The organism is Neisseria mucosa (genome assembly GCF_013267835.1).
Lineage (GTDB): Bacteria > Pseudomonadota > Gammaproteobacteria > Burkholderiales > Neisseriaceae > Neisseria.
On sequence record NZ_CP053939.1, the window covers coordinates 800711 to 858381 of the forward strand.

Genomic DNA, 57671 nt, shown 5'->3' on the forward strand with positions numbered 1-57671 from the left:
GATGAACCGTTACCCAAGGTACCGGAAATACCTTTATAGTTCGCGCCTTCGTTATAGCGAGAAGTTAAATCCGAATCCATGGAAACATTTCCAAAATCAATTTTGTTGGTGCCGTGTTCAAACACGATACCACCGCCACCTATTTTAGTACTGGTAAAATGCAATTTAGTGTGCCATTGGCCTGCTCCGCTAATTTTTACACCTTCAGGCGCGTAAATGTGCAGTTGTTCACTAAAATCAAATTGACCTTCAGGAATGTAAACAGATTTTTTAGATGCTTTGGCAGATTCAATTGCAGCCATGAATGCTTGGTAATCATCCGAGCCATCATTGGCGACTGCGCCAAAATCAGTAATGCTGACACTGTTTTCAGGCTGTTTAATAGCATCCGGTGCCTTTTCCAAATCAACCAAGTCAATGCCTACGGGCGTGCTGTCGATATTAGTGATGGTAACCTTATCCCCTACCTTGATATTGGCCTCTTTAAATAATTGGCTAACTTCGTCAAATTGGAAACGGGCAAGCCTATCTGCCGCGGGTGTATCATGAACTTTAATATCGCCATCCGGATGATATTTGTAGTTATCCAAATATTGCCAGTTGGATTTGGAAGATAAATCCAAAGTACCGATCACTGTATTATTGACTTTGACTTCTACTTTACCACTTTCACCGTCAGGAACGGTATAACGGACGGTTACGGCATTGGCATCTGCTTGCGCAATAAATGAAACGGACGCATTGGTCGGCAAATCAACATATGCCTGACCGCTTGCTTCACGGACAGTTGCGTGTTCTGCCTCTGAAGAAGGGGCATTTTTAACAACACCGTTTTTCAGTTCACCTTGTTCTGCCTCATAAGTCGTATAGCCAAGTTTGGCACCATATTGAGAGGCATTGGGTACTACTGTTTTAATGTTTACCATTTAATATATTCCTTCAAAAATATCGTAATATTGAGTTATTATTTTGCAAAAAAGCTTTTATTAGTCATAATTTTGGCATAAAAGTTCAATATGATATTGTTTAATTTTGAAAAGAAAATGCCGTCTGAAAATATAGAAATTTTCAGACGGCATCTCAATGCCTTATTAGATTGTGGGTAAAGATTTAAGCCATACTTTTTCTCCAGATAGCTTTCAATTGCCTGTTTATATTCAGATGTATCATTCAATCCAATGATTCATATGGATATTTTCTTCTAGCAAGTACATACTATCTAGAACCTTAATTTACTGTGACTTATCCTTTTGCCATGCTTTGTATGAACGAATGGCTAAAATCAGGCAGGCAATCCAAATTATGCCCAAGAAGCCCCAAACGCCGGTTGCACCAAACTCATTAAATAACCAAGCCACTGCTCGGCCTTTACGAGAAGCATGTTCAGTGTCGACAACATTTACAGCGTCTCCAAGCGTAATGTACCAGCCCAGTACAGGCAACACGATTAGCGCAAGCAGGTTTTGCAGTAGTTTTTTAAGGTTTGCATTCATGCTATTTCCTACACAATTCCTTTTTTCTCCAGATAGCTTTCGTAATCGCCCAAGTAGTGTTCATATCCGCCTTTGCCATCCAATTCAATGATTTGGGTAGCCAGCGAAGATACAAACTGGCGGTCGTGTGATACGAAAATCAGCGTGCCGTTGTATTTTTCCAGCGCCATGTTCAAGGATTCGATGCTTTCCATGTCCATGTGGTTGGTCGGTTCGTCCATGACCAAGACATTGGGTTTCAACAGCAACAGTTTACCGTAAAGCATACGGCCTTTTTCACCACCGGAAAGAACCTTCACTTTTTTCACGACATCGTTGCTGCCGAAGAGCAAGCGGCCCAAAGTGCCGCGGATGACTTGTTCGTCATCGCCTTCCTGGCCCCATTGACGCATCCATTCAGTCAAATCCATATCAACGTCGAAGTCGTTTTCATGGTCTTGCGGATAGTAGCCGACACTGGCTTTTTCCGCCCATTTGATGGTGCCTTCGTCCGGCAACAGGCCGTCTGAATATTCGGGGTTGTACGCGCCGGCCAAAAGTTTCAGCAGGGTAGATTTACCTGCGCCGTTCGGGCCGATGATGGCGAGGCGTTGACCGGCTTCAAGGATAAAGTTCAGGTTTTTAAACAACTGGGTTTCAAAACGTTTGGCCAGTTTTTCAACTTCCACTGCCTGACGGTGCAACTTGGCTTTTTCGTCGGCTTCAAAACGGATATACGGGTTTTGACGGGTAGAAGGTTTGACTTCAACCATTTCCGATTTGATTTTGTCGGCCTGTTTCAGACGGCTGGTTGCCTGACGGGCTTTGGATTTGTTGGCAGAGAAGCGTGCGACGAACTCTTGCAGCTCTTGCAGTTTCTCTTTGGCTTTGGCGTTGTCTTTCAGGGCACGCTCACGCGATTGGGCGGAAGCGAGCATATAGTCGTCGTAGTTGCCCGGATAGATGGTGATGGTGTTGTAGTCCAAATCCGCCATGTGGGTGCAGACTTCGTTCAAGAAGTGACGGTCGTGCGAGATGATGATCATGGTGGAATCGTATTGGTTCAACACGCCTTCCAACCAACGGATGGTATTAATGTCCAAGTTATTGGTCGGTTCGTCCAAGAGCAATACATCAGGTTTGGAGAACAGGGCTTGCGCCAGCAATACGCGCAATTTGAAGCCAGGGGCGACTTCCGCCATGGTCGCATTGTGCAAATCTTCGGAAATGCCCACGCCGCTCAATAGCTCGGCAGCACGCGCTTCGGCAGTGTAGCCGTCGTATTCAGCGAACTTGGCTTCCAGTTCGGCGGCTTTCATGTAGTCGTCTTCGGTGGCTTCGGGATTGGCGTAAATCGCATCACGCTCGGTCATCGCCGCCCACATTTCTGTATGACCCATCATCACCACATCCAGCACGCGCATGTCTTCGTAGGCAAACTGGTCTTGACGCAATTTACCCAAACGTACGCCGTTTTCAATCGCCACTTCGCCGGCAGTCTGTTCCAAATCGCCGCCGAGGATTTTCATGAAAGTGGATTTACCCGAACCGTTGGCGCCGATCAAGCCATAACGGTTGCCTTCGCCGAATTTGACGGATACGTTTTCAAACAGCGGCTTTGCGCCGAACTGCATGGTGATGCCGTTGGTAGAAATCATTATTCGTAAAACCTTTATAAATAGAATGTTATAATCGGACGCGATTGTAGCATATTTTTGCAAAGACCTCAGGATTGAGGCCATGGCAAATGTGCCCAATACCTGATGCAAGATGAAAACAGGCAACGCTTCGCGCCAAAACGCGTTGTAGTCAGCATCTTAGGCCGTCTGAAACGGAGAAACGATATGGAAACGCACAAAATCTATTACGCCGTGATTATTTTGGTATGTGCCGCCTCCATGCTGCTCAGCCCGTTTTTCTATATCCGCCGCACGCGCTCAGGCTCCGAATTGCGGCGCGCGCCCAGACAGTGGAAACCCATCCTCTTCGCCAACATCATCATGATTGCGGCTTTGTTTGTTTGGTGGAAATGGTTTTAAGGAAAAATAAAAAATGAACAAAATCTGGATCAGCACATTACTGCTCGCTTTGACAACTGCGGTTTCCGCCGCGCCTATTTTTGAATGTACCGATTCTGCCGGCCGCAAAGTCTATACCCAAGCCGGCGGCAAAAACTGCAAAGCCAGCAATATTGGCAAACCGTCCGTATATACTTCTGCGCCTGTTTCAACACCGGTAACGCCGACTTCCCCAAGCAAAACCGAGCAAGCGGAAGAAGCTGTCGCACAGGTCAATCCGGCTGACGTCGGCGCAGCCAAGCGTGCTTTGGATACCGCTAAGAAAAATTTGGAAGAAGGCAAAAAAGTGCGTTATGGCAATGAACGCAACTATGCCCGCTATCTCGAACGGATCAACGGTTTGGAAAAAGCCGTCCGCTCGGCTCAGGAAAACTACGATGCAGCGCAACGCCAGCCTGCCTCTCAAGATCCTGTTGCCTATTGATACTTACCACACCAGCAAGGCCGTCTGAAATATGATGTTCAGACGGCCTTTTCATGTCTTCAATATAACAAAATCGTCTTTATACCAAACAAAGCATTCTTTCCAGTTTCCAGACGGCCTTGTTAAAGTAAGCGCGTATTAAATTTTGACGGTTGCCATTATGTTGTTACTCAAAACGCCTTCTGTATTGCCGGGTTTCAAGCTCAGCCTGGGTTTGACGGTTTTATGCCTGTCGCTTTTGGTGGTTTTGCCGTTTGCCATGATGGCGGCCAAAGCGGCGGAAATAGGCTGGAGCGGATTTTGGAACACAATTACCGAACCCAATGTCTTAGCGGCCGTCTGGCTGAGCTTGCGGATGTCGTTTTATGCGATGTTGACCAATATCGTATTCGGTACATTGGTTGCCTGGGTATTGGTACGCTATGAATTTCCGGGCAAAGGATTAGTAAACGCTTTGGTCGATTTGCCGTTTGCGCTGCCGACAGCGGTAACAGGCATTGCGTTGGCAACCCTATATGCGCCCAATGGCTGGATAGGCCGTTTTTTCGAGCCTTTGGGCATCAAAATCGCCTTTACGCCTACCGGCATCTGGATTGCGCTGATTGTCGTCAGCCTGCCCTTTATCGTCCGCGCCGTGCAGCCGGTATTGGAAGAATTGTCGGGCGAGTATGAAGAAGCGGCGGCAACTTTGGGCGCAAGTCGTTGGACTACGTTCCGCCGCGTCCTTTTGCCTGAAATCACACCGGCACTGTTGACCGGTGCAGGCATGATGTTTGCCCGCTCTACCGGCGAATACGGCTCGGTTATCTTTATCGCAGGCAATATTCCAATGGTGTCTGAAATCCTACCCTTGATTATTACCGGCAAACTGGAGCAATACGATGCTCAGGGCGCGTCTGTCGTTGCTCTGTTTATGCTGATGATTTCGTTTGTCATCCTGCTGATTTTAAACATCATGCAATGGACTTTAAGCCGCCGCGCCGGAGCGAGGGTTTAACAAACAACAGGCCGTCTGAAACATTAAGCAAACATTTTTCAGACGGCCCAAACAGATACAAGAATAAATCGAGACTACCCTACCATGAAAACCCATTCCACCAATCCAAATTTGAGCGAACCGCGTTGGCTGCGCGTATTGCTGACCGCTACCGCCTTGGGCTTTCTGCTGCTGATGCTGGTCGTGCCTTTGGTTGCCGTATTCTATGAAGCCTTAAAAGGCGGTTGGGATTTGTACCTGCAATCTCTGACCGATCCCGAAGCTTGGTCTGCCATCAAATTGACGCTGATTACCGCGCTGATTGTCGTTCCCATCAATGCCGTATTGGGCGTGGCGATGGCGTGGCTGCTGACCCGTTTCGACTTCCGCGGCAAGCAGTTGCTGACCACCCTGCTCGATTTGCCGTTTTCCGTGTCGCCCGTGGTGGCCGGTTTGATGTTCGTCTTATTGTTCGGTGCACACACGGTGTTGGGCGGCTGGCTTGAAGCGCAAGGCATACAGATTATCTTCGCCATCCCCGGCATTATTTTGGCGACGCTGTTCGTTACTTTCCCCTTTGTCGCGCGCGAAATCATTCCTTTAATGCAGGCGCAGGGCGACAGCGAAGAACAGGCTGCCTTGATACTCGGCGCAAACGGCTGGCAGATGTTTTGGCGCGTTACCCTGCCCAACATCAAATGGGCGCTGCTCTACGGCATCATTCTTACCAACGCCCGCGCGATGGGCGAGTTTGGCGCGGTCAGCGTGGTATCGGGGCACATTCGCGGCGAAACCAACACCATCCCGCTTTTGGTCGAAATCTTCTACAACGAATACAACTTCACCGGCGCATTCGCCCTCTCCGGCGTATTGGCACTTTTAGCCTTGGCCACCTTGCTGGTGCAAAACATCATTACCAAATTACAAGATAAAAAACTCGCCGCCGCCGAAAGGAACGCAGCATGAGCATCACTATTCAAAACTTAAACAAACACTTCGGCAGTTTCCACGCGCTGAAAAACATCAACCTCAACGTCCCCACCGGCAAACTCGTTTCCCTGCTCGGCCCTTCCGGCTGCGGCAAAACCACGCTCCTGCGCATCATCGCCGGACTGGAAAACGCCGACGGCGGCGACATCCTCTTTGACGGCCAAGACGTCACCGCCAAGCATGTGCGCGAGCGCAAAGTCGGTTTCGTGTTCCAACACTACGCCCTCTTCCGCCACATGAACGTGTTTGACAACGTCGCCTTCGGTTTGACCGTATTGCCCAAGTCCGAACGCCCGTCCAAAGAACAAATCCGCACCAAAGTCGAAGAATTGCTCAAACTCGTGCAACTCTCGCATTTGGCAAAATCCTATCCGCACCAGCTCTCCGGCGGCCAACGCCAACGCATCGCCCTTGCCCGTGCCCTCGCCGTCGAACCGAAACTCCTGCTTTTGGACGAACCCTTCGGCGCGCTGGATGCCAAAGTGCGCAAAGAATTACGCACCTGGCTACGCGACATCCATCACAACCTAGGCGTAACCAGCATTCTGGTGACGCACGACCAAGAAGAAGCCCTCGAAGTTTCCGACGAAATCGTCGTCATGAACCACGGCCAAATCGAACAAACCGGCAGCGCCGAAGCCATTTACCGCAAACCCGAAAACGCCTTCGTTACCGAGTTCCTCGGCGAAACCGACGCATTTGAAGGACGCATCGAAAAAGGCATCTGGCACTACCACGGCTTCGAATGGAAATTGGATGCGCAATACAAATGGCAGGAACAAACCGCCATCGGCTATATCCGCCCGCACGAATGGCAGCTTGCCGCCGAAAACGAAACGCCGATGATTCGTGCCAAAATCGAAAAAATCCACGCCGTCGGCGCATTGACGCATATTCTGGTGAAGCACGACAAACAAGACGTGCATATCACGCTGGCTGGCAGCGATGCTGCGCGTTACCAAATCGCCGAAGGCAAAGAATTAAATCTGATTCCGAAACAGGTTTATGTCTTTTCTCAAAACGAGCTGATTGAATATTCGATTTGAGACCAAATCATAAGGCCGTCTGAAAATCTGCTTTCAGACGGCCTTTCAGCTTATTTAAACCTGCCAATCAATCGGCTCTAAACCATTTGCCTGCAAATAAGCGTTTGCCTGCGAAAAATGTTTGCAGCCGAAAAAGCCGCGATACGCCGACAAGGGCGAAGGATGTGGCGCGGTCAGCACCAAATGACGGTTGCGGTCGATAAACGCGCCTTTCTTCTGCGCATGGCTGCCCCACAACATAAAGACTAAATGCTCGCGCTCCTTATCCAATTGTCGGATGACTTCATCGGTAAACGCCTCCCAACCGAATGTCGCATGGGAATGCGCCACACCGGCACGGACAGTCAACACCGTGTTCAACAGCAATACGCCCTGTTCCGCCCAATGCTGCAAATAGCCGTGTTGCGGAATCTGAAATCCCTCAATATCCGTCGCCAGCTCTTTATAAATATTGACCAACGACGGCGGCACCGCAATTTCGGGTTGCACGGAAAACGCCAAACCATGCGCCTGACCCGCGCCGTGATACGGGTCTTGCCCCAAAATCACAACCTTTACACTTCCGAACTCTGTCGTCCGAAAGGCATTGAATACATCGCGCTCAGGCGGATAAACGGTTATCCCCGCCTGCCTTTCGTGGCGAACCTTCTCCAAAATCGTTTGAAAATACGCCTTTTCTTTTTCCGTACCAATCGCCTCGTGCCAAGTTTGCATTATTTGCCGCTCCGTTTTTGAATGGACTTATTATAAAGGATATGCCGCATAACGATATGGTTTGTTGCCGCCACCGTTGTTCTGATTGTCGAATTGTTTATCGGAACGGTTTATCTTTTGGTTGTCAGCGTAGCGCTGGCCGCCGCCGGCATCATGTACGGATTAAGCGGACACTTCTCTACCGCCGTTTTGACCGCCGCCATCATCAGCGCACTCAGTATCTGGCTGGTACACGGCCGTCTGAAAAACCGCTTGACTCCCCAAGCTCTCAACGATGATTTGGATATTGGGCAAAACGTCCGTATCCTACGCCACCTGCATGACAATATTTACGAAGTCGCCTACCGCGGTACACACTGGCAAGCACAAGCCGAACGGCCTCAAGATACTTTTCAGACGGCCTCAAGCGCAGTCATTACTGCCAAAAACGGTAATCTTCTGATTATCCGCACACTCTCCCAACCATCATCATAAGGAAACATTATGGAATTTCTGCTCAGCCTCCCCGTCCTCATCCTCATCGTTGTTGTTGTTTTTGGTTTCAAATCCTTTATCGTTGTACCGCAACAGGAAGTTTATGTAGTCGAACGATTAGGCCGTTTTCACAAAGCGCTGACTGCAGGCCTGAACATCCTTATCCCATTTATCGACCGTGTCGCCTATCGTCATTCGCTGAAAGAAGTTCCTTTGGATGTTCCCAGCCAAGTCTGTATTACCCGCGACAACACCCAGCTGACCGTGGACGGCATTATCTACTTCCAAGTTACCGATCCTAAACTCGCTTCATATGGTTCCAGCAACTACATCATGGCGATTACCCAGCTTGCACAGACAACTTTGCGCTCTGTCATCGGCCGTATGGAATTGGATAAAACCTTTGAAGAACGCGACGAAATCAACAGCATTGTTGTTGCTGCTTTGGACGAAGCGGCAGGCGCATGGGGCGTGAAAGTCTTGCGTTACGAAATCAAAGACTTGGTTCCTCCGCAAGAAATCCTCCGCTCAATGCAGGCACAAATTACCGCCGAACGTGAAAAACGCGCGCGCATTGCCGAATCCGAAGGCCGTAAAATCGAGCAGATCAACCTTGCCAGCGGTCAGCGCGAAGCAGAAATCCAACAATCCGAAGGTGAAGCGCAAGCCGCCATCAACGCATCAAACGGTGAAAAAATCGCCCGCATCAACCGCGCACAAGGTGAAGCCGAAGCCAACGCCGACGCCATCCGCAAAATCGCCGAGGCTGTCCGCTCCGAGGGCGGTGCTGAAGCCGTTAACCTGAAAGTTGCCGAGCAATACGTTGCCGCCTTCAGCAATTTGGCTAAAGAAAGCAACACGCTGATTATGCCTGCCAACGTTGCCGACATCGGCAGCTTGGTCTCCGCCGGTTTGAAAATCATCGACGGCAACAAGCCTAAAGCGTCATAATAGCATTCTGAATCAGGCCGTCTGAAAAACCAATACGGCTTTTCAGACGGCCTTTTTATATCGTTCAATTTTTATATGAATACACAAACCATAAAAACCTATCTTGTCGGCGGCGCCGTCCGCGACCATCTTTTAGGCCTGCCCGTCAAAGACCGCGACTGGGTGATCGTCGGTGCAGATGCGCAAACCATGTTGGCTCAAGGCTATCAACCTGTCGGCAAGGATTTTCCCGTCTTTCTCCATCCGGACAGCCACGAAGAATACGCCCTCGCCCGTACCGAGCGCAAAACCGCCAAAGGCTATGCCGGATTCAGCTTTCATGCCGATAAAGACGTTACGCTGGAACAAGACCTGATGCGCCGCGACCTGACCATCAATGCCATGGCTCAGGATTCAGACGGCACGATCATCGATCCCTTTGGCGGACAACAAGACTTAGCGGACGGCATCCTGCGCCACGTTTCGCCCGCCTTTGCCGAAGATCCCGTGCGTATTTTGCGTATCGCCCGTTTTGCCGCGCGTTATGGGTTTCAAATTGCCGATGAAACCATGTCGCTGATGCGGCAAATGGTAGAAAACGGCGAAGCGGATGCCTTGGTTGCCGAACGCGTCTGGCAGGAATTGGCCAAAGGCTTGATGGAGAAAAACCCGCGCAAAATGATTGAAGTTTTACGCGAATGCGGCGCACTCAAAGTCTTGCTGCCCGAGCTTGACGCCCTTTTCGGCGTACCGCAACGCGCCGACTATCATCCCGAAATCGACAGCGGTATCCATACACTGATGGTTGTACAACGGGCCGCCGAAATGAATCTGTCCCTCGCCGAACGCTATGCCGCCTTATTGCACGACTTGGGCAAGGCAAAAACACCGGCCGATATCCTGCCGAAACACTACGAACACGACATCAATGGTGTCGAACCCGTCCGCGAAGTCAATCAACGCCTGCGCGCGCCCAAACACTGCGCCGAGCTTGCCGAACTCGTCTGCCGCTGGCACATCATGTTCCACCAAGTCGGGCAGTTCAAAAGCAAAACCATTTTGAAGGTTTTGAAAAAAACCGACGCATTCCGCCGCCCAGAACGTTTTCAGACAGCCTTAAACGTCTGCATGGCCGACAAACAAGGCCGTCTGAACCTTGAAGCCACCCCCTATCCGCAACGCGAACACTGGCTGGCTTTACTTGAAGCTGCCAACCAAGTAAATGCAGGCAAAATCGCCGCCGAGTGCCGCGCACAAGGCAAGGCCCATTTAATTACCGAACACATCGATCATGCCCGCTTGGCGCAAATTACACCGCTGCAAAAAGCGTATCAGGCGGACAAATTAGGAGGCTATTGATGACATCTTCGCGTTATAAAATCAAACAAACACCAAGCAAAATTACCTTGTCAGCAAAAATTATTCGAAACCGCCTCAAACTTCTATTAACTTGTAGAGATCTTGTAATCTTACTATTGATATTGGCAAACATTCCAAATTTAAACTTTGAATCAGCATTTAATATCATACTCCTTATATTTTTGGGTCTGCTTTTTTGCCAAGGTATTTATGACTTACTGTGGCAACTTTTTGGACAAGAACATATTCATGTTCAAAATGGGATACTTTCACATCAATTCACGCTATTTGGATTGGGAAAATGTAGAAAATTTTCACTCGTAGAAATATCGCAATGGCAGCCACATGAGAACTATGCAAATACAGAAAACACTAAAATCACACTACATAATTATTTGAGCCAGAGAAGAAATAAATCCATCATCTCCAGCCCCTTACGAAAACCAAATAGCAAACAAGGTGCATGGTCATTTGTTTATCATGGGGAAACCATACACATCGGTGAATTTTTTTATAGCAAAGATTGCCAAGCAATTAACTCGAAATTAAACAGCTTAATGCCCAAAAAAGCCAAAACAGAGACACTTTTCAAACCAGAAAACGACCTTTAAAACAATCACCACAATATCCGCTATAATCTGCATCTTGACCATCTTATTTCAACAATAAAAATCATGACCATCCAGACCGATTTACTTCACAAAAAAATCAGCAATGAAGATTATCAACGCCTCATTGTCAAACACAGCGAATCTTTCAGCGACGGCGAAATCCGCCTATTGAATGAGATTTTGGAAAAATTTGAATTCGATGTCGTACAGGCGCAGGCATTGGCGCAAGCCGTGATGCAGCAGGTGCGCTTTGACCCCAACGCCTACCATATCGACAGCGACGACGAAGACACCACAGGCATCTGCCCCCACTGCATCAATCCGCCCATGCCGCCCCTGCGTGATTATCTGGTTTGGCGCGAAACACGCGGCTAAAAATTTTCCTAATCGATTTTGATAAATTACTAACCATTCGCTATCGAATAAGGCCGTCTGAACAGGTGTCATCGTTACATCTGTTCAGACGGCCTTTTGTAAATAAATGTTCACAATTAGGATAAATCAGTATAATCTGCGCCGTTTGAATTTTCTTCGGAGCTTTTATGAATCAGCTTAAAACGGCGATAGCCGGTGCGCAGATTTTGTTTGTCGCATTCGGTGCTATGGTGCTTGTGCCGCTTCTGACGGGACTGAACCCGGCTTTGGCATTATTGGGCGCAGGCTTGGGCACGTTGTTGTTCCAATTGGTTACCAAACGTAAAGTGCCGATTTTTCTCGGCTCTTCTTTTGCCTTTATTGCACCGATTATCTACTCCATTGGAGAATGGGGCTTGCCTTCTACCATGTTCGGTCTGTTTGCGGCAGGTTTCATGTACTTCGTCTTTGCCGCTCTGATCAGATGGCGCGGTCTGGATGCGGTACACAAGCTGTTGCCGCCCGTGGTTATCGGCCCCGTGATTATGGTAATCGGCTTGTCTGTGGCCGCTGCAGCCAGCAGCATGGCCATGGGTCAATCAGGCGGCAAGCAGGTCATCGACTATATCGACTCGCTGATTCTGTCCGGCTTTACCTTTGCGGTAACCGTCATTGTTTCTGTCTTCGGCAGCAAAATGATGAAGCTGATTCCGATTCTAATCGGCGTGGCTTCCGGCTATGTGTTGGCTTTAATCATGGGCTTGGTCGACACCGGCACCATCATCAACGCTCCTTGGTTTGCCGTCCCTCATTTTGAAACGCCTCAAGTCAACTGGCAGGCTGCCTTGTTTATGTTGCCTGTTGCCATCGCCCCGGCCATTGAACACATCGGCGGCATTATGGCCATCGGTAATGTAACCGGCAAAAACTATACCAAAGACCCGGGCTTGGACAAAACCCTCGCCGGCGACGGCCTGGGCGTATGCGTGGCCGGTTTGATCGGCGGCCCTCCTGTAACCACTTACGGCGAAGTAACCGGCGCGGTGATGATTACCAAAAACAGCAACCCCGTCATCATGACTTGGGCGGCAATTTTTGCGATTTGCATGGCGTTTTTCGGTAAATTTAACGCGTTTTTGGCTTCGATCCCCATGCCGGTTATGGGCGGCATTATGTTGCTGCTGTTCGGCACTATCGCCTCTTTGGGCATCAAAACATTGATTGATGCGAAAGTCGATTTGATGCAGCCGAAAGACCTGGTTATCGTCAGCTCCGTATTGACCACCGGTATCGGCGGCATGATTATCAAAGTAGGTACTTTGAGCTTCGCCGGTGTAGGTTTGTGCGCCGTATTGGCCATTATCCTGAACTGTGTTTTGCCCAATACAAAATCAGAAGAAGCATAAATAGTTTGCTCATAAACTCAAAGGCCGTCTGAAAATGAGATTTCAGACGGCCTTTTGATCATTACGCTTTATATAATGAAAAATGCCGGAGACTCAATCATCTCCGGCATTTTTGAATAAGGTGGCGAGCCGAACCCCCGGCACTGGCTCATCAGAGTGGGCTGCTGGCTTCCGCCCCTGACCCGGTGCTCCGAATTACCATGCGGGGAGACCCGCCGTAGAAGAAACGCATTATAGCGGTTTTACAGAAAAACTCAAGCGATAAAATCTGTCAGGCCGTCTGAAAACCATCTGCATGACAAGATTGTAAACAAAATTACCTAGTTGAAAATCATTCGCATTGAAATGTTTATCGTCTTTTGCATTGAAAAATATCGAAAATTACACTACATTAACACATCACGCCATTAAGAAGAAATCGTATTTTTCAGACGGCCTTTAATATAAAAACATTATACCTATCAACGGAACTCAACCATGACCACGACTACCGCCCCGCAGCGTATTCGGGAAATTCCCTACAACTATACTTCCTACACCGACCGCGAAATCGTCATCCGCCTGTTGGGCGATGAAGCGTGGCAGATTCTGCAGGACTTGCGCGGACAGCGCAGGACGGGGCGTTCGGCGCGGATGTTGTTTGAAGTGTTGGGCGATATTTGGGTGGTCGTGCGCAATCCGTATCTGGTCGATGATTTGCTGGAGCACCCGAAACGCCGTGCCGCGCTGGTGCGGGAAATGCGCCACCGTTTGAACGAAATCCGCAAACGCCGTGACGACAATCCGCAAGTCGATCTATTGGTTGCGGCGGCAGAAAAGGCGGTCGAACGTTTTGACGGCAGTTTTGACGAAACGCGCCAAAAGCGGCGGCAGATTTTAGAGCGTTTGAGCAAAATCACCAAGCCGCACAATATTATGTTTGACGGGCTGGCGCGGGTAACGCACGTTACCGATGCGACCGACTGGCGCGTCGAATATCCGTTTGTCGTCGTCAATCCCGACACAGAGGCGGAAATCGCGCCTTTAGTGCGCGCCTTAATCGAGCTGGATTTGGTCATTATCCCACGCGGCGGCGGCACGGGTTATACCGGCGGCGCCGTGCCTTTGGATGCAAACAGCGCGGTTATCAATACGGAAAAGCTGGACAAGCATCGCGGCGTGGAATTTGTCGAACTGGCGGGTTTAAACGGCAAACATCCGATTATCCATTGCGGCGCGGGCGTGGTAACGCGGCGGGTGGAAGAAACCGCGCATCAGGCGGGTTTGGTGTTCGCCGTCGATCCGACTTCCGCCGATGCGTCCTGCGTGGGCGGCAATGTGGCGATGAACGCGGGCGGCAAAAAAGCCGTGCTGTGGGGGACGGCGTTGGACAACCTCGCCTATTGGCAGATGGTCAACCCGCAGGGCGAATGGCTGCGCATCGAGCGCGTGCGCCACAATTTCGGCAAAATCCACGACGAAGAAACCGCAGTCTTTGACGTTCACACGTTAGATTCAGACGGCCTCAATATCGTTAAAACCGAACGCTTGGAAATCCCCGGCCACAAATTCCGCAAAGTCGGTTTGGGCAAAGACGTTACCGACAAATTCTTGAGCGGCCTGCCCGGCGTGCAAAAAGAAGGCACGGATGGCATCATCACCAGCGTTGCCTTCGTGTTGCACAAAATGCCGAAATACACGCGCACCGTGTGTATGGAGTTTTTCGGTACGGTCGCCACCGCCACGCCTTCTATCGTTGAAATCCGCGATTTCCTGCTCGCCCACGACAGCGTGCGGCTGGCAGGTTTGGAACATTTGGACTGGCGTTATGTCCGCGCCGTCGGCTACGCCACCAAAGCGGCAGGTAAAGGGCGGCCGAAAATGGTCTTACTGGCGGACGTGGTTTCAGACGACGAAGCCGCTGTGCAGGCAGCCGCCGAACACATCTGCGAACTTGCCCGCGCCCGTGACGGCGAAGGCTTTATCGCCGTGTCGCCCGAAGCGCGCAAAACCTTCTGGCTCGACCGCAGCCGTACCGCCGCCATCGCCAAGCACACCAACGCCTTTAAAATCAACGAAGACGTGGTGATTCCGCTGGAGAGGCTGGGCGAGTATTCGGACGGTATCGAACGCATCAACATCGAACTTTCCATCCAAAACAAACTCAAACTCTGTGCTGAATTAGAGCAATATCTGTCCGGCAAACTCCCCATCGACAAAATGGGCACGGACCTGCCGACCACCGAACTTTTAGGCGAACGCGGCAAACACGCCCTTGCCCACGTTTCCGCCGTCAAAGAACGTTGGGACTGGTTGCTCGCCCATCTGGACACGCCGCTTGCCGACTATAAAGCCCGCTACGGCGCAGCCGTCCATGCCGCGCCCGAAGCCAAAGACGACGAGAGCTGTTTCACCGCATTCCGCGATTTCCGCCTGCGCGTGTCCGTCAAAGAAGACGTAATGAAACCACTCGCCGAAATCTTCAGCGGCAAAACCGACACCAAAATCATCGAAGGTTTGGGCAAAATCCACGCCAAAACCGTGCGTGGCAGAGTCTTCGTCGCCCTGCACATGCACGCCGGCGACGGCAACGTCCACACCAACATCCCCGTCAATTCAGACGACGCCCAAATGCTTCAGACCGCCTACCGTTCGGTCGAACGCATCATGAAACTCGCCCGCTCGCTCGGCGGTGTGATTTCCGGCGAACACGGCATCGGCATCACCAAGCTCGAATTTCTGACCGATGAAGACTTGCAGCCGTTTTGGAACTACAAAAACCAAGTCGATCCCAAACACACCTTCAACCGTCACAAATTGATGAAAGGCTCAGACTTACGCAACGCCTACACGCCGTCGTTCGAACTGTTGGGTGCGGAATCGCTGATTATGGAAAAATCAGACCTCGGCACCATCGCCGATTCCATCAAAGACTGCCTGCGTTGCGGCAAATGCAAACCCGTCTGCTCCACCCACGTTCCGCGCGCCAACCTGCTGTACAGTCCGCGCAACAAAATCCTCGGCGTGGGGCTGTTGACCGAAGCCTTCTTATACGAAGAACAAACCCGCCGCGGCGTTTCCATCAAACACTTTGAAGAACTCACGGACATCGGCGACCACTGCACCGTGTGCCACCGCTGCGTCAAACCCTGCCCCGTCAACATCGACTTCGGCGACGTAACCGTAGCCATCCGCAACTACCTTGCCGATTCCGGCCACAAACGTTTCGCACCCGCCGCATCGATGGGCATGGCATTTCTGAACGCCACCGGCCCGAAAACCATCAAAGCCCTGCGCGCCGCCATGATACAGACCGGCTTCCCCGCGCAGAACTTCGCCTACAAAATCGGCAAACTCCTGCCCGTCGGCACCAAAAAACAAAAAGCCGAACCCAAAGCCACGGTTGGTACCGCCCCAATCAAAGAACAAATCATCCACTTCATCAACCGTCCTTTGCCCAAAAGCGTGCCCGCCAAAACACCGCGCTCCATGCTCGGCATCGAAGACGACAAAAGCATCCCCATCATCCGCAATCCGGCTTCTCCGGAAGATGCCGAAGCCGTGTTCTACTTCCCCGGCTGCGGCTCTGAGCGCCTGTTCAGCCAAATCGGACTCGCCGTCCAAGCCATGCTCTGGCACGTCGGCGTACAAACCGTCCTGCCGCCCGGCTATATGTGTTGCGGCTATCCGCAGGACGCAGGCGGCAACAAGGCAAAAGCCGAGCAAATGAGCACCAACAACCGCGTCGCCTTCCACCGTATGGCGAACACCCTCAACTACCTCGACATCAAAACCGTCGTCGTCAGTTGCGGTACCTGCTACGACCAGCTCGAAAAATACCGCTTCGAAGAAATCTTCCCCGGCTGCCGCATCATCGACATCCACGAATACCTGCTCGAAAAAGGCGTGAAACTGAACGGCGTGAAAGGTCAGCAATACCTCTACCACGACCCTTGCCATACCCCAATCAAAACCATGAACGCCACCCAAATGGCCAGCAGCCTGATGGGACAGAAAGTCGTCTTAAGCGACCGCTGCTGCGGCGAATCCGGCATGTTCGCCGTCAAACGCCCCGACATCGCCACACAAGTCAAATTCCGCAAACAGGAAGAAATCGAGAAAAACCTCAAAGAGCTGCCACAAGGCGAACCCGTCAAAATGCTCACCACCTGCCCCGCCTGCCTGCAAGGCCTGAGCCGCTACACCGACGACAACGACATGCCCGCCGACTACATCGTCATCGAAATGGCGAAACATATTCTCGGCGAAAACTGGCTGGACGAGTTCGTAAAAAAAGCCAACAACGGCGGCGTGGAGAAAGTGTTGCTCTAAGGACTTAGACAAAAACTTTGGGCTATAATAAAGGCCGTCTGAAAATCTTTCAGACGGCCTCTTTATTCAAAAGAATCAAGATAAAACAATCAAATCAATCGCTTTTAAAAATAGCGATGCCACACCAGCGGCATTCAATAAAAAACAAAACCTGAGGCATTTATCCCTCAGGTTTTATTTTCAAGCCTTATGCTTTTTCTTGCTGACGTTTTCTTTCTGCCATCATCTCATGCAATGTTTGCTTGGCAGGTTTCATCGGAACATGGTTATTGGTCCAGCTTAACTGCTTGCTTGGCGTCAATGCACGGAATTTGGTAGCCGCCCAACCGAATGCTCGATAAGCTTTACTGCCACTGAAAATACCGTTAAACGTACGCCATGCCATTTGTTCGCCGAAAGTATGCGATGCGCCTTGACCACGGATAGGATGAGGAACGGCTTCTGTTGGCGAACGTTGTGCTTCAACGCGCAGACGTTGCATTTGTTCGGTAATCGGAATGCGTACCGGGCAAACTTCGACACACGCGCCGCACATGGTACACGCAGTCGGCAGATCGCGTGTCGCATCCAAGCCCAACAAATGCGGAGAGATAATCTCGCCAATCGGGCCAGGATAAGTCGTGCCGTAAGCCGCGCCACCGATACGGGTATAAACCGGACAGTGGTTCATACACGCGCCACAACGGATACATTGCAAGGTACGGCGCATTTGATCTTCTGCATACGCTTGGCTACGGCCGTTGTCGAGCAGAACCAAGTGCATTTCTTGAGGACCGTCCAGTTCTTCGCTACGGCGAGGTCCGGTAATCATATTGAAATAAGTGGTAATGTTCTGACCAATGGCGGAGCGTGGCAACAGGCTGTACAAAGGCGGCACATCCGACAGTTTCGCAACCACTTTTTCAATACCGGTAATGGCGATGTGCACAGGCGGTACAGTGGTACTCAAGCGGCCGTTGCCTTCGTTTTCAACCAGACACAAAGTGCCTGTTTCAGCAACGGCGAAGTTTACGCCGCTCAAACCGACGTCGGCAGTGCTGTAAATATCGCGCAGTGCTTTACGGGCGAAGCCGGTCAGTTGGTCCACGTCGTCAGTTAACGGCGTGCCGAGGTTTTGATGGAAAAGTTCGCTCACCTGCTCTTTGGTCTTGTGAATGGCAGGCATCACGATATGGGTTGGTTTCTCGCCGGCCATTTGTACGATAAACTCGCCCAAGTCGCTTTCAACCGCTTTGATGCCCCGGTCTTGCAGATAATGGTTCAGCTCGATTTCTTCGCTGACCATAGATTTGCCTTTCACCATCAGCTTGCCGTTTTTATCGGTAATGATGTTATGAATGATTTGGCAGGCTTCGGCCGGTGTTTCCGCCCAGTGGACTTTAACGCCCAACTTGGTCAGGTTTGCTTCTAATTGTTCCAATAATGCAGGCAATTTGGACAAAGAACGTTGACGGACATGCTCACACAGGTCACGCAGGCTTTGCAGCTCTTCTTCATCTGTCAAAACGGCTTTGCGCTTGGTCATCAGCATATCCATCGCCGTACGCAAGCTTTTACGCAAAGGCTTGTCTTGCAAAGAAATCGCGGCGTTTTGCTTGAACGTTTCCGGCTTCATATGGAATTTAATGGTTTGGGAACTCATGCTTTTTCCTCCAAAACGGCAGGGGAAATATGATCAGGCAGAACGGCCAAAACCACCAAATCACGCGGGCCGTGTGCACCATAGGCCAAAGTCAATTGAATATCGGCAGTCTTAGACGGGCCGGAAATCAAAATAACGTTGGTAGGCATACCTTTTTCTACCAGTTTTTCGCCTTCAACAGCATTGTGGAATTCGTTGTACATTTTGCTGGTGTCAAACAGGCAGAAATGCACAGGAGGAACCAAACTTAAACTGCGCGGCTCCAGAGGACTGGACTCCAGCATAATCGTGCCGGTACGGGCAATACCGCATTTAGAGCCGCTAAATCCGGCCTCAATATCGGCAAAGAATTCGTTTTTCCAGTCGTCAATTTTTCGCTCAAAACCGCGCGGTTCAATATCGGTATCGGCCAAAGCTGCACGAGCCAGCTGGCCGTGTTCTGTTTCCAATGGCAATAGAATATTTTTCAAGCCTTTGCCTTCGGCTGCTTGGCGGAATACTTGTGGCCAATTGGTTTTGGTAACCCAATAGATTTCTGTTTTGACGGCACGCATGGCAGCCGCCCAATGTTTCAAGCGTTCGACATCGTTTGCCCAAGATACGCCCATTTCACGGTAATAATCGAAAACCGGCGGCTCTTCCATCGGTAAGGCATCGGCTTTTTTCAATTTCGCCAAAATATTTTCGCGCGCGCTCATGCTTTACCTCCGGTACGCTCCAACAGGAAGGATGCAATATGTTTCGGACGTGGCATATTCGGTTCGTCTTTAGCGATTTTGCCGCCGATATTCATCATGCAGCCGCAGTCCGCGCTGATGATTTCAGTTGCACCGGTTTCTTTCAGGGCTGCGACTTTGTCGGTTACCATCGCGCCGGAAATATCTGCTTGTTTGACAGAGAATGTACCGCCAAAACCGCAACACTCGCTTTCATGGTCATGAACGATACGCTCGACATTTTCCATGCCGTCAATCAGCTGCCAGCCTGACAAATGGACATTCATCTCACGACGCGCCGCGCAAGAAGTATGAACGGCCACTTTAACCGGCTTGCCTTTATCTTCAGGTTTGTAGCCGATGGCCAGCAGGAAGTGGGTAAATTCAATGATACGGTTGGCGCAATCAATGGCTTTTTGTTCGTACTCGGTACCTTTGAACAAAGTCGGCCAGTGGTGTTTCATCATGCCGCCGCAAGAACCGGACGGTACGACAATCGGCCAATTTTCCGGGAATAAATCCAATTGGGCTTTGGCTACGTCAAAAGCTTCTTTCGGATGGCCGGACGAATAGGCAGGTTGGCCGCAGCAGCTTTGCTCCATTGGATAATGGACGCGGATGCCTTGTTGTTCGATTAAGGTAATGGCATCCATACCCGCTTCCGGCATGAAGATGTCGAGAACGCAAGTACCGAAGAAATAAACATCGGTCGGCTTGCTGTCGTATACAGTGATTTGTGGTGGTTTGATTGCGCTCATCTTTTTGGAACGGGACAACCCGTTTTCTTGTGTAAAAATTAAGATGGATACTTTAAGTAATTGCTTGTAACGGGTCAAGTCTAATTTTAAAAAATAATATTAAACAAGCATGACAAATCAGACAGAGGGCTTTCCCTTATTAACTTGATAATCTACATAATAACCACTATCAATAAGATAGATCATGGATTCATTCAATAATAAACAAGTATCTTTTTGAGTTTCTTCTTTGCAATAAGATACTCTGCCAACCATACAATCTTGATTTACATCAGAAGTCATGAAAATAATCGATATTTCCCAAATTTCGAGAAGACAGATGACCCTCTATGCCGTGCTTATGTTTCAGACGGCCATATGAGAATAAAGGATATCTAAGGCAATAAAAATAAAAGTTTTTCTTAAAAGTTCAGGCCGTCTGAAACATGACTGCGGCTAAAGGCCATATTCTTTTTATTCAACCTTACTTTCAATCAAAATCAAACACTTGAAAAATCCTGTTCAATAACCTTGAAAACCCTATGCACACTCAAGCACTTCCAGTATCATTGAGGCAGTTTCTTGACGCAAAATTACAGTCTTGGCCGCCCACGATCGGCATGGATTTGCAAAAGAAGTGAAACCAAGCTTCAAAACAATTTCACCTTAACTTCGGAGTAGGCATTATGTTGACCCAGACTCAACAGGTTGATTTGACCTTGCATCACCTTAAAGAACGCACCCTATCGATATACACTCCCGAACAGCGTGCAAGCATCGAGGCATCTGAAGACTGGAAACAGTTTGACAGACGGCTTGAAGAACACTTTCCCAAACTGATGCACGAGCTGGACAACGTTTACAACAACAACGAAGCCGTCCTTCCCATGCTGGAGCAACTGATTGCCCAAGCATGGCAAAGCTATTCCCAACGCAACGCATCTTTAAAAGATATTGATATCGCGCGCGAAAACGATCCTGACTGGATTTTATCCAACAAACAGGTCGGCGGCGTGTGCTACGTCGATTTGTTCGCAGGCAATCTGCAAGGTTTGAAAGCCAAAATCCCTTATTTCCAAGAATTGGGCCTGACCTATCTGCACCTGATGCCCTTGTTTAAATGCCCTGAAGGCAAAAGCGACGGCGGCTATGCGGTCAGCAGCTACCGCGACGTCAATCCGGCTTTGGGTACGATAGACGACTTGCGCGATGTCATTGCCGCACTGCACGAAGCAGGTATTTCCGCCGTTGTCGATTTCATCTTCAACCACACTTCCAATGAACACGAATGGGCAAAACGCTGCGCCGCCGGCGATCCGCTCTATGACAATTTCTACTACATTTTCCCTGACCGTTGGATGCCCGACCAATACGACCGCACCCTGCGTGAAATCTTCCCTGACCAACATCCGGGCGGTTTCTCGCAATTGGAAGACGGCCGCTGGGTATGGACAACGTTCAATTCCTTCCAATGGGACTTGAATTACAGTAATCCTTGGGTATTCCGCGCTATGGCAGGCGAAATGATGTTCCTTGCCAACTTGGGCGTTGATATTCTGCGCATGGATGCCGTTGCCTTTATTTGGAAGCAAATGGGCACAAGCTGCGAAAACCTGCCTCAGGCACACGCTCTGATTCGTGCGTTTAACTCCGTAATGCGTATTGCCGCCCCGGCCGTGTTCTTCAAATCCGAAGCCATCGTCCATCCTGACCAAGTTGTCCAATACATCAGCCAAGATGAATGCCAAATCGGCTACAACCCATTGCAAATGGCATTGTTGTGGAACACGCTTGCCACGCGCGAAGTTAACCTGCTCCATCAGGCATTGACCTACCGCCACAACCTGCCCGACCACACAGCATGGGTTAACTACGTCCGCAGCCATGACGACATCGGCTGGACCTTTGCCGACGAAGACGCATGGCAGTTCGGCATCCACGGCTACGACCACCGACAATTCCTCAACCGCTTCTTCGTCAACCATTTCGACGGCAGCTTCGCGCGCGGCGTCCCCTTCCAATATAACCCCAACACTGGCGACTGCCGTGTCAGCGGTACAGCCGCAGCATTGGTTGGTTTGGCTCAAAATGACCCGTATGCCGTTGACCGCATCAAACTTTTGTACAGCATTGCTTTGAGTACCGGCGGTCTGCCGCTGATTTACTTGGGCGATGAAGTCGGTACACTCAATGATGACGACTGGTCGCAAGACAGCAATAAGAGCGACGACAGCCGCTGGGCACACCGTCCTCGTTATAATGAAGAGTTGTACAACCAACGCCATGACAGCTCGACCACTGCCGGTCAAATCTTCCAAGGTTTGCGCCATATGATTGCCATCCGCCAAAGCAATCCGCGCTTTGACGGCGGCAAGTTGGTTACCTTCAATACCAACAACAAACACATCATCGGCTATATGCGCAACAACGCGCTGTTGGCATTCGGCAACTTCAGCGAACATCCGCAAACCATCAGTGCGCATACGCTGCAAGCCATGCCGTTTAAAGCGCACGATTTGATCAGCGGTCAAACCGTTTCCCTGAATCAGGATTTGGTACTGCAACCCTATCAAGTCATGTGGCTTGAAATTGCATAAGCCGAAATTTTGATACACCACTCAAGGCCGTCTGAACACATCAGCGTTCAGACGGCCTTTTAAGAAATAAGATGTATTTTGTATTTTGGGCAGTTTCGCTTAGAATGCATGCTTTAATACCAGATGACACACTAAAAATCAGGAGTAAAAATCCATGTTGAAAAAATTCGTACTCGGCACCATCGCTGCAGTAGTTTTGGCAGCCTGCGGCGGCGAAGGCAGCAACTCAGCTTCTTCTGCACCGGCACAATCCGGCGCGGCCTCCGGCTCGCTGATTGAGCGCATCAACAACAAAGGTACCATCACTGTCGGTACGGAAGGTACTTACGCACCCTTCACCTACCACGACAAAGACGGCAAATTGACCGGCTACGATGTCGAAGTAACCCGCGCAGTCGCCGACAAACTGGGCGTAAAAGTCGAATTTAAAGAAACACAATGGGACTCCATGATGGCAGGTTTAAAAGCCGGCCGTTTTGACGTGGTTGCCAACCAAGTCGGCCTGACCAGCCCTGAGCGTCAAGCGACTTTTGACAAATCCGAGCCTTATAGCTGGAGTGGTGCTGTTTTAGTCGCGCGCAAAGACAGCAATATCAAATCCATCGACGACATCAAAGGCGTCAAAACCGCACAATCCCTGACCAGTAACTATGGTGAAAAAGCCAAAGCGGCAGGTGCAGAACTCGTACCGGTAGACGGCTTGGCGCAATCCCTGACCCTGATTGAACAAAAACGTGCCGACGCAACCCTGAATGACGAATTGGCGGTATTGGACTATCTGAAGAAAAATCCGAATACCGGCGTAAAAATCGTTTGGTCTGCACCGGCTGACGAAAAAGTCGGCTCCGGCTTGATTGTCAATAAAGGCAACGATGAAGCATTGGCTAAATTCAGCACAGCCATGACTGAGCTGAAAGCCGACGGCACGCTGAAAAAACTGGGCGAACAATTCTTCGGAAAAGACATCAGTGTTAAATAATTTCCTTGCCTCTCTGCCGTTTATGACGGAAACACGCGCTGATATGCTCATCAGCGCGTTTTGGCCCATGGTCAAAGCCGGCTTCGCAGTGTCTTTGCCTTTGGCGATCGCTTCTTTCGTTATCGGCATGATTATTGCCGTAGCCGTTGCTTTGGTGCGGATCATGCCCTCCGGCGGTATTTTCCAAAAATGCTTGCTGAAGCTGGTGGAATTTTATATTTCCATCATTCGCGGTACGCCGCTTTTGGTGCAGTTGGTCATCGTATTCTACGGTTTACCTTCCGTCAGCATCTATATCGACCCGATTCCTGCCGCCATCATCGGCTTCTCGCTCAATGTCGGCGCATACGCTTCCGAAACCATACGCGCGGCAATCTTGTCCGTACCTAAAGGCCAATGGGAAGCCGGTTTCTCCATCGGTATGACCTATATGCAGACGTTCCGCCGTATTATCGCGCCACAGGCATTCCGCGTTGCCGTACCGCCTCTAAGCAACGAGTTTATCGGCTTGTTCAAAAACACCTCGCTTGCCGCCGTAGTAACGGTAACAGAGCTTTTCCGTGTTGCCCAAGAGACAGCAAACCGTACTTATGACTTTTTGCCCGTTTATATCGAAGCCGCATTGGTTTATTGGTGCTTCTGCAAAGTGCTGTTTTTGATTCAGGCGCGCTTGGAAAAACGCTTTGACCGCTATGTCGCCAAATAAGGAGTTGTCATGATTAAAATCCGCAATATCCATAAGACCTTTGGCGAAAATACCATTTTGCGCGGCATCGATTTGGATGTCGGCAAAGGACAAGTGGTCGTTATCCTAGGCCCGTCCGGCTCGGGCAAAACCACGTTTTTACGCTGTTTAAACGCTTTGGAAATGCCTGAACAAGGTCGAATCGAGTTTGACAATGCGCAGCCGTTAAGCATCGATTTTTCCAAAAAACCAAGCAAACACGATATTTTGGCACTGCGCCGCAAGTCCGGCATGGTGTTCCAACAATACAACCTCTTTCCGCACAAAACTGCATTGGAAAACGTCATGGAAGGACCGGTTGCCGTACAAGGCAAACCTGTCGCCCAAGCGCGTGAAGAGGCTGTCAAATTGCTTAAAAAAGTCGGTTTGGGCGACAAGATCGACCTCTACCCCTACCAGCTTTCCGGCGGTCAACAGCAGCGTGTCGGCATTGCCCGAGCATTGGCGATTCAGCCTGAACTGATGCTGTTTGACGAACCGACTTCCGCGCTTGACCCCGAATTGGTGCAAGATGTTTTGGATACCATGAAGGAATTGGCACAAGAAGGCTGGACCATGGTTGTCGTTACGCATGAAATCAAATTTGCCTTGGAAGTGGCAACCACCGTCGTCGTGATGGATGGCGGCGTTATTGTCGAACAAGGCAGCCCGCAAGATTTGTTCAATCATCCCAAACATGAGCGGACACAAAAATTCCTGCGCCAAATCCGTGCGGACAATGCTGATCTTCAAATTTAATTGAAACGACAGACAATTTGAAAGCATTTCCGACCGTCATTTCATAAAGGCCGTCTGAATAAGTGAAATAGAAATCGTTACTTTCGTTTTCATACTTGTTCAGACGGCCTTTTATATATCTTTTCAGGTAAAATAACGCCTTTCGTTTTACTCATCCCCTTGCCTGCCATCATGATAGAAATTAAAAAACTCACCTTACAACGCGGCTTGAAAGTCCTGCTCGACAAAGCCGATGCCGTAATCAACCCCGGCCAACGCGTTGGTTTAATCGGTAAAAACGGTACAGGAAAATCCAGCCTGTTTGCGCTGATAAAAGGTGAAATCACGCAAGATGGCGGCGAAATCCTGATTCCCAAAACATGGCGGCTAGCTTCCGTCTCTCAAGAAACGCCCGATTTAGATATTTCCGCTTTAGACTACGTTTTGCAAGGCGATGCCGAATTGCAGGCTTTTCAGACGGCCTTGGCTCAAGCAGAAGCGCAAAACGACGGCATGAAGCAAGCCGAATATCATGCCAAATTGGAAGAAATCGATGCCTATACCGCTCCGGCACGCGCTGCCAAACTGCTTAACGGCTTGGGTTTTGCACAAGAAGAACATATCCGCCCCGTCAAATCCTTCTCCGGCGGCTGGCGTATGCGCCTCAACCTTGCCCAAGCGCTGATTTGCCGTGCCGATTTGCTGCTTTTGGACGAACCGACCAACCATTTGGATTTAGAAACCGTACTATGGCTGGAAAACCATCTCGCCTCCCTGCCCTGTACGCAAATCATCATTTCCCATGACCGCGACTTCTTGAATGCCACCACCACGCAAACCATCGAACTGTCGCAACAAAAACTGACCCAATACGGCGGCAATTACGATTTCTACCAAGCGGAACGCGCCCAACGTCTGGCGCAACAACAAGCCGCCTACGTCAAACAGCAGGCGCAAATCAAACATCTGCAATCCTTTATCGACCGTTTCAAAGCCAAAGCCACAAAGGCCGTACAAGCCCAAAGCCGCATGAAGGCATTAGCCAAACTCGAGCGCATCGCCCCTGCGCATTTAGATAGCGAGTTTTCCTTTGAGTTTGCCAATCCGACTCATCTGCCCAATCCATTACTGAAACTCGACCATGCCGACTTGGGCTATGGCGACAAAACTGTTTTGCACGATATTACCTTGTCTCTGGAAAGCGGCGCACGTTACGGCCTGTTGGGCGTTAACGGCAGCGGTAAATCCACATTTATCAAAGCATTGGCAGGAAAAATCGATTTACTTTCCGGCAGTATCGTCCGCTCCGAAAAGCTCAATATCGGCTATTTTGCCCAACACCAACTGGATACTTTACGCGCCGATCAAAGTCCGGTTTGGCATATCCAACAGCTTTCGCCCGAAGTCCGCGAACAGGAAATCCGCAACTTTTTAGGCGGTTTCAACTTCGTCGGCGATATGGCGGTTCAAAAGACCGAGCCGTTCTCCGGCGGGGAAAAAGCACGGCTCGCCCTTGCCATGATTATCTGGCAAAAACCTAATCTGCTACTGCTTGACGAACCGACCAACCACCTAGACTTGGATATGCGCCACGCCCTGACACTTGCCCTGCAAAGTTTCCAAGGCGCATTGATTGTCGTATCGCACGACCGCAGCCTGCTTGAAGCGACTACCGACAGCTTCCTATTGATTGACAAAGGCCGTCTGAACAACTTCGACGGCGATTTGAACGACTACCGTCAATGGCGGTTGGCACAAGAAAACGCCGCAGCGGCCCCTGCCGCATCTGCACAAAGCCAAAGCCGCAAGGACACCAAGCGTATCGAGGCACAAATCCGTCAGGAAAAAGCCAAACGCAGCAAACCGATTCAGCAGAAAATCGACAAAGCCGAAAAAGAAATCGCGCGTTTGACTGATATTCAGACGGCCTGTGAAGCATTTTTGGCACAAGAATCTGCTTATTCAGAAGAAAATAAACCCAAATTGCAAGAGACACTCGCACAATTAACAGAAACTAAAGTAAAATTAACGCAACTGGAAGAAAACTGGCTGCAATGGCAGGAAGAGCTTGAGCAAATCCAAGCTGATGTCGAAGCCGAGTTTTCCCAATAAAAATAGAGCCATCAGGCCGTCTGAAATAAAACACAATACGGAAAAACATGACTTCAATTATCAAACAAGCCGGATACTTCCTCGTATCCTCTTTCGTTTTGGGCATTTCTCTTCACGCAGCCGCCGCAGTTTATTCCTGCGGCAACGGCAGCTATACCTCCGAGCCCAACTCCTCCTGCGCACAGGCACAATTGCCTAAAATCAGCGGCCATCAAGGCAGCGGTTATCATCTTAACATCCGCAGCCTCAATGCCTCTGATGAACGCGTCAATGCAAAACCCAAGAAAAAGAAGCGTACGGAAAAATCCGACAAACAGGAGAAAAAAGCCGACAAACCGAGCAAAAACAAAAACAGTGCAAAAGCCAAAAAACAGCAGCCCATGCCGTCTGAACAAGAATAAAATGCTCAAATGCAACGAATCAGCCCTACCTGAATCATGAAAAAATATCTGCTTACCCTATCCCTGCTGCCGCTTGCCGTTTTCAACAGCCAAGCCCACGCCGCAAAAATCTACACCTGTGAAGTCAACGGCTCGATTGTTTATACTTCGCGTCCAAGCGGCAACTGCCAAGCCGTCAACGATTTGCCGATTGTCGGCAAATACAGCAGCAGCCGATACGATGCCCCGGTCAGCGATGCGCCTACACTCAACGCGCCGACATCACAAACGGCTCCGGCAAAAAGCAAAAATACGGCGGCAAAATCCAACCATAAGGCAACGCCCAAACCTGCCCCCATCCGCACCGCTTCTGAAACGGCCCCTCCTCCGGTTCCCAAGTCCGCCGGCGTCAACAGCCGCCGCTCTATTCTGGAAACCGAGTTATCCAATGAACGCGCGGCTTTGGCCGATGCCAAAAAGCAACTGAGCCAAGCGCGGACAGCCAAAGGCGGCAGCGTCAATCAACAGGCCATCAGTACGCTGCAAGGTGCGGTTTTGGATAGGGAGAAAAACATTCAAGCCCTCCAGCGCGAACTGGGCAGAATGTAAGTTCAAATCAATCAAAACATCAGGCCGTCTGAACAGGTGGAAACGAAATCCAAAATTTTCGTCACGCCATACAGACGGCCTGAATCCCATAATGATTACGCCCGTTTCAATTTCTCGCGTCTGGTAAATACGGTATAATTTGCCCTTTACGCACATTACCTCCGGTCTTTTCAGACGGCCTTTATCTCATGACTGCAAAATCTTCTAAAACCCAAACAAAAAAACGTGCTTCCACCAAACCGGCTGCCAAACCGACCACACGCAAACCCGCCAAAACACAAACTCAAGCCGACAATAAAGTCTCCCAACGCCTGAAAGCCGCCAAAGAGCTGCAAAAAAACGAAGAAAAAAAAGCGCGCCCCGAACATGTCGTCAACTTGATTAATGATGCCTTATGGCTGTTTGGTTTGGTTATCACCATTTATCTGGCCATTTCCCTGGCCAGTTTCAGCATGGACGACCCTGCATGGTCGCGCAGCGTTCCCAAAAGCCATGATGTTGCCAACCTCGGCGGCCTCTTTGGCTCCTATCTTTCCGATGTCGGGTATTATTTGTTCGGCCTGTCATTTTGGTGGTGGATTGTCGCCTCTTGCGTTTTCCTCTACAAAAACTTCCGCCCCATGAAAAAGCAGGAAAACCATAAGCCCTACAATCACGGCGTAGCCGCTTTGGCATTGTTCCTCCTGCTGGTGTGCAGCCCGATTATCGAGCACTTCCTGTTTGACAACGCATTGAGCGAATCCCTTCCCGTCGGTGCCGGCGGCTTGGTCGGCTTATTGGCGGGTTCAGGCTTGGCTTGGCTGTTGGGCAAATCAGGCAGCCTGTTGATTATGCTGGTGATGTTGCTGTTGTCCATTTCCCTGTTGGCTCAGGTTTCATGGTTGGAAGTCATGGCCAAATCCGGCAGCCATGTGGGCGGCCTGTTTGGCAGCCTGATGAAAAAACTGTCTCAATTCCAAAATAAAAAAGAAGATGTCAGCGCCGAAGCTTTGGAAACCCAAAATACGCGCCGCATGGTTAAAGAAGCCAAAACCATTACCGCTACTCCGGTTGCTCCGTTGGCAGGCAGCAGCAGCAACCGTAAAACCGTTGCCGTATCCGTTGCGCCGCCCCCTAAAATCCAAACTTCCCTGTTTGACGATACCGAACCTAAAAACAACGGTGAATACCACAAACCCAATATGAACCTGTTGCGTATGCCGTCTGAAGAACCGGTTGTCGTCAATCCGGATGAATTGCAACAAACCGCAGAATTGATTGAAACCAAACTGGCTGAATTCGGCATCGGCGTACAGGTTGTTTCCGCCACTTCCGGTCCTGTGATTACCCGCTACGAAATCGAACCGGCACAAGGTGTCAAAGGCAGCCAAATTGTCGCGTTGTCCAAAGATTTGGCGCGCTCGATGTCTCTGCAAGCGGTACGCATTGTTGAGACCATTGCCGGTAAAAACACCATGGGGATTGAATTGCCCAATGAGAAACGCCAAGACGTCATGTTGAGCGAAATCCTCTCTTCTCCCGTGTTTACCGATGCCAAGTCCAAACTGACCGTTGCCTTGGGTAAAGATATTGCAGGTACGCCCGTGGTCGGCGACTTGGCAAAAATGCCGCATCTTTTGGTTGCAGGTATGACCGGATCGGGTAAATCTGTCGGCGTGAACGGCATGATTATGTCCATGCTCTTCAAAGCCACGCCCGACGAAGTCCGATTCATCATGATTGACCCGAAAATGCTGGAATTGAGCATTTATGACGGCATTCCGCACCTGCTCTGCCCGGTTGTAACCGATATGCGCGAGGCAGGACAAGCGTTAAACTGGTGTGTTGCCGAAATGGAAAAACGCTATCGCCTGCTCTCACACGCCGGCGTGCGCAATCTGGACGGCTTCAACCAAAAAGTCGAGCAGGCCAAAGCGGCAGGCAAGCCATTACTCAATCCGTTTAGCTTAAATCCCGATGATCCCGAGCCTCTGGAAAAACTGCCGTTGATTGTGGTCGTCATCGACGAGTTGGCAGACTTGATGATGACCGAACGCAAATCCGTCGAGCAACAAATCGCACGCCTTGCCCAAAAAGCGCGTGCGGCAGGCATTCACATGATTGTCGCCACCCAACGCCCAAGCGTTGATGTGGTTACCGGTCTGATTAAAGCCAACATCCCGACACGCATGGCCTTTACCGTACAAAGCAAAATCGACAGCCGCACCATTCTTGACCAAATGGGTGCAGACGAATTGCTCAAATACGGCGACTCATTGTTCCTGCAACCAGGCAGCGCAGAACCGACACGCCTGCAAGGTGCGTTTGTTTCCGATGATGAAGTGCATCAAGTCGTCAATTTCATTAAAGAACAAGCGCCGACCAATTATGTGGAAGGCTTGCTCAGCGGTGAAGCGGCCATCGAAACCACCAATATTGTCAATCCGAACGCCAACAGCGATGAACTGTTTGACCAAGCCGTTACCTTCGTATTGGAAAGCCGGAAGACTTCCATCTCCTCCCTGCAACGCCAATTGCGCATCGGCTACAACCGCGCCGCCAATTTAATAGATGCGCTTGAAAATGCCGGTGTGCTTTCTCCGGCAGACATCAACGGCAGCCGACGGATTCTGGCGCAAAAAGACCAGCTTTAAAAAACAATGTCAAGGCAAAAAGGCCGTCTGAAAAGAATTTCCCACTTTTCAGACGGCCTTTTTATGTTATTCGTGAAACATTGTGTTATACTAAGCAGCTAAATTTTGACCTTATGCATATTCCCGAAATCCTTCGGGGGATTAAGCAGAAGGATAACCGTTTAAACACAACAAATTTAAGGGCTTACGATGAGCGTAACTGTTGAAACTTTAGAAAATCTGGAACGCAAAGTAGTATTGTCTCTGCCTTGGTCCAAAATCAACGCAGAAACTGAGAAAAAACTGAAACAAACCCAACGCCGTGCAAAAATTGACGGCTTCCGTCCGGGTAAAGCACCGTTCAAAATGATTGCCCAAATGTATGGCGCAAGCGCACAAAACGACGTTATCAACGAATTGGTACAACGCGAATTCTACGATGTTGCCGTTGCTCAAGAATTGAAAGTTGCCGGTTACCCACGCTTTGAAGCCGTTGAAGAACAAGACGATCAAGAGTCTTTCAAAGTTGCCGCTATTTTTGAAGTCTTCCCTGAAGTAACCATCGGCGACCTGTCTGCCCAAGAAGTAGAAAAAGTAACTGCAACCGTTGGCGATGCCGAAGTTGACCAAACCGTAGAAATCCTGCGCAAACAACGCACCCGTTTCAACCATGTTGACCGCGAAGCACAAAACGGCGACCGCGTCATCATCGACTTCGAAGGCAAAATCGACGGCGAACCTTTCGCCGGCGGCGCGTCTAAAAACTACGCTTTCGTATTGGGCGCAGGTCAAATGCTGCCTGAATTCGAAGCCGGTGTTGTCGGCATGAAAGCCGGCGAAAGCAAAGACGTTACCGTAAACTTCCCTGAAGACTACCACGGTAAAGATGTTGCCGGTAAATCTGCCGTGTTCACCATCACTCTGAACAACGTTTCAGAAGCTACTTTGCCTGAAGTTAACACTGACTTTGCCAAAGCTCTGGGCATTGAAGACGGCGACGTTGCCAAAATGCGTGAAGAAGTGAAGAAAAACGTCGGCCGCGAAGTTGAACGCCGCATTGGTGAACAAACCAAAGAATCTGTCATGAACGCCCTGCTCAAAGCGACTGACTTGCAAGTTCCTGTTGCTTTGGTCAACGAAGAAGCGGCCCGCCTGGCAAACGAAATGAAACAAAACTTCGTTAACCAAGGTATGGCTGACGCTGCCAACTTGGATCTGCCTTTGGATATGTTCAAAGAACAAGCAGAACGCCGCGTTGCTTTGGGTCTGATTTTGGCTAAATTGGTTGAAGAAAACAAACTTGAGCCAACTGAAGACCAAATCAAAGCCGTTGTTGCCAACTTCGCTGAAAGCTACGAAGATCCTCAAGAAGTTATCGACTGGTACTACGCAGAGCCTTCCCGCCTGCAAGGCCCGACTTCTTTGGCAGTAGAAAGCAACGTTGTTGATTTCGTTCTGAGCAAAGCCAAAGTAACCGAAAAAGCGCTGTCTTTTGACGAAGTAATGGGCGCACAAGCTTAATTGCTCTAAGGCCGTCTGAAACAGACAATCAAAAGCACCGAAGCGCTTTAAATGGCTTTGGTGCTTTTCCATCATTAACAGGAGACAAAAATGTCCTTCGATTTCAATAACTACCTTGTCCCTACCGTTATCGAACAAAGCGGTCGCGGCGAGCGCGCATTCGACATCTACTCACGCCTTTTGAAAGAGCGCATCGTTTTCTTGATCGGCCCGGTAACAGATGAATCTGCCAATCTGGTTGTTGCGCAATTACTGTTCTTGGAAAGTGAAAACCCTGATAAAGACATCTTCTTCTATATCAACTCTCCGGGCGGTTCGGTTACTGCCGGTATGTCGATTTACGACACCATGAACTTCATCAAGCCTCATGTTTCTACCTTATGCTTGGGCCAAGCAGCAAGCATGGGCGCATTCTTGTTGTCCGCAGGCGAAAAAGGCAAACGCTTTGCCCTACCAAACAGCCGCATCATGATTCACCAACCGCTCATCAGCGGCGGCTTGGCCGGTCAGGCTTCCGATATTGAAATTCACGCTAAAGAGCTGCTGAAAATCAAAGAGAAACTGAACCGCTTACTCGCCAAACATTGTGATCGCGATTTGGCTGACTTGGAACGCGATACCGACCGCGACAACTATATGTCTGCCGATGAAGCTAAAGAATATGGTTTGATTGACCAAGTTTTGGAAAACCGAGCCTCTCTGCAAGCCTAATCTTTATCGGTTTTAAACTAAAAGGCCGTCTGAAAAGTATATATTCAGACGGCCTTTCTTCAATTTTACTTCGTGTTGTCTTTATTATTCACTTGAACCGGATACAGCAAAATCAAAGGATTAGCTTTCACTTGACTCCAGAAGCTCTTCAGCAGATTACGCATACTGCCCAAACGCGTGCCGCGAGAACGGAGCGCAACAGCCAAAGCTAAAGAAAAGCTGACCACCAGATTCACCATACCGATTGCCAATACACTTGCCAAGCCAAGCATAAAAGTGAATATATCTGCATGACCGCTAATCGTGGCATAACCCAAATTTGCCGAAGAAAATGCTACATGGCGAATATCCAGCGGCAAGCCGAAAAGATGGCCGAAATAGCCGGTCATCCCCAAAAGCATACCGAAAATAAAATTGCCCATAAGCGAGCCGTAATGCTTATGAATATAAGCGGCCAAACGGCGGCGCGGCTGCGGACGCATGATTTTTCGTAAAAACGGATTAAACGGCAGGCGCTGACGCAGGTTCAGATAATCGGAACGGTTGTCAAAAAAGCCAGCAATAATCCCTGAGCAAAACAACCATACACCGGCAATAGCGGCATACCACAAGGTCGGTTGGGTAAAAATCTCAATAGATTTGAACTGATAGGCCGTAACTGCCTCATTCAGCAAAGGCTGACCATGCGTATGGGCATAGCCCAAAGCAATTCCTGCCGCCAACAATACCGCAATCGATACATTGCCAAACACAGCGACACTTTGCGAACGGCACACGTCAATCAGCAGCTTAGCCAATTTATTGTCCACCGCTTTGCTGCCTTCATTCGAGTCCACCTGTTCGGCAAAGCTCGCCGCCGTCATGGCAGGCTGCTTGGTTGCAACAGTGCAATGCAGCATATGAATCAGCATAAAGCCCAAACCATAATTGAGCCCGGCTAAGAATGCAGTAGTAAATTCTCCGAACCCCAAAGACGCAATATGGATTTTATTCAATGCCATCAAAGCAATAATTACGCCGCCGCCTGCTGCGGAATAAAACATTTTGAAATATTCGCTACGGTTGCGCGTAATGTAATGCTCACCATGATGGCTTTTATTTTCCGTAATACTGCGTGCCAGCATTCGGATACTGCTTTTACGCAAGTGGCTGGTGCTGTATTGCTCCACCGCCGCATAAATCATCGCATTCATCAGATTGACAGTTAAGCGGGTGCGGCTGGTTTCGATTTGAATATTGGTCAACAATTTCAGGCGGTCTATGGTTTGTTGCAGGCGTTCGAGCAAGTGGGCAACTTTTACTGACGAACCAGACCCGGCTCCGGTACCACGACGGCGCAAATAGTCAATTTGCTTTTCACACTGGTCAAACATAACCTCCAAATGCGCCGTGTCATAAGTTTCTTCACTATGGCGATAGTGTTCCACCATCTTCGCAACTTCGCGCTGTAAAGCGACAAATGCAGAATCCGCTTCCAACAAACGGGGGGCAATCCGTATTAAATCCGGCTCAATCGCTTCGGAAGCAATCCAGATGGACAACATTTCTACCGCACGCAAACGTGCATCTGTCAATTGTCGGCTGGCCGTCTGAAGCAAAGCGGGATCCGCCTTAGCCAACAACAATTCATACATACCCAGCCATTGTCGCAAACTCAGTGTTTGCAACCATTTATCATCGTTTTCAGAATGAAAAAGATATAAAAATACTTCGCGCAAGTTGGAAAAATCTTTATAAGACGGGCTGAACCGCTCATAGATCCGTATGCCCATTTCCCGGGTAAAACTATGGCGCGAGAAAATACCCAGCTTAATCAGCGCAGGATAAATGTGAACTTTAGACAGCCAAGTATAAAAGCGCAGGCTGAATTGACGGCATAAAGCATCGTCTTGTTTTAACGTAGATAAAATCAAATCAAAACGTTCGGAGGCCTTCTTTTTGCCTCCCCGGCGCAAAAATTTGATTAAGGCATTGAGGATAAGAACAAAGTCGGTATCGTTTAAGCGTTCCGACAAAATAATGTGAAGATTTTGATTAGTCAGTTTTTGCATTGTAGTATTATTACATTAAATTAGGTATTTAGCAAGAACCTTGGTAAACAAGTCGGATTATAGCGCATTCTTTATCAAACTAAGGCATAAGATTTTAATCAATTTCCCTAAAATTCAAAGAATAATCAAATTACATAACAATTATATAATATGAATCAATAATCAAGAAAGGCCGTCTGAATTCTTTCAGACGGCCTGTTACAACAAAATACTACATTAATTTAATCCTATGCAAACAAGAGTTTACCACTCTCTTCTTTAACATGAATTGTGCTATCGGGCGCATATTTGCCTTCGAGCAGGGCTTTGGCTAGCGGGTTTTCGATTTCCGACTGGATGGCGCGTTTGAGCGGGCGGGCACCGTACACGGGGTCGAAACCAGCTTTGGCAATCAAATCCAAGGCGGCATCATCGACTTTCAGATGCAGATGTTGCGCTTCCAAACGTTTTTCCAAACCTTTAAGCTGGATTTTCGCAATGCTGCGGATATTAGCCTGATCCAAACCGTGGAACACGACGACTTCGTCAATACGGTTGATCATTTCAGGACGGAAATGTTCTTTCACATCCTCCATCACGACTTCTTTTACTGCTTCGTAGTCCTGAGTACCCATTTGTTGGATATGTTGGCTACCGATATTGGAAGTCATGACGATAACAGTATTTTTAAAGTCCACTGTACGACCTTGTCCGTCGGTCAAACGGCCATCATCCAAAACTTGCAACAAGATGTTGAACACGTCAGGATGGGCTTTTTCCACTTCATCCAAAAGAATCACGCTGTACGGTTTGCGGCGGACTTGTTCGGTCAGGTAACCGCCTTCTTCGTAGCCGACATAGCCCGGAGGCGCGCCGATTAAGCGGGCAACGGCGTGTTTTTCCATGTATTCGGACATGTCGATGCGGATGAGGTGGTCTTCGCTGTCGAACAGGAAGCCTGCCAAGGCTTTGCACAACTCGGTTTTACCCACACCAGTCGGGCCTAGGAACAAGAAGCTGCCGTAGGGTTTGTTCGGATCGGCAAGGCCGGAGCGACTGCGGCGGATGGCGTCGGAGACGGCGCGCACGGCTTCGTCTTGACCAACCACACGGCGGTGCAATACTTCTTCCATTTTCAGCAGTTTGTCGCGTTCGCCTTCCATCATTTTGGACACAGGAATGCCGGTCATACGCGATACGATTTCGGCCACTTCGTCCGCGCCGACTTCAGTGCGGAAGAGTTTGTTTTGTTTTTTGCCCTCAGGATTGCTTTCCGCAGCTTGCAACTGTGCGCCCAATTTCGGCAACTCGCCGTATTCGAGTTCGGACGCGCGGGCAAAGTCGCCTTGGCGTTTGGCCTGTTCGATTTTGACTTTGATGTCGTCCATCTGTTTCTTGATGTCGGCGGTGCTGGAAGATGCGGCTTTTTCGGCTTTCCAGATTTCGTCCAGATCGGCGTATTCTTTTTGCAGGCCGTCGATTTCTTCGTCTATCAACTCCAAACGTTTTTTGCTGGCCTCGTCGCTTTCTTTAGCAACGTGCATTTTTTCCATTTTGAGCTGGATGATGCGACGGTCGAGTTTGTCCATTTGCTCGGGTTTGCTGTCCAGCTCCATTTTGATGCGACTGGCAGCTTCATCGATCAAATCAATCGCTTTATCGGGCAAGAAACGGTCGGTGATGTAGCGGTCGCTCAATTCCGCTGCGGCAACGATGGCAGGGTCGGTAATATCGATACCGTGGTGGATTTCATAGCGTTCCTGCAAACCGCGCAGGATGGCGATTGTGTCTTCCACGCTGGGCTCGCCGACCAATACTTTTTGGAAGCGGCGTTCGAGTGCCGCATCTTTTTCGATGTATTGGCGGTATTCGTCCAAGGTGGTCGCGCCGATGCAGTGCAGTTCGCCGCGTGCCAAAGCCGGTTTCAACATATTACCTGCGTCCATCGCGCCGTCGGTTTTACCCGCGCCGACCAAAGTATGGATTTCGTCGATGAAAATCAGGGTGTTACCGTCGTCTTTCGCCAAATCATTCAACACGCCTTTCAAGCGTTCTTCAAATTCGCCGCGGTATTTCGCGCCGGCAATCAATGCCGCCAAATCCAAAACCAGCAGGCGTTTGTTGCGCAAGGATTCAGGCACTTCGCCGTTGACAATGCGTTGCGCCAAGCCTTCGACGATGGCGGTTTTACCCACACCCGGTTCGCCAATCAGCACGGGGTTGTTTTTGGTGCGGCGTTGCAATACCTGAATCGCGCGGCGGATTTCGTCGTCGCGACCGATAACGGGGTCAAGCTTGCCGTCGCGGGCGCGCTGGGTCAGGTCGAGCGTGTATTTTTTCAGAGCATCGCGTTGGTCTTCAGCATTGGCATCGTTCACGTTTTGTCCTCCTCGTACCGTGTCAATCGCGGCATTGATGTTTTGTTCGGTCGCGCCGGCTTCTTTCAAGATTTTGCCGGTCGCATCGTTCTGCTGCACCAAGGCGAGCAGGAAAAGTTCGCTGGCGATATAGGCATCGCCTCGTTTGGTTGCGGCTTTGTCCATCAGGTTCAACACCGCCTGCAATTCACGGCTGGGCAGAATATCGCCGCCCTGGCCGGACACTTTCGGCAGGCTGTTTAAATGCTGCTGCAAACGCTGTTTCACCTGCGGCACATTCACGCCCGCATGAGCCAAGAGCGCGGCGGCTCCGCTGTTTTGGTCGTCAAGCAGGGCTTTCAGCACAAAGCCCGCTTCCAGATAGCTGCTGTCCGCAGCCAACGCCAGGCTTTGACCTTCTTGCAGAGCTTGCTGAAATTTAGCAGTCAATTTATCAAATCTCATTTAACGTTCCTCTACAAATATATTTCCGTTGAAGCCTATATAGGCGCAAATGTGGATAACTCAAGAGTTATTTTTTCATTAAATAGTAAATTTAATTTATATTGTTGTTTTATAATGATTAATTTTTATTATTTTATGTGTATAACTTTTCTTTTCCATTTAACCCATACGTAAAAGGCCGTCTGAAAAATCAAGAAGAATCAGGTATAATCGGCAACATATTAATTTTCAGACGGCCTTTGCGCCGAAGGATACTTTCATGAGCAAAAAACGAGTTTTAACAGGCGTTACCACAACAGGTATTCCACACTTGGGCAACTACGTCGGCGCCATCCGCCCGGCTATCCGTGCGGCGCAGGATGCCAATACCGAATCATTCCTCTTTTTGGCCGACTATCACGGCATCATCAAATGTCATGAGCCGGAAATGATTCATCAATCTACTCAAGCTGTTGCCGCCACATGGCTCGCCTGCGGACTCAATCCGGAACAGACCACTTTCTACCGTCAAAGCGATATTCCCGAAGTGATGGAGTTGAACTGGATTCTGACCTGTATCACCGCAAAAGGTCTGATGAACCGCGCTCACGCTTACAAAGCCGCAGTACAGGCAAATACCGAAAACGGTCAGGAAGATCCGGATCACGGCGTGGAAATGGGCCTATACAGCTACCCTATCCTTATGACTGCCGACATCCTTATGTTCAATGCCCATGAAGTACCAGTCGGTCGCGACCAAATCCAACATGTCGAAATGGCGCGCGATATTGCCGGACGCTTCAACCACCGCTTCCAAGAGCTCTTTACCCTGCCCGAAGTAAAAATCGATGAAAATGTCGAACTCTTAGTCGGCCTGGACGGACGTAAAATGTCCAAATCCTACGGCAATACCATTCCGCTTTGGGAAAACGACAAGAAAACCCAAAAATCGGTCAACAAAATCATCACCAACATGAAAGAGCCCGGTGAACCAAAACAGCCTGATGAAAGTCCTCTGTTTGAAATCTACAAAGCCTTCTCTACGCCGTCTGAAACTGCCGAGTTCACACAAATGCTGGCCGAAGGCCTTGCTTGGGGCGAAGCCAAGAAACTCTTGGGCGCAAAAATCAATGCTGAACTCGCAGAACCGCGTGAGCGTTACAATGAATTGACAGCAAAACCCTCTCAAATTGAAGATATTTTGCAGGCCGGCGCACAAAAAGCGCGTAAAGAAGCACGCGAATTGTTGGATAAAGTCCGCGATGCAGTAGGTATTCGTCCGTTGAAATAATAGCAAGGCCGTCTGAAAATTTCAGACGGCCATCATCTCGCTAAATTTTAAAATATCACTATTTTTCAGGGTTTCTCATATGAAAAAAACCTTCCCCCTTATCTTGCTCAGCCTTTTATTGGCTGCCTGCGGCGGCAAGTCTGAAGATACTGCCGCCAATGATGCTGCTTCAGGCAATGCCCCCAAACCTACCTTTAAAGTCAAATACATCGATGAACAAGCCATAGCCGGTTTGGATTTGGGTACAGCACAAGAAGGCGAAACCAAAGAAGGTAAAAAACAACGCACCTATCCGATTAACGGCATAGAGGGCGGCGTCATCAATCTGATTGGCAAGCACCCTAACGACTTAGAAGTCATCAGCGGCCAATGCATGGAAAAAAATGAAAAAGGTGTTTCAGCCGGCTGGTCAGCCAACGGCGTCTGCCACACTGCCTTTGCAAAAATGGTGGACAATATTGCCCAAGACGGCGGCAAACTGACCGACTATCTGATTTCACACGCTGCTTTACAGCCTTATACCGAAGGCAAAAGCGGTTATGCCGCCGTCCAAAACGGCCGCTATATTTTAGAAATTGACAGCGAAGGTATGTTCTATTTCCGCCGCCGTCATTACTAAAACCCTGCCTATACTATTTTCCCCCTGATACAAGGACTGAATCATGGCCCAAGTTACTTTCCAAGGCTCTCCTATTTCTACAAACGGCAATTTGCCTGCCATCAGTCAAGTTGCACCTGATTTCACATTGGTAGCAGCAGACCTATCTGAGAAATCATTGGCTGACTTTGCAGGCAAACGCAAAGTGCTGAATATTTTCCCCAGCATTGACACCGGCGTATGCGCCCAGTCCGTCCGCACTTTCAACAAACGTGCCTCTTCGTTAGAAAATACCGTCGTTTTGTGTATTTCTGCAGATTTACCGTTTGCACAAGCCCGTTTCTGCGGTGCAGAAGGTTTGGAAAATGTAGTGACACTTTCTACATTCCGCAGCAGCTTTTCTAACGATTACGGTGTTACACTGACAGAAAGCCCATTACGCGGCCTGACTGCCCGGGCAGTGGTGGTTTTAGATGAGCAAAACCAAGTTCTCCACGCTGAGTTGGTTTCTGAAATTGCGAATGAGCCTGACTATGAAGCAGCTTTGGCTGTTTTGTAATTAACCAAATAAAATCAGGCCGTCTGAAGATTTTCAGACGGCCTTTAGCTTATCTTCAAAATAAAAACGGTAGCTTAAAAGCTACCGTTTTCTGTTTCAAACCTTATACAGATTTATCTGTTTTGTCTGCTTCTACTGACTCAGTATTTTGAACCTCATTTTGCTCAACAGATTCAACAGCTTCAGCAACAGGCGCTTCAGGCTCTTCTACTTTGTCATCACGGACATTGTGGCTGTAATCTTTAGGTGGACTAGGTTGTTTACCGGCCATAATTTCCAAAACTTGGTCTCGATCGATGGTTTCCCAATCCATCAGTGCTTTGCACATGGTTTCCATCTTATCGCGATTTTCATCCAAGATTTTGTAAGCCACTTGGTATTGCTCATCCAAAATACGGCGGATTTCCGCATCGATATCTTGTTGGGTTTTCTCGGAAATATTTTGAGAACGGGTTACGCTGCGACCCAAGAATACTTCACCTTCGTTCTCAGCATAAACCATCACACCCATTTTGTCGCTCATACCATAACGCGTTACCATCTCGCGAGCCATTTGAGTTGCACGCTCAAAGTCGTTAGATGCGCCGGTAGAAATACGGCCGACAAAAATATCTTCAGCAATACGACCACCAAACAAGATTGAGAGCTGGCTCAGCATTTGGTCTTTATACATGCTGATGCGGTCACGCTCAGGCAGCTGCCAAGTCAAACCCAATGCACGGCCACGAGGCATAATCGTTACTTTGTGAACCGGATCGGTAAACGGCAGGCTTTCCGCTACGATTGCATGGCCAGCCTCATGATAGGCTGTCGCACGTTTTTCATCTTCGTGCATTACCATGCTACGACGTTCCGGACCCATGTAGATTTTGTCTTTCGCATCTTCAAAGTCGCTTTGATCGACTTTAACTTTATTACGACGGCCGGCAAACAAAGCTGCTTCATTGACCAAGTTTGCCAAATCCGCACCTGAAAAACCAGGTGTACCTCGTGCTAAAGAAGTCAAATCTACGGATGCATCCAAAGGTACTTTTTTAGCGTGTACTTTCAAGATTTGCTCACGGCCACGGATATCAGGCAATGGAACAACGACTTGACGATCAAAACGGCCCGGACGCTGCAACGCTGGGTCAAGTACATCAGGACGGTTGGTTGCTGCGATCACAATAACGGTTTGGTTGCTTTCAAAACCATCCATTTCAACCAACAATTGGTTCAATGTTTGCTCACGCTCATCATTGCCACCACCCAAACCGGCACCGCGCTGACGGCCGACCGCATCAATTTCATCGATAAAGATGATACATGGCGCGTTTTTCTTAGCCTGCTCGAACATATCGCGGACACGGCTCGCACCGACACCGACAAACATTTCTACAAAATCAGAACCTGAAATACTGAAGAATGGCACACCGGCCTCACCAGCAATCGCTTTAGCCAGCAATGTTTTACCCGTACCAGGGCTACCTGCCAACAAAATACCGCGCGGTACACGACCACCCAGACTTTGGTAGCGATTGGGCGATTTCAGGTAATCCACGATTTCTTGTACTTCTTCTTTTGCCTCATCACAACCGGCAACATCGGCAAAAGTCACTTTATTGGAATCTTTATCCAACAAACGCGCACGGCTTTTACCAAAAGAGAAGGCGCCGCCTTTACCGCCACCGCCGCTTTGCATGCGCATGAAGTAGAACCATGCACCAATCAACAACAAAACAGGCAGCAGGCTGTAAAACAGACTGGCCAGCATGCTTGGTTTTTCTTCCGGAGTCACTTTGACGCGTACTTTGTTGTCCAACAGTGTTTTAACCAAGTTGTCATCCAAAGGCGCATTGGTATAGAAGGCAGTTTTATCGGTGCGCTCACCTTTAATCAGATAGCCGCTGACAACAGATCCTTCAATATTGACATTGGATACTTCGCCACTATTAACTTGCTGAATAAATTGAGAATATTCGATTTGCTGTTTATCTTCCTGCTTATCGCTGAGTGCATTGAATGCTGCTAAAAGCATAGCACCACCCACTACCCAAACTAATATGTTTTTAATGGTATTCCCCACTGAACAGGCTCCATGGTTACAAAATAAATAAAATCAAGGGAAAGAATTTTAAAGCACCCACCCTACATTGTCAGCGTTTATTTTTGCCTAATAGGTAAATCTCACTGGAACGATTGCGGGAAGCATCCGGCTTTCGAGTTTGCACACTGGCAAAAATTTCGCTCATTGCCGCCGTATATTCCTGATAGCCCGCGCCTTGAAACACCTTCACCAAAAAACTGCCTCCGGGTTTCAAATGCTGCGAGGCAAAATCCAAAGCCAGTTCACACAGGTAAAAACTGCGTGCCTGGTCTGTTACGGCATTGCCTGACATATTGGGTGCCATATCACAGATTACAAGGTCTAACGGGCGATTATCCAACAAAGCTTCAAACTGCTCCAAAACAGCATCTTCCCGAAAATCGCCCTGAATAAACGACACACCATCAATCGCATCCATCGGTAAAATATCCAAAGCAAACACCGCTCCTGTTTTACCGACCAGCTTGGCTGCCACCTGTGACCAACTTCCCGGCGCACTGCCCAAATCCGCCAAAACCGTACCTGGTTTGATTAATTTATCTTTTTGATTGATTTCCAATAATTTATAAGCCGCCCGGGCACGATATCCGTCCTTTTGTGCCATATGGACATAATGATCATTGACGTGCTCATGCAGCCATGCTTTTGAAGATTTTGAGCGTACAGCCATCTTGATTTGAAATGCTTAAGTTAAAATCAGCATTGTACGTTATTTCCCCCGTAAATGTTCTAAATCGCGTACAATATAGCCATTATTCTTTTTAATTGGATACTTATTGATATGAGCGACAACAAATTAAGCACCAAAGAAATTTTGGCCTTGAAAGCCCAAGCACACCACCTCCACCCTGTCGTTATGGTTGGCCAACAAGGCTTGACCGAGTCAGTCATCAAAGAAACCGATGCCGCATTGACAGCACACGAATTGATTAAAGTCCGTGTTTTTGGTGATGATCGTGCTGAACGTATTGAAATTTGTGATGCACTATGTGAAACACTGGGTGCTCAATTGGTACAACATATTGGTAAATTACTTGTTTTGTGGCGTAAAAAACCTAACGATGAATAATTTAAACTGAATAAATAGCAGAAGTATTTTCTCAACCCACTTTATTCTATCTTCTGTTGTATTTATGCAGCATAAAACAATTTATTCCATTATTCTAAGCATAAAAATACAAATACGGTTGCCTGTTTTTGTAAATAACCCCAAAATTACAAAATCATAACGGCCGCACCCTGTCGGCCGATTATTTTATTCTTAATCCTTCACAAAATATAAAAGCAAACCGATGAATGCTCAACAATATGAAGAATCTTTTCTGCTGGCAGAAAAATTAATCACTCAAGATCCACCTGACTTTGCACGAGCCATCCCATTGCTCTGCGAGGCAGCAGAGGCGGGACATATCGAGGCTGCATTTCAGCTGGCAGGATGCCTGTTTGAAAACCACGAAAACGAACAAGATTTGGCAATTGCAGTTGAATATTTAAAACAAGCGGCAAGAGCCGGTCATCCCTATGCCCGCTACAATCTTCTCCAATTACAAGAAAATAACGGCGCAGAAGTAGAAACGCTTATTTCAGCCTATCAAGAGCTTGCCGAAGAAGGCTTGGTCCCGGCCCAGCTGCGCCTGATGCGTTTATATGCAGATAGCGGCAATGAACAGCAAGCAGTCAAATGGGCATTGAAAGCTGCCGAGCAACAAAACCCTCAGGCGCAATATTTCTTAGCCCAACACTACCAATACTCAAGCACCCCCGATTTAGAATATTCCCATACGCTCTACCAGCAATCTGCTGCACAGGGGTTTATTGCAGCACACTGGCAACTTGGTCTTCAATATAAATTGGGCCAAGGTGTCGCACAAAATCCTGAAAAAGCAATCGAACATTTACGCATTGCCGCCAATTACGACATTGTTCCGGCGCAAACTTCTCTTGCAGAACTCTTGTCGGCATCAAACCCTGCCGAGGCATTAGAATGGTTTGAAAAAGCGGCAGAACAAGGAGACAGCAATGCGCATGTAGCACTTGCCGAAATCTATCTATTGGGCAAAAACACCGAGCGAGACCCTCAAAAGGCCTATCTGCACGCTAAATTTGCTGCGGATCAAAATGATCCGGAAGGCTTGCGCCTTTTAGGTGATATCTATCGCTACGGATTAGGACGAGCAGTTGATGCAGACACCGCGCGTCAATATTATCAACGCTCGGCTGATTTAGGTAATCTTGTCGCCTACCAAAAACTTCTGTCTGACAGCGCATTGAATAACCAGCAAAACTATGAGCTGACGAAAGAAATCGCCCTCCAACGTCAGGAGGCTGAACGTCTATACAAGCTGGCATTTGCAGCGCACTATGGCTTAAAACGCCAACAGAATTACGCTGAAGCACTGGATCTATACCACCAATCCGCAGAACGTGGGCACAGCAAATCCCAAACCAATCTTGGCATGATGTATTACAGTGGACAAGGTGTACCTGTCGACTATGCCCAAGCTGCAAAATGGTTTGAAGCAGCAGCCAAACAAAGAGACACGATGGCTCAATATAATCTTGCCTGTCTGTATTATCACGGTATGGGCGTAGAAAAAGACATCAATAATGCTTGTTTCTGGCTGCAAGAAGCCATCCAACATGGACATGAACAGCAAGATGTTCTCAAAGAGCTTTTGGCTCAATGGAAGCAATTCGCTCAAAAAGGCTCTGCCGATTAAAGGCCGTCTGAAATTCTAACTTCCTACATAAATGACATGTCAGAGCTAAACTAAACAGCCTGTACATGTCATTTTTTTCATTTACCCTTCCTCAATAATCGTTATCTTCAAATCCCATTCCCTCTTAATCTCTTTAAAGTCTTCAGACGGCCTACTCTCTTTGTAAAGAATCAGATAATCTAAATTTTCCCTTTCAAACCCTAAACCCAATCCAAACTTTCAATTTACAACAAAATTTTAAAAATGTTTTTCGTATTCGAATCTATTTACTCAAACACCTGATACTTTTTACTGTATCCACTCAATATCTCGATTTAAAACAAACTCTATAACTCTTTTAAAAATCCTAATTCCAACCTCTACATCCTATCAATATCTACAGCATGATTTGCCAGTTTGCCCAATTACTGATAGCATTTGCAGGTTAGCCGGTTCGCAAAAAGTTCAATTCTTTCTGATTTTTCATCAATGGTTATAACGTATTGAAAATATTTCAGTAATTAAAACTTTTTCGAATTTGACTCTAGGAATTTTCGTTTTTAACTCACATTTGTTCGCAAACGAAAATATCGGAGTAATACTCCGTCATTGAAAAACACTCAACACAAGGATAGATATTATGTCCACCCAATTACACGATGTTGACCCAATTGAAACCAAAGAATGGTTAGACGCGTTAAGCTCTGTTTTAGAATATGAAGGCAGCGAGCGCGCCCAATACCTGCTGGAAAGTTTGGTCAAATACAGCCGTGACAAAGGCATCCGTATGCCTCACGGCACCACTACTCCATACTTGAACACTGTTTCCGTTGAAGACGAAAAAGGCATCCCCGGCGACCAAAACATCGAACACCGCATCCGTGCATTCGTTCGTTGGAACGCTGCCGCTATCGTTTTGCGCGCGGGTAAAAAAGATTTGGAATTGGGTGGACACATTGCATCTTTCCAATCAGCCGCCACTATGTACGAAGTCGGCTTCAACCACTTCTGGAAAGCTAAAGGCGAAGGCGAAGAAGGCGATTTGGTATTCTTCCAAGGCCACGTAGCCCCTGGCATCTATGCACGCGCTTTCGTTGAAGGCCGTCTGACTGAAGACCAGCTGAACAACTTCCGTCAAGAAGTTGACGGCAAAGGTCTGCCTTCTTACCCTCACCCTCACCTGTTGCCTGACTTCTGGCAATTCCCAACCGTATCTATGGGTCTTGGCCCATTGATGGCAATTTACCAAGCACGCTTCCTGAAATACTTGGAATCTCGCGGTCTGGCTAAAACCAAAGGCCGTAAAGTATGGGTATTCTGTGGCGACGGCGAAATGGACGAACCTGAAAGCCAAGGTGCTATTGCTCTGGCTTCACGCGAAGGCTTGGACAACTTGGTATTCGTTATCAACTGTAACCTGCAACGTTTGGACGGCCCAGTACGCGGTAACGGCAAAATCATTCAAGAGCTGGAAGGCAACTTTGCCGGCGCCGGCTGGAATGTTGTGAAAGTCATCTGGGGTCGTCGTTGGGACCGCCTCTTGGCAAAAGACAAAGATGGCATCTTGCGCAAACGTATGGAAGAGTGCCTGGACGGTGACTACCAAACTTACAAATCCAAAGACGGTGCATACGTTCGCGAACACTTCTTCAATACGCCTGAACTGAAAGCATTGGTCGCCGATATGACCGATGAACAAATTTGGGCATTGAACCGCGGTGGTCATGACCCTCAAAAAGTGTACAACGCTTACGACCGCGCAGTGAACCACGCCGACGGCAAACCTACTGTAATCTTGGCGAAAACCATTAAAGGTTACGGCATGGGCGCATCCGGCGAAGGCCAAAACGTTGCCCACCAAGCCAAAAAAATGGACAAAGCGTCTCTGAAACAATTCCGTGACCGCTTTGACATTCCTGTAACTGACGAGCAAATCGACAGCGGCGACCTGCCTTACCTGACTTTTGCTCCCGACAGCGAAGAATACAAATACCTGCATGCACGCCGTGAAGCTTTGGGTGGCTACCTGCCTCAACGCAAACCTACCCCAGAAGTTCTGGAAGTGCCTGAACTGTCTGCATTTGATGCTCAACTGAAATCCAGCGGTGACCGTGAATTCTCAACCACCATGGCTTTCGTTCGCATCCTGTCTACTTTGCTGAAAGACAAAAAAATTGGCAAACGCGTGGTGCCTATCGTTCCAGATGAAAGCCGTACGTTCGGTATGGAAGGCATGTTCCGTCAATACGGTATTTGGAACCCTAAAGGCCAACAATACACTCCTCAAGATAAAGACCAACTGATGTTCTATAAAGAGTCTGTTGACGGTCAAATCTTGCAAGAAGGTATTAACGAACCAGGTGCCATGGCTGACTGGATTGCTGCTGCGACCAGCTACGCAAACAACGACTTTGCCATGATTCCTTTCTACATCTACTACTCTATGTTCGGTTTCCAACGCGTTGGCGACTTGGCATGGGCAGCAGGCGATATGCATGCACGCGGTTTCCTGCTGGGTGGTACTGCCGGCCGTACAACACTGAATGGCGAAGGTTTGCAACACGAAGACGGCCACAGCCATGTTCAAGCGGATTTGATTCCAAACTGCGTTTCTTACGATCCGACATTCCAATACGAAGTAGCCGTTATCGTACACGATGGCTTGCGCCGCATGTATGTTAACCACGAAGACGTGTTCTACTACATCACCCTGATGAATGAAAACTACACCCATCCAGACATGCCTGAAGGCGTAGAACAAGACATCCTGAAAGGTATGTACCTGCTGAAAGCCGGCAGCAAAGGCGACAAGAAAGTTCAATTGATGGGTTCCGGTACCATCCTGCAAGAAGTCATTGCCGGTGCTGAATTGTTGAAAGCCGACTTCGGCGTAGAAGCAGACATTTGGTCTTGCCCATCTTTCAACCTGTTGCATCGCGACGCTATCGAGGCAGAACGTTTCAACCGCCTGAATCCTTTGGAAACTGCAAAAGTACCGTTTGTTACTTCTCAACTGCAAGGTCATGACGGCCCAGTGATTGCCGCTACCGACTATATCCGCAGCTATGCTGACCGCATCCGTGCCTACATCCCTAACGACTACCACGTCTTGGGTACTGACGGCTTCGGTCGCTCCGACAGCCGTGCCAACCTGCGCAGCTTCTTCGAAGTTGACCGCTACAACGTTGCCGTTGCTGCATTGAGCGCATTGGCTGAGCAAGGCAAAGTCAGCAAAGAAACCGTTCAACAAGCTATTGAAAAATATGGTATCAAAGCCGATGCAGCTCCTAGCTGGAAACGCTAATTGATGTTTCAGACGACCTGTTTGCTTCATTCAGACATCAGGCCGTCTGAAAACCGAATGCTTGAATGGTTTGAACAAACTGTACCGATGCCGTGTGCAACAGTTTTCAGACGGCATCAAACTGAAAATATTAAAGGAACTCAAATGAGTATCGTAGAAATCAAAGTCCCTGATATCGGCGGTCATGAAAACGTCGACATCATCGCCGTAGAAGTTAAAGTAGGCGACACTATTGCCGTTGACGACACCCTGATTACGTTGGAAACCGACAAAGCCACTATGGATGTACCTGCTGATGCAGCTGGTGTCGTGAAAGAAGTTAAAGTTAAAGTTGGCGATAAAATCTCTGAAGGCGGCGTTATTCTGACCGTTGAAACCGGTACTGCCGCTGCTGATGCTGCTCCGGCACCTGCAGCAGAAGCTCCTGCTGCTCCAGTTGCTGCGCCTGCAGCCGCTCCTGCCGGTGGTGCTACCGTACAAGTTGTTGTACCTGATATCGGCGGCCACTCTGACGTAGATGTTATTGCCGTTGAAATTAAAGTTGGTGACACTGTTGCCGTTGACGACACCCTGATTACGTTGGAAACCGACAAAGCCACTATGGACGTACCATGTACCGAAGCCGGTGTGGTTAAAGCCGTATTCCTGAAAGTTGGCGACAAAGTATCCGAAGGCTCCGCCATTATCGAAGTAGAAACTGCCGGGTCTGCCGCAGCAGCTCCTGCTCCTGCCGCTCAAGCTGCCGCACCTGCACCAGCTGCCGCTCCGGCTCCTGCTGCACCAGCCGCTGCGCCTGCACCGGCTGCTCCTGCTGCTGCCAAAATCGACGAAGCTGCATTTGCAAAAGCTCATGCAGGTCCTTCCGCACGCAAACTGGCACGCGAATTGGGCGTAGATTTGGGCCAAGTCAAAGGTACCGGTCTGAAAGGCCGTATCATGGGCGAAGACGTTAAAGCCTTCGTTAAATCCGTTATGCAAAGCGGTGCAGGCAAACCTACCGCTGCTTCTTTGGGCGGCGGTCTGGACTTGTTGCCATGGCCTAAAGTTGACTTCTCTAAATTCGGCAGCGTCGAAGTTAAAGAACTGTCACGCATTAAGAAAATCTCCGGTCAAAACCTGTCTCGCAACTGGGTTGTGATTCCTCACGTTACCGTACACGAAGAAGCGGACATGACCGAATTGGAAGAATTCCGCAAACAGCTGAACAAAGAATGGGAACGCGAAGGCGTGAAACTGTCCCCATTGGCGTTCATCATCAAAGCCTCTGTTGCTGCGCTGAAAGCCTTCCCTGAATTCAACGCCTCTCTGGATGGTGACAACTTGGTGCTGAAAAACTACTTCAACATCGGTTTCGCAGCAGACACGCCGAACGGCTTGGTTGTTCCAGTGATCAAAGACGTGGATCAAAAAGGCTTGAAACAAATCAGCCAAGAGCTGACCGAATTGTCTAAAAAAGCCCGCGAAGGCAAGCTCAAGCCACAAGAAATGCAAGGCGCATGCTTTACCATTTCCAGCTTGGGCGGTATCGGCGGTACAGGCTTCACACCAATCGTGAATGCTCCTGAAGTTGCTATCTTGGGCGTGTGCAAATCCCAAATCAAACCGGTTTGGAACGGCAAAGAATTTGCTCCTCGCCTGATGTGCCCGTTGAGCCTGTCCTTTGACCACCGTGTCATCGACGGTGCCGCCGGTATGCGCTTTACCGTATTCCTGGCTAACCTGTTGAAAGACTTCCGCCGCATTACTCTGTAATCCGAGCATTTTCAGACGGCCTGAATAAAAAGGCCGTCTGAAAAAAGAAGTCCGAACATCATTCAGAAAGATTAGACATGAGCTTAGTTGAATTAAAAGTACCCGACATTGGCGGTCACGAAAATGTAGATATTATTGCGGTTGAAGTAAATGTAGGCGATACCATTGCTGTGGACGATACCCTGATTACTTTGGAAACCGATAAAGCGACTATGGACGTACCTGCCGAAGTTGCAGGTGTCGTTAAAGAAGTTAAAGTTAAAGTCGGCGATAAAATCTCCGAAGGCGGCTTGATTGCAGTCGTTGAAGCCGAAGGCGCGGCTGCCGCTCCTAAAGCAGAAGCACCTGCTGCTCCTGCACAAGAAGCACCTAAAGCTGCTGCTCCGGCTCCTCAAGCTGCACAATTCGGTGGTTCTGCCGATGCCGAATACGACGTAGTCGTATTGGGTGGCGGCCCCGGCGGTTATTCCGCTGCATTTGCCGCTGCCGATGAAGGCTTGAAAGTTGCCATCGTCGAGCGTTACAAAACTTTGGGCGGCGTTTGCTTGAACGTCGGCTGTATCCCTTCCAAAGCCTTGTTGCACAACGCTGCCGTTATCGATGAAGTACGTCACTTGGCTGCGAACGGTATCAAATACCCAGAACCAGAACTCGATATCGACATGCTGCGCGCCTACAAAGACGGCGTGGTTTCTCGCCTGACTACCGGTTTGGCAGGTATGGCCAAAGGCCGTAAAGTAGACGTTATCCAAGGCGACGGCCAATTCTTAGATCCGCACCACTTGGAAGTGTCGCTGACTACCGGCGACGTGTACGAGCAAGCGACCCCTACCGGCGAGAAAAAAATCGTTGCCTTCAAAAACTGTATCATTGCAGCAGGCAGCCGCGTAACCAAACTGCCTTTCATTCCTGAAGATCCACGCATCATCGATTCCAGCGGTGCTTTGGCCCTGAAAGAAGTACCGGGCAAACTGCTGATCATCGGCGGCGGTATCATCGGCCTCGAAATGGGTACAGTTTACAGCACGCTGGGTTCTCGCCTCGACGTCGTTGAGATGATGGACGGCCTGATGCAAGGCGCAGACCGCGACTTGGTAAAAGTATGGCAAAAACAAAACGAATACCGTTTTGACAACATCATGATCAACACCAAAACCGTTGCTGTCGAGCCTAAAGAAGACGGCGTTTACGTTACCTTCGAAGGTGCAAATGCACCTAAAGAACCACAACGTTACGATGCCGTACTGGTGGCTGCCGGTCGTGCGCCTAACGGCAAACTCATCAGCGCTGAAAAAGCCGGTGTTGCCGTAACTGACCGCGGCTTCATCGAAGTGGACAAACAAATGCGCACCAACGTGCCGCACATCTACGCTATCGGTGACATCGTCGGTCAACCGATGTTGGCGCATAAAGCCGTTCACGAAGGCCACGTTGCCGCTGAAAACTGTGCCGGCCACAAAGCCTACTTTGACGCGCGCGTTATTCCGGGCGTTGCCTACACTTCTCCTGAAGTGGCATGGGTGGGCGAAACCGAGTTGTCTGCCAAAGCCTCCGGTCGCAAAATCACCAAAGCCAACTTCCCATGGGCTGCTTCCGGCCGTGCGATTGCCAACGGTTGCGACAATGGTTTCACTAAGCTGATTTTTGATGCTGAAACCGGCCGCATCATCGGTGGCGGTATCGTTGGTCCTAACGGCGGCGATATGATCGGCGAAGTCTGCTTGGCCATCGAAATGGGTTGCGATGCAACCGACATCGGCAAAACCATCCACCCACACCCAACCTTGGGCGAATCCATCGGTATGGCTGCGGAAGTAGCATTGGGTGTATGTACCGACCTGCCGGCTCAGAAAAAGAAATAAGTTCACTCAAATAAAGTTTGAACGAACTTAATGGAACAAAGGCCGTCTGAATGTTTCAGACGGCCTTTTCTCAAATAAGGAGATTTAATATGAAAAAAATCGAAGCCATTATCAAACCTTTTAAACTCGACGATGTACGCGAAGTCTTGACCGAAATCGGCATTACCGGCATGACCGTCAGCGAAGTCAAAGGCTTCGGCCGCCAAAAAGGTCATACGGAAATTTATCGCGGCGCAGAATACGCGGTTGATTTCCTGCCCAAAGTGAAAATCGAATTGGTATTGGCTGACGACAAAGTCGATCAGGCTGTTGATGCCATTTTGGAAACCGCACATTCCGGCAAAATCGGTGACGGTAAAATCTTCATTTATCCAGTTGAAGAAGCCATCCGCATCCGAACCGGCGAACGTTCGGATGCCGCGCTTTAATAGAAATCACAAGATACAGAATACAAATGTCGTCTGAAAAAAGTCATGACTTGTTTTAATCAGGAATTATTTTTCAGACGGCATTATTGAATAACACCCCCCATTTTCTAAAGTCTATCCAAGCAAATCTGTTACTGAAAACCTCACGCTATCAAGCATGGAAGAATTCAAGGCAATGCTTCACCTGAACTTCATGAACGACTTTACCGTATCAAATAGCTCTTTTCAAAGTAATACTTACCCAATCAAAACCTCAACGCCCTCCTTTTAAAATCAAATCCCTCGTATTTTTTTCCTATTCTTATTATTGTCTAACTTTTCAGACGACCCCTTTATCCAAACTCCGTTATAATGACGGCTTTAAAATTAATTTATCCAAAGACAGTCTTATCATGAAACACATCCACATTATCGGTATCGGCGGCACATTTATGGGCGGCGTAGCGGCTATTGCCAAAGAAGCAGGTTTTAAAGTCAGCGGTTGCGACGCAAAGATGTATCCGCCGATGAGTACCCAGCTTGAAGCCTTGGGCATAGACGTACACGAAGGCTTTGATGCCGCTCAATTGGATAAATTTAAAGCCGATATTTACGTTATCGGTAATGTTGCCAAACGCGGCATGGATGTGATTGAAGCCATTTTGAACAAAGGCCTGCCTTATACTTCCGGCCCACAATGGCTGGCTGAAAACGTATTACACCAGCACTGGGTGCTCGGCGTAGCCGGAACACACGGCAAAACGACCACAGCCTCCATGCTGGCATGGGTCTTGGAATATGCCGGCCTTGCGCCGGGCTTCCTCATCGGCGGCGTACCGGAAAACTTCAGCGTTTCCGCCCGCCTGCCGCAAACGCCGCGCCAAGACCCGAACAGCAAATCGCCGTTTTTCGTCATCGAAGCCGATGAATACGATACTGCCTTTTTCGACAAACGTTCCAAATTCGTACACTACCGTCCGCGTACCGCCATTTTGAACAATTTAGAATTCGACCACGCCGACATTTTTGCCGATTTGGGCGCCATTCAAACCCAATTCCATCATTTGGTACGCACCGTGCCGTCTGAAGGCCTCATCGTCTGCAACGGACAGCAACAAAGCCTGCAAGAAACTTTGGACAAAGGCTGCTGGACGCCGGTGGAAAAATTCGGTACCGAACAAGGCTGGCGAGTTGGCACTGTTCATGCCGACGGCTCGTTTGACGTATGCCATCATGGCGAAACGGTCGGACACGTCGCTTGGGAACTGATGGGCGAACACAACCGCATGAACGCCCTCGCCGTTATCGCTGCCGCGCGTCATGCCGGCGTCGATATTCAGACGGCCTGCGAAGCCTTGAGCGCGTTTAAAAACGTCAAACGCCGCATGGAAATTAAAGGCACGGTAAACGGCATCACCGTTTACGACGACTTTGCCCACCACCCGACCGCCATCGAAACCACCATCGAAGGCCTGCGCCAACGTGTCGGTAATGCCCGTATCCTCGCCGTCCTCGAGCCGCGCTCCAACACCATGAAACTCGGCACCATGAAAGCCGCCCTGCCCGCAAGCCTCAAAGGTGCCGACCAAGTGTTCTGCTACGCCGGTGGCGTGGACTGGAACGTCGCCGAAGCCCTCGCGCCTTTGGGCGGCAAGCTGCACGTCGGCAAAGACTTCAATGCCTTTGTTGCCGAAATCGTGAAAAATGCCGAGGCAGGCGACCATATTTTAGTCATGAGCAACGGCGGTTTCGGCGGAATACACGGAAAGCTGCTGGAAGCATTAAAATAAGGGTTTATTGAAAGTTTTGAATGATTGAGGCCGTCTGAAAACCGGAGCTTGGTTTTCAGACGGCCTTTTATCATGAACTAAGTAAAATCTGTACTTACAAAAAACGATTTGGCAATAATAAAACCATTTATCCGTACATACGCGCAAGACTATTATTCGATTAAGCATTGCCAACCTTCCCCAAAATCTGATAAATAATGCATACAACATCTAAACCGTGCGTATATCATGAAACTTAAAACTGCCAAGCCTATATTTCTCAGCGTTATATTTTCCATCTTTCTGATTACAACAGCTGTATTTTTTGTCCGTAATCACGTATTTATTCCCAGTATTGACACCGATTCCCTACAACCCATTACCATACCAGACAAACCATCGCCGCAAATCGTACAATCTGCGAAACCAAATTGGTAAGACCCTTCATTACGACCCGGCTTACACTAAGCTCACCTATCCGATGGGCGATGTGCCGATATCGAAAGGCGTTTGCACAGATGTCATTATCCGTGCCTTGCGTGACCAAAATATTGATTTGCAAGCGCTTGTTCATCAAGACATGAGTCAGAATTTCTCCGTTTATCCGAAACGTTGGGGATTAACGCAACCAGATACCAATATCGACCACCGCCGAGTTCCCAACCTAATGACTTATTTCACGCGTCAAGGCTGGGCAGTTCAAGATACAAACTATCAAGCTGGCGATATTGTAACTTGGGAACTGAAAGGAAACCGTCCCCATATCGGCATCGTCTCCGATCGAAAAATCGGCGACAGGCCCTTGATTATTCATAATATCGGTTCAGGAACCCGTGAGAACGACATCCTCTACCGCTACACCATTACCAGACATTACAGGCTTCCCGTTCGATAAACCTTAGCGCCAAATCCTAGGTACCTATTAATCTGAAAAGATAAAGAGCAAATATACCTCATCAGTTTACATAGCATTAAATACAAAAAAGGCCGTCTGAAACAGTTTCAGACGGCCTTTTACTTATCTAACCCTCTTTATTTAACCACAACCGCCACATTTACCGCAGCCGCTGCTGCAGTCGCGTTTTTTCGGTTTGAACACGAATTTTCGCAAGAGGAAGAATACGCAGGCGAGCATAATCAAGCCGACGATAATATATTGAGTCATGACGATAGGATCCTTGAAGAAATTTGATAAACCACGAATGCGGCAAAATAAGCCATCAGGAACAAATAGCCTGTAATCATAAGCATATTTTTCGTGGATTTGGTTTCGCGTTTAATTACGGCCAAAGTCGCGGCACACATCGGCGCATAAACATACCAAGCCAAGAAGGCAAAGGCAGTCGGCAAGCCCCAGTTGTTGTGTATGATGGGAATTAATGCGTTTTGTACGGCATCTTCAGACGACGCGCTGACGGCATAAACGGTACCCAATGCGGCAACGACCACTTCGCGCGCGGCAATACCCGGAATCATGGCGATACACATTTCCCAAGTAAAGCCCAAAGGTGCAAAAAACGGCTGAATAGCATGACCAAGCGTACCTGCCAAGCTGTAATCGATGGCGGCACCGGTTGCGCCTTCAGGCGGTTGCGGCCAGCTTACCAAGCCCCACAGAACCACGGCCAACGCAAAAATGATGGTACCCGCGCGTTTCAGGAAGGCTTTTACCCTATCCCACAAGCTGGTCATGATGTGTTTGAAGTTAGGCGTACGGAAAGTCGGCAATTCCATCAAAAGTGGGAATTGTTGCACATTGCCTTTCATCCGCGCCAAGCGTTTCATGATATACGCTGCCAATGCAGCCGACAGAATGCCTACGATATAAAGAATAAACAATGTCAGGCCTTGCAGGTTGAAAATCCCACCCACTGTACGGTCAGGAATAACAGCGGCGATAATCAGCGCATACACTGGCAAACGTGCGGAACAAGTCAGCAACGGCGCAACCGCGATGGTAACAAGGCGTTCGCGCGGGTCGTTAATGGTACGCGCCGACATCACGGCAGGAACGGCACAGGCAAAGCTGGACAAAAGGGGAATAAACGAACGGCCGGACAAACCGCTTTTTGCCATGATGTTATCCAGCAGGAAGGCTGCACGCGGCAGATAGCCTGAGTCTTCCAATAGCAGGATAAAGGCAAACAAAATCGTAATCTGCGGCAGGAACACCAACACGCTGCCCAAACCGGCAATGACGCCGTTGACGAGCAAGTCGCTGAGGATGCCCGGCTCCATGTTGGCGCCTATCCATTCGCCCAGCGCGGTAAAGCCACCTTCGATGGCGTCCATAATCGGCGCCGCCCATGTGTAAACCGCTTGGAACACCATAAACAGGATGACCAGCAGCATAATCATGCCCCAGACGGGGTGCAGCACGATGTCGTCGAGTTTTTTGTGCCATGCGGGCAGCGTCATCTGGGTGCGTACCACTTGTGCCAAAATCGATTCGACTTCTTGATAAAGTTTGTCGCTATCCAGCGCATCGAGCGTGCGTTCGGCAGAGGCGGGGTTTGCGGGGAAAGAGCGTTTGCGCGGCAGCTTCGCCACGGCTTCGCGTACAGCCTGTACACCCGACGCGCTCACTGCAACTGTTTCCAAAACAGGTGCATCCAACAACTCGCTCAGTTTGGCCGCGTCGATATTCAAGCCCCTTTTGCGGGCCACGTCGCTCAAATTCAGCGACACCACCATAGGCAGTCCCAGCGTTTTCAGTTCCAAAATCATGCGCAGGGTCATACGCAGGTTGGTCGCGTCGGCAACGGCAATAATGGCATCGGGCGGAATGCCCATCTTGCCTACCATTACATCTTTCGCCACCGCTTCGTCGGGGCTGGTCGTGCGTAGGCTGTATGTGCCCGGCAGGTCGATAATGCGGACGGCCTCGTCGTCGAGGAAGGCGCCCTCGCGCTTATCGACAGTTACGCCCGGATAATTGGCAACCTTGGCATGTGAGCCGGTCAAACCGTTGAACAAAACGGTTTTGCCGCAGTTTGGCGCGCCAATCAAGGCAAAATAGCTTAGTTCCATCATTTTTCCTTATTCTTTCAGACGGCCTTAAACGGCCTCAACGATACGACACATAATCTTCCCGGCCTCTTCCGAACGCAGGGAAAATTGAGATTGGTTACCCAAACGTACCGCAAACGGGCCTCTCCCAAAACCACCCACTGCAATCACTTGCAACGGCATTCCGCTGGAAAAACCCAAATCTGCAAGACGACGGGTTACCAAGGTATCCAAATCACCAAAAACAGGATTGGGAGCAATGGAATCAATATGTACGACTG

Annotated in this window: 46 protein-coding genes, 1 other RNA gene and 2 pseudogenes (2 of these 49 running past the window's edge); 34 read left to right on the plus strand and 15 right to left on the minus strand. The window is 49.1% G+C overall.

Annotated elements, in window-relative coordinates:
• The 3 genes from FOC66_RS03745 to FOC66_RS03755 form a co-directional block, all read right to left on the minus strand.
• Nucleotides 1–926: the beginning of a right-handed parallel beta-helix repeat-containing protein gene (locus FOC66_RS03745; protein WP_003746794.1), read on the minus strand. The gene continues 1510 nt to the left of window position 1, outside the view; 926 of the gene's 2436 nt are visible here — the first part of the coding sequence; it begins with the start codon at nt 924–926; its stop codon lies off the left edge, out of view.
• Between the two features lie 306 nt (nt 927–1232).
• The gene (locus FOC66_RS03750; protein WP_003746797.1) at nt 1233–1493 is read right to left on the minus strand and encodes a hypothetical protein; all 261 of its coding nucleotides are present in this window, start codon (nt 1491–1493) and stop codon (nt 1233–1235) included.
• Between the two features lie 8 nt (nt 1494–1501).
• Nucleotides 1502–3130, minus strand: a complete 1629-nt coding sequence (locus tag FOC66_RS03755; RefSeq protein WP_003746799.1) for an ABC-F family ATPase — start codon at nt 3128–3130, stop codon at nt 1502–1504.
• Nucleotides 3131–3316: 186 nt separating this feature from the next.
• Between FOC66_RS03755 and FOC66_RS03760 the strand changes: the two genes are divergently transcribed.
• From FOC66_RS03760 to FOC66_RS03780, 5 genes are all read left to right on the plus strand, one after another.
• Nucleotides 3317–3511: a hypothetical protein gene (locus FOC66_RS03760; RefSeq protein ID WP_036493670.1), complete on the plus strand. Its 195-nt coding sequence runs from the start codon at nt 3317–3319 to the stop codon at nt 3509–3511.
• Between the two features lie 13 nt (nt 3512–3524).
• Nucleotides 3525–3974 (plus strand): DUF4124 domain-containing protein, encoded by a 450-nt coding sequence (locus tag FOC66_RS03765; RefSeq protein ID WP_003746801.1) that lies wholly within the window; start codon nt 3525–3527, stop codon nt 3972–3974.
• 160 nt (nt 3975–4134) lie between these two features.
• Nucleotides 4135–4971 carry a sulfate ABC transporter permease subunit CysT gene (gene cysT, locus FOC66_RS03770; RefSeq protein ID WP_003746803.1) on the plus strand — a complete coding sequence of 279 codons (837 nt, stop codon included), beginning with the start codon at nt 4135–4137 and terminating at the stop codon, nt 4969–4971.
• An 84-nt stretch (nt 4972–5055) separates the two neighbouring features.
• The gene (gene cysW, locus FOC66_RS03775; protein WP_003746805.1) at nt 5056–5916 is read left to right on the plus strand and encodes a sulfate ABC transporter permease subunit CysW; all 861 of its coding nucleotides are present in this window, start codon (nt 5056–5058) and stop codon (nt 5914–5916) included.
• The gene (locus FOC66_RS03780; RefSeq protein WP_003746808.1) at nt 5913–6986 is read left to right on the plus strand and encodes a sulfate/molybdate ABC transporter ATP-binding protein; all 1074 of its coding nucleotides are present in this window, start codon (nt 5913–5915) and stop codon (nt 6984–6986) included. The genes cysW and FOC66_RS03780 overlap by 4 nt, the downstream gene beginning before the upstream one ends.
• A gap of 54 nt (nt 6987–7040) precedes the next feature.
• Here FOC66_RS03780 and ung read toward each other — a convergent pair whose 3' ends face one another.
• Nucleotides 7041–7700: a uracil-DNA glycosylase gene (ung, locus tag FOC66_RS03785; protein ID WP_003746810.1), complete on the minus strand. Its 660-nt coding sequence runs from the start codon at nt 7698–7700 to the stop codon at nt 7041–7043.
• A 48-nt stretch (nt 7701–7748) separates the two neighbouring features.
• Between ung and FOC66_RS03790 the strand changes: the two genes are divergently transcribed.
• The 6 genes from FOC66_RS03790 (at nt 7749) to FOC66_RS03815 (ending at nt 12834) form a co-directional block, all read left to right on the plus strand.
• Nucleotides 7749–8174: an NfeD family protein gene (locus FOC66_RS03790; protein WP_036493673.1), complete on the plus strand. Its 426-nt coding sequence runs from the start codon at nt 7749–7751 to the stop codon at nt 8172–8174.
• Between the two features lie 9 nt (nt 8175–8183).
• A complete protein-coding gene (locus tag FOC66_RS03795; RefSeq protein WP_003746815.1) occupies nt 8184–9125 on the plus strand; it encodes an SPFH domain-containing protein in 942 nt (313 codons plus the stop codon).
• A gap of 75 nt (nt 9126–9200) precedes the next feature.
• Nucleotides 9201–10463, plus strand: a complete 1263-nt coding sequence (locus tag FOC66_RS03800; RefSeq protein ID WP_003746817.1) for a multifunctional CCA addition/repair protein — start codon at nt 9201–9203, stop codon at nt 10461–10463.
• Nucleotides 10463–11074 (plus strand): hypothetical protein, encoded by a 612-nt coding sequence (locus FOC66_RS03805; protein WP_003746820.1) that lies wholly within the window; start codon nt 10463–10465, stop codon nt 11072–11074. Before FOC66_RS03800 ends, FOC66_RS03805 begins: the two co-directional genes overlap by 1 nt.
• A 63-nt stretch (nt 11075–11137) precedes the next feature.
• Nucleotides 11138–11449, plus strand: coding sequence for a hypothetical protein (locus tag FOC66_RS03810; protein ID WP_003746822.1), 312 nt, complete (start codon nt 11138–11140; stop codon nt 11447–11449).
• Nucleotides 11450–11616: 167 nt separating this feature from the next.
• Nucleotides 11617–12834, plus strand: coding sequence for a uracil-xanthine permease family protein (locus tag FOC66_RS03815; RefSeq protein WP_003746824.1), 1218 nt, complete (start codon nt 11617–11619; stop codon nt 12832–12834).
• Nucleotides 12835–12954: 120 nt separating this feature from the next.
• Here the strand turns inward: FOC66_RS03815 and ffs are convergent.
• Nucleotides 12955–13051: signal recognition particle sRNA small type (ffs, locus tag FOC66_RS03820), an RNA gene on the minus strand.
• A gap of 260 nt (nt 13052–13311) precedes the next feature.
• Here ffs and FOC66_RS03825 point away from each other — a divergent pair.
• Entirely contained in the window at nt 13312–17145 is a 3834-nt protein-coding gene (locus tag FOC66_RS03825) for a DUF3683 domain-containing protein (protein WP_003746826.1), read from the plus strand.
• A 187-nt stretch (nt 17146–17332) separates the two neighbouring features.
• Here the strand turns inward: FOC66_RS03825 and FOC66_RS03830 are convergent, their stop codons facing one another.
• Genes FOC66_RS03830 through FOC66_RS03840 form a run of 3 tightly spaced genes read right to left on the minus strand, consistent with a single transcriptional unit; the run spans nt 17333 to nt 20261 of the window.
• The gene (locus FOC66_RS03830) at nt 17333–18787 is read right to left on the minus strand and encodes a LutB/LldF family L-lactate oxidation iron-sulfur protein (RefSeq protein WP_003746828.1); all 1455 of its coding nucleotides are present in this window, start codon (nt 18785–18787) and stop codon (nt 17333–17335) included.
• Nucleotides 18784–19485, minus strand: coding sequence for a LutC/YkgG family protein (locus FOC66_RS03835; protein ID WP_003746829.1), 702 nt, complete (start codon nt 19483–19485; stop codon nt 18784–18786). The genes FOC66_RS03830 and FOC66_RS03835 overlap by 4 nt, the downstream gene beginning before the upstream one ends.
• Nucleotides 19482–20261, minus strand: a complete 780-nt coding sequence (locus FOC66_RS03840; protein WP_003746831.1) for a (Fe-S)-binding protein — start codon at nt 20259–20261, stop codon at nt 19482–19484. Before FOC66_RS03840 ends, FOC66_RS03835 begins: the two co-directional genes overlap by 4 nt.
• Nucleotides 20262–20926: 665 nt before the next feature.
• Between FOC66_RS03840 and FOC66_RS03845 the strand changes: the two genes are divergently transcribed.
• From FOC66_RS03845 to clpP, 11 genes and pseudogenes are all read left to right on the plus strand, one after another.
• Nucleotides 20927–22837, plus strand: a complete 1911-nt coding sequence (locus tag FOC66_RS03845) for an alpha-amylase family protein (protein ID WP_003746833.1) — start codon at nt 20927–20929, stop codon at nt 22835–22837.
• 154 nt (nt 22838–22991) lie between these two features.
• Nucleotides 22992–23816 (plus strand): amino acid ABC transporter substrate-binding protein, encoded by an 825-nt coding sequence (locus tag FOC66_RS03850; RefSeq protein ID WP_003746835.1) that lies wholly within the window; start codon nt 22992–22994, stop codon nt 23814–23816.
• The gene (locus FOC66_RS03855; protein WP_003746838.1) at nt 23806–24522 is read left to right on the plus strand and encodes an amino acid ABC transporter permease; all 717 of its coding nucleotides are present in this window, start codon (nt 23806–23808) and stop codon (nt 24520–24522) included. Before FOC66_RS03850 ends, FOC66_RS03855 begins: the two co-directional genes overlap by 11 nt.
• A 9-nt stretch (nt 24523–24531) precedes the next feature.
• A complete protein-coding gene (locus FOC66_RS03860) occupies nt 24532–25299 on the plus strand; it encodes an amino acid ABC transporter ATP-binding protein (protein WP_003746840.1) in 768 nt (255 codons plus the stop codon).
• A gap of 171 nt (nt 25300–25470) precedes the next feature.
• Nucleotides 25471–27390, plus strand: a complete 1920-nt coding sequence (locus FOC66_RS03865) for an ATP-binding cassette domain-containing protein (RefSeq protein WP_003746842.1) — start codon at nt 25471–25473, stop codon at nt 27388–27390.
• Nucleotides 27391–27437: 47 nt separating this feature from the next.
• Complete coding sequence (locus tag FOC66_RS03870) at nt 27438–27791, plus strand: hypothetical protein (RefSeq protein WP_003746844.1); 354 nt, start codon at nt 27438–27440, stop codon at nt 27789–27791.
• Nucleotides 27792–27827: 36 nt separating this feature from the next.
• A complete protein-coding gene (locus FOC66_RS03875) occupies nt 27828–28379 on the plus strand; it encodes a hypothetical protein (protein WP_003746845.1) in 552 nt (183 codons plus the stop codon).
• A gap of 188 nt (nt 28380–28567) precedes the next feature.
• Nucleotides 28568–29270 (plus strand): annotated as a pseudogene (locus FOC66_RS10875) (DNA translocase FtsK 4TM domain-containing protein); the annotation flags it as partial.
• Nucleotides 29271–29371: 101 nt separating this feature from the next.
• A pseudogene (locus FOC66_RS03880) lies at nt 29372–31012 on the plus strand (DNA translocase FtsK); the annotation flags it as partial.
• 189 nt (nt 31013–31201) lie between these two features.
• On the plus strand, nt 31202–32512 hold the full coding sequence (tig, locus tag FOC66_RS03885; protein ID WP_003746849.1) for a trigger factor: 1311 nt from the start codon (nt 31202–31204) through the stop codon (nt 32510–32512).
• A 90-nt stretch (nt 32513–32602) separates the two neighbouring features.
• Nucleotides 32603–33223, plus strand: coding sequence for an ATP-dependent Clp endopeptidase proteolytic subunit ClpP (gene clpP / locus FOC66_RS03890; RefSeq protein ID WP_003683589.1), 621 nt, complete (start codon nt 32603–32605; stop codon nt 33221–33223).
• 65 nt (nt 33224–33288) lie between these two features.
• Here the strand turns inward: clpP and FOC66_RS03895 are convergent, their stop codons facing one another.
• Both FOC66_RS03895 and clpB read right to left on the minus strand, forming a co-directional pair.
• Nucleotides 33289–35274 (minus strand): site-specific recombinase, encoded by a 1986-nt coding sequence (locus FOC66_RS03895; RefSeq protein WP_003746851.1) that lies wholly within the window; start codon nt 35272–35274, stop codon nt 33289–33291.
• A gap of 227 nt (nt 35275–35501) precedes the next feature.
• Complete coding sequence (gene clpB / locus FOC66_RS03900; protein ID WP_003746853.1) at nt 35502–38075, minus strand: ATP-dependent chaperone ClpB; 2574 nt, start codon at nt 38073–38075, stop codon at nt 35502–35504.
• Between the two features lie 259 nt (nt 38076–38334).
• Here clpB and trpS point away from each other — a divergent pair, with 259 nt between their 5' ends.
• The 3 genes from trpS (at nt 38335) to tpx (ending at nt 40502) form a co-directional block, all read left to right on the plus strand.
• Nucleotides 38335–39345 carry a tryptophan--tRNA ligase gene (gene trpS / locus FOC66_RS03905; protein WP_003746855.1) on the plus strand — a complete coding sequence of 337 codons (1011 nt, stop codon included), beginning with the start codon at nt 38335–38337 and terminating at the stop codon, nt 39343–39345.
• Nucleotides 39346–39424: 79 nt separating this feature from the next.
• The gene (locus tag FOC66_RS03910) at nt 39425–39964 is read left to right on the plus strand and encodes a hypothetical protein (RefSeq protein ID WP_003746856.1); all 540 of its coding nucleotides are present in this window, start codon (nt 39425–39427) and stop codon (nt 39962–39964) included.
• Nucleotides 39965–40007: 43 nt separating this feature from the next.
• Nucleotides 40008–40502: a thiol peroxidase gene (tpx, locus tag FOC66_RS03915; protein ID WP_003746858.1), complete on the plus strand. Its 495-nt coding sequence runs from the start codon at nt 40008–40010 to the stop codon at nt 40500–40502.
• A gap of 103 nt (nt 40503–40605) precedes the next feature.
• On the opposite strand, the gene ftsH is transcribed toward tpx, so the two are convergent.
• Together ftsH and FOC66_RS03925 are read right to left on the minus strand one after the other, a co-directional pair.
• Nucleotides 40606–42567, minus strand: coding sequence for an ATP-dependent zinc metalloprotease FtsH (gene ftsH, locus FOC66_RS03920; RefSeq protein ID WP_003746860.1), 1962 nt, complete (start codon nt 42565–42567; stop codon nt 40606–40608).
• Nucleotides 42568–42637: 70 nt separating this feature from the next.
• Nucleotides 42638–43258 carry an RlmE family RNA methyltransferase gene (locus FOC66_RS03925; protein WP_003746862.1) on the minus strand — a complete coding sequence of 207 codons (621 nt, stop codon included), beginning with the start codon at nt 43256–43258 and terminating at the stop codon, nt 42638–42640.
• A 111-nt stretch (nt 43259–43369) separates the two neighbouring features.
• On the opposite strand from FOC66_RS03925, the gene yhbY reads away from it, so the two are divergent.
• The 8 genes from yhbY (at nt 43370) to FOC66_RS03965 (ending at nt 55276) form a co-directional block, all read left to right on the plus strand.
• Nucleotides 43370–43657, plus strand: coding sequence for a ribosome assembly RNA-binding protein YhbY (gene yhbY / locus FOC66_RS03930; protein ID WP_003746863.1), 288 nt, complete (start codon nt 43370–43372; stop codon nt 43655–43657).
• Between the two features lie 223 nt (nt 43658–43880).
• The gene (locus FOC66_RS03935; protein ID WP_003746867.1) at nt 43881–45308 is read left to right on the plus strand and encodes a tetratricopeptide repeat protein; all 1428 of its coding nucleotides are present in this window, start codon (nt 43881–43883) and stop codon (nt 45306–45308) included.
• 619 nt (nt 45309–45927) lie between these two features.
• Nucleotides 45928–48591: a pyruvate dehydrogenase (acetyl-transferring), homodimeric type gene (gene aceE, locus FOC66_RS03940; protein WP_003746869.1), complete on the plus strand. Its 2664-nt coding sequence runs from the start codon at nt 45928–45930 to the stop codon at nt 48589–48591.
• A gap of 144 nt (nt 48592–48735) precedes the next feature.
• A complete protein-coding gene (gene aceF / locus FOC66_RS03945; RefSeq protein WP_003746871.1) occupies nt 48736–50343 on the plus strand; it encodes a dihydrolipoyllysine-residue acetyltransferase in 1608 nt (535 codons plus the stop codon).
• Between the two features lie 77 nt (nt 50344–50420).
• A complete protein-coding gene (gene lpdA, locus FOC66_RS03950; RefSeq protein WP_003746873.1) occupies nt 50421–52205 on the plus strand; it encodes a dihydrolipoyl dehydrogenase in 1785 nt (594 codons plus the stop codon).
• Nucleotides 52206–52294: 89 nt separating this feature from the next.
• Nucleotides 52295–52633: a P-II family nitrogen regulator gene (locus FOC66_RS03955; RefSeq protein ID WP_003746874.1), complete on the plus strand. Its 339-nt coding sequence runs from the start codon at nt 52295–52297 to the stop codon at nt 52631–52633.
• Between the two features lie 392 nt (nt 52634–53025).
• Complete coding sequence (gene mpl / locus FOC66_RS03960; protein ID WP_003746876.1) at nt 53026–54402, plus strand: UDP-N-acetylmuramate:L-alanyl-gamma-D-glutamyl-meso-diaminopimelate ligase; 1377 nt, start codon at nt 53026–53028, stop codon at nt 54400–54402.
• A 304-nt stretch (nt 54403–54706) separates the two neighbouring features.
• Complete coding sequence (locus tag FOC66_RS03965; protein WP_231288078.1) at nt 54707–55276, plus strand: DUF1287 domain-containing protein; 570 nt, start codon at nt 54707–54709, stop codon at nt 55274–55276.
• Between the two features lie 141 nt (nt 55277–55417).
• Here the strand turns inward: FOC66_RS03965 and FOC66_RS03970 are convergent, their stop codons facing one another.
• The 3 genes in view from FOC66_RS03970 to FOC66_RS03980 are tightly spaced (at most 27 nt apart) and all read right to left on the minus strand, a layout consistent with a single transcriptional unit that may run on beyond the window.
• Nucleotides 55418–55546: a FeoB-associated Cys-rich membrane protein gene (locus FOC66_RS03970; protein WP_003683546.1), complete on the minus strand. Its 129-nt coding sequence runs from the start codon at nt 55544–55546 to the stop codon at nt 55418–55420.
• A complete protein-coding gene (gene feoB, locus FOC66_RS03975; RefSeq protein WP_003746880.1) occupies nt 55543–57411 on the minus strand; it encodes a ferrous iron transporter B in 1869 nt (622 codons plus the stop codon). The genes FOC66_RS03970 and feoB overlap by 4 nt, the downstream gene beginning before the upstream one ends.
• 27 nt (nt 57412–57438) lie before the next feature.
• On the minus strand, nt 57439–57671 hold the 3' portion of the coding sequence (locus FOC66_RS03980; RefSeq protein ID WP_003746882.1) for a FeoA family protein. Its footprint extends 37 nt past the window's final position; only the last 233 of its 270 coding nucleotides appear in the window; its start codon lies beyond the right edge, outside the window; its stop codon occupies nt 57439–57441.

Bases quoted from the DNA above. Each gene is read 5' to 3' on its own strand.
- FOC66_RS03800 (WP_003746817.1), top strand. From the start codon at position 9,201: ATGAATACACAAACCATAAAAACCTATCTTGTCGGCGGCGCCGTCCGC.
- FOC66_RS03840 (WP_003746831.1), bottom strand. From the start codon at position 20,261: ATGAGCGCAATCAAACCACCACAAATCACTGTATACGACAGCAAGCCG.
- FOC66_RS03875 (WP_003746845.1), top strand. From the start codon at position 27,828: ATGAAAAAATATCTGCTTACCCTATCCCTGCTGCCGCTTGCCGTTTTC.
- lpdA (WP_003746873.1), top strand. From the start codon at position 50,421: ATGAGCTTAGTTGAATTAAAAGTACCCGACATTGGCGGTCACGAAAAT.
- mpl (WP_003746876.1), top strand. From the start codon at position 53,026: ATGAAACACATCCACATTATCGGTATCGGCGGCACATTTATGGGCGGC.
- clpB (WP_003746853.1), bottom strand. From the start codon at position 38,075: ATGAGATTTGATAAATTGACTGCTAAATTTCAGCAAGCTCTGCAAGAA.
- FOC66_RS03815 (WP_003746824.1), top strand. From the start codon at position 11,617: ATGAATCAGCTTAAAACGGCGATAGCCGGTGCGCAGATTTTGTTTGTC.
- FOC66_RS03755 (WP_003746799.1), bottom strand. From the start codon at position 3,130: ATGATTTCTACCAACGGCATCACCATGCAGTTCGGCGCAAAGCCGCTG.
- FOC66_RS03925 (WP_003746862.1), bottom strand. From the start codon at position 43,258: ATGGCTGTACGCTCAAAATCTTCAAAAGCATGGCTGCATGAGCACGTC.
- cysT (WP_003746803.1), top strand. From the start codon at position 4,135: ATGTTGTTACTCAAAACGCCTTCTGTATTGCCGGGTTTCAAGCTCAGC.
- FOC66_RS03805 (WP_003746820.1), top strand. From the start codon at position 10,463: ATGACATCTTCGCGTTATAAAATCAAACAAACACCAAGCAAAATTACC.
- FOC66_RS03870 (WP_003746844.1), top strand. From the start codon at position 27,438: ATGACTTCAATTATCAAACAAGCCGGATACTTCCTCGTATCCTCTTTC.
- FOC66_RS03780 (WP_003746808.1), top strand. From the start codon at position 5,913: ATGAGCATCACTATTCAAAACTTAAACAAACACTTCGGCAGTTTCCAC.
- aceE (WP_003746869.1), top strand. From the start codon at position 45,928: ATGTCCACCCAATTACACGATGTTGACCCAATTGAAACCAAAGAATGG.
- FOC66_RS03955 (WP_003746874.1), top strand. From the start codon at position 52,295: ATGAAAAAAATCGAAGCCATTATCAAACCTTTTAAACTCGACGATGTA.
- ung (WP_003746810.1), bottom strand. From the start codon at position 7,700: ATGCAAACTTGGCACGAGGCGATTGGTACGGAAAAAGAAAAGGCGTAT.
- FOC66_RS03850 (WP_003746835.1), top strand. From the start codon at position 22,992: ATGTTGAAAAAATTCGTACTCGGCACCATCGCTGCAGTAGTTTTGGCA.
- tpx (WP_003746858.1), top strand. From the start codon at position 40,008: ATGGCCCAAGTTACTTTCCAAGGCTCTCCTATTTCTACAAACGGCAAT.
- FOC66_RS03935 (WP_003746867.1), top strand. From the start codon at position 43,881: ATGAATGCTCAACAATATGAAGAATCTTTTCTGCTGGCAGAAAAATTA.
- FOC66_RS03760 (WP_036493670.1), top strand. From the start codon at position 3,317: ATGGAAACGCACAAAATCTATTACGCCGTGATTATTTTGGTATGTGCC.
- FOC66_RS03765 (WP_003746801.1), top strand. From the start codon at position 3,525: ATGAACAAAATCTGGATCAGCACATTACTGCTCGCTTTGACAACTGCG.
- clpP (WP_003683589.1), top strand. From the start codon at position 32,603: ATGTCCTTCGATTTCAATAACTACCTTGTCCCTACCGTTATCGAACAA.
- FOC66_RS03865 (WP_003746842.1), top strand. From the start codon at position 25,471: ATGATAGAAATTAAAAAACTCACCTTACAACGCGGCTTGAAAGTCCTG.
- trpS (WP_003746855.1), top strand. From the start codon at position 38,335: ATGAGCAAAAAACGAGTTTTAACAGGCGTTACCACAACAGGTATTCCA.
- tig (WP_003746849.1), top strand. From the start codon at position 31,202: ATGAGCGTAACTGTTGAAACTTTAGAAAATCTGGAACGCAAAGTAGTA.
- feoB (WP_003746880.1), bottom strand. From the start codon at position 57,411: ATGGAACTAAGCTATTTTGCCTTGATTGGCGCGCCAAACTGCGGCAAA.
- FOC66_RS03830 (WP_003746828.1), bottom strand. From the start codon at position 18,787: ATGAGTTCCCAAACCATTAAATTCCATATGAAGCCGGAAACGTTCAAG.
- FOC66_RS03895 (WP_003746851.1), bottom strand. From the start codon at position 35,274: ATGCAAAAACTGACTAATCAAAATCTTCACATTATTTTGTCGGAACGC.
- FOC66_RS03750 (WP_003746797.1), bottom strand. From the start codon at position 1,493: ATGAATGCAAACCTTAAAAAACTACTGCAAAACCTGCTTGCGCTAATC.
- FOC66_RS03970 (WP_003683546.1), bottom strand. From the start codon at position 55,546: ATGACTCAATATATTATCGTCGGCTTGATTATGCTCGCCTGCGTATTC.
- FOC66_RS03825 (WP_003746826.1), top strand. From the start codon at position 13,312: ATGACCACGACTACCGCCCCGCAGCGTATTCGGGAAATTCCCTACAAC.
- FOC66_RS03795 (WP_003746815.1), top strand. From the start codon at position 8,184: ATGGAATTTCTGCTCAGCCTCCCCGTCCTCATCCTCATCGTTGTTGTT.
- FOC66_RS03810 (WP_003746822.1), top strand. From the start codon at position 11,138: ATGACCATCCAGACCGATTTACTTCACAAAAAAATCAGCAATGAAGAT.
- FOC66_RS03910 (WP_003746856.1), top strand. From the start codon at position 39,425: ATGAAAAAAACCTTCCCCCTTATCTTGCTCAGCCTTTTATTGGCTGCC.
- FOC66_RS03845 (WP_003746833.1), top strand. From the start codon at position 20,927: ATGTTGACCCAGACTCAACAGGTTGATTTGACCTTGCATCACCTTAAA.
- aceF (WP_003746871.1), top strand. From the start codon at position 48,736: ATGAGTATCGTAGAAATCAAAGTCCCTGATATCGGCGGTCATGAAAAC.
- cysW (WP_003746805.1), top strand. From the start codon at position 5,056: ATGAAAACCCATTCCACCAATCCAAATTTGAGCGAACCGCGTTGGCTG.
- FOC66_RS03860 (WP_003746840.1), top strand. From the start codon at position 24,532: ATGATTAAAATCCGCAATATCCATAAGACCTTTGGCGAAAATACCATT.
- FOC66_RS03835 (WP_003746829.1), bottom strand. From the start codon at position 19,485: ATGAGCGCGCGCGAAAATATTTTGGCGAAATTGAAAAAAGCCGATGCC.
- yhbY (WP_003746863.1), top strand. From the start codon at position 43,370: ATGAGCGACAACAAATTAAGCACCAAAGAAATTTTGGCCTTGAAAGCC.